Below are 57,418 nucleotides of genomic sequence, written 5' to 3'. Positions count from 1 at the left end.
TTGTTCCCTCTGGCTACTGTAGTCTTGATAGCCTAGGTGCTCTACGATGGTTTCAGCTTCCTTACGGTGTTTGATCTGTCTGAGGTGTATGATGGTATCCGCCGTCTGAGTTAAAAAATCCTCATGATGGGAAATAAATATGATGGTTTGGGGACTGGTTTGGATCATCTGCTGGAGCCAGTCCAAGGTCTCCAAATCCAGATCGTTTGAAGGTTCATCTAAAAATAGCAATTCATGAGGACAACAAAGTTCGTGAAGCAGTTGGACTTTGAGGGCTTCTCCACCAGATAGACTTCCGATGGTTTGATCGCTTGCAAAGCGCTCGCTATTAAAATGCAATTGATCTGCCAGTCTGTAGAGGGTGGCATAGTCTAGCTCGTCCTCTCCAAAAAAATATTCTTCCAAGGTTTTTCCCTTCAAAGCTTCCGGTAAAGTCTGGGGAATATAGGCATAGGAGTGAAAGGAAGTGGTGATTTCTCCTTCTATGGTCAGATAATCTGGTAGAGATTTTGAGGACATAAGGACCTGAAGTAAGGAAGATTTTCCATTCCCTTCTTCGCCAATAATAGCAACTTTTTCTCCTTCATGAATGGTCAGGGACAGATCTCGAACCAGATCTCGTAAATCTTTTGTATGTCGGATAGTGAGGTGGGATAGTTTTAGCATAAGATTCCTTTCTACTGGGACAAAAAACAGCTCTACCTATTTAGTAGAGCTGTATTCATGTGGAACCCAAGCAGAAAAAAACCTTATTTAGCCAACAAACGGTTGGAGAATAGGCGAGAGGGTACACAAAAAGAGATAGAACAAGCAGTCCACTAAATAAAGTATTTTATTTAACGAAACTTAGTTGTTCATATCTCCTTACCTCCGAATATGATTAGGTTTATTCTATTCCTTTTATTCGTTATTGTCAAGGAATTCCTTGCTTCTTACTCCCTTTTCTTTTCGGACTCGGGGGGATTTTATGGTATAATTAAAAGTATGCATACAAAACCAACGTCCGCTTATGTCCACATCCCATTTTGTACCCAGATTTGTTTTTATTGTGATTTTTCGAAGGTCTTTATCAAGAATCAACCGGTCGATGCCTATTTGGAGCATTTGATCCAAGAATTTCGTCGGGAAGAAATCACACACTTACGGACTCTCTATATTGGGGGTGGGACACCGACAGCTCTAACTGCGGATCAGCTAGCCTATCTGCTCAAGGAGCTGACCAAGTCGCTGGATCTGTCTCAGATGGAAGAGCTGACCATCGAGGCCAATCCTGGTGATTTGGATCCGGATAAGATTGCGGTCTTGAAGGATTCGCCGGTTAATCGGGTTTCATTGGGCGTGCAGACTTTTGATAATCGCTTGCTCAAGAAGATTGGTCGAAGCCACCAAGAGCAGGACATTTATGACAATATCGACCGTCTGAAGCTGGCTGGTTTTGACAATATTTCGATCGACCTCATTTATGCGCTTCCAACGCAAACCATGGACCAGGTCAAAGAGAATGTTGCGAAGGCTCTTGCCCTTGACATTCCCCACATGAGTCTTTACAGTTTGATTCTGGAAAATCACACAGTCTTTATGAATCGCATGAGACGGGGCAAGCTTCCTCTACCAAAAGAGGAGTTGGAAGCAGAGATGTTTGAATACATTATTCAGGAGTTGGAGCGAGCGGGCTTTGAGCATTACGAAATTTCTAATTTCTCCAAGCCTGGTTTTGAAAGTCGGCACAATCTCATGTATTGGGACAATGCCGAGTATTATGGATTGGGAGCTGGTGCATCCGGCTATGTCGATGGGATTCGCTACAAGAATCATGGCCCCATTCGTCACTATATGCAGGCTGTCGAAGAGGGAAATGCGCGTGTCCAAGAAGAACATCTGACTCAGACAGAAATGATGGAAGAAGAGATGTTTCTAGGACTACGTAAGAAAACAGGCGTTTCCAAGAAGCGTTTTGAAGAAAAGTTTGGTATGAATTTTGACCAACAATATGGATCAGTGGTTGAGGAATTGACCCAGCAGGGCCTTTTGGTACCTGACAAGGACATTGTACGAATGACCAAGAAAGGTCTCTTTTTAGGAGACACTGTAGCAGAGAAGTTTATTTTGGAGTAGAAAATGGCAAAAACATTTGAATACAGCATGAAAATTCCGTTTGATATGAGCGATGTCAATGGTTATATTAAGATTCCCCAATTGATCTTGCTGTCTTTACAGGTATCGGGCATGCAATCGATTGAGCTGGGTATGAGTGATATGTACATTTTAGAGAACTACAATCTAGTCTGGATTATCACGGATTACAATATGAAGATCGAGCGTCTCCCTGTTTTTGATGAGAAAATCACTATCGAAACCTATGCCAAGAGTCACAATCGACTTTTCTGCTACCGGGCCTTTAATATCAAGGATGAAGCAGGAAATACTATCATTGAGATGGTCGCGACCTTTGTCTTGATGGATCGGGATACGCGCAAGGTTCATCCTGTTATGAGTGAAATCACGGATGCCTTTGACTCTGAATTTTCAAAAACCATGCTCCGCGGTCCCCGTTTCAAAGAATTAGAAGGCGGCGTGGAACAAGAATACCGGGTTCGGTTTTACGACTTGGATATGAACGGGCATGTCAATAATAGCAAGTACTTGGACTGGGTTTTTGAGGTGATGGGAGCAGACTTCTTGACCCATCATGTCCCTAAAAAAGTTCATCTAAAATATGTCAAAGAAGTGCTAGCAGGAGGTCTCATCACCTCTCAATATGAACAAGAGGGCTTGAAAACTCAGCATCAAATTACTTCAGATGGTCAGATCAATGCCCAAGCTGAAATTGAGTGGGAAGAAGTAGAAGAAAAGGGTTGGAATTATGGAAAGTAGAAGATTAAAAAATAAAAAACAGGAGCTTGAAAGCTATCAAAAACGGGTTGTGGCCTATGCCAAGCGTCAAAAGAACCCTTTGTACATGTTGGGAGATTGGCTCTTGACTCTTTGTGCTTTGGGCATCATCCTGGTAGAGGAAATTTATAAATTTTTCCGCTATCGCTTGAATTTAGAGAGTTTTAATCGCTTTTTAAGAGAAGATGTACGCTGGTATCGGGTCTGGATCCATTTCACCTTGGCCTTTCTTTTACCGGTCATGATCTTCTCGATTGGGATTACTAGCCAATCAGGATCCTTCTGGTCCAATTTCTATCACCGCTTGTCCCAAGGCGTGCTCTTTAGCACAACAGTCAGCCTCGCTGCGACCTTGGTGACGGATTTTGTGGAGAATTTGCAACCAGAAACTAAGTCTGACGGGAAAAATCGGAGTACTAAACGCACGGTTTATCAAATCAGTGTGGATCAGGCAACCGTGATAGGCTTGTTATTGACCATTGTGATCCTCATGGTAGCATCCTTCTTGTTCACCCAATCAGGAAGTCAAGGGATTAATTTTACAGGTTTGATTTTACAATTTATCCTCTATGCTGGAGCCTTGCTCTTATATGGTTCTGGTGGACGAGTCGATGCAGAGAAGTTTCATGAAGAAGCTGACACAGGAAGGGAAGAATAAATGCACTATAAGGGCTATTTGATTGATTTGGATGGCACTATTTACAAAGGAAAATCACGAATTCCTGCAGGAGAAGCTTTTGTTCATGAACTGCAGGCGCGTGAGATTCCATATCTCTTTGTGACCAATAACACAACCCGCACACCAGAGACTGTTCGGGATATGCTGGCCACTCATTTCAATATTGAAACCCCAGTTTCGACTATCTATACAGCTACCCTTGCGACCATTGACTACATGAATGACCAAAATTTGGGCAAAAAGGTCTATGTGATCGGAGAAGCGGGGCTCAAAGATGCTATTGAAGAAGCTGGCTATATCATCGATGAAGAAGCACCTGATTATGTGGTGATTGGCCTCGATTGGCAAGTCGACTATGAGAAGTTTGCTATTGCGACCTTGGCGATTCAAAAGGGAGCGCACTTTATCGGGACTAACCCTGACCTCAACATTCCAACAGAGCGTGGCTTGCTGCCAGGTGCAGGATCCTTGATTGCGCTTGTTGAAGCAGCGACACGGGTCGAGCCTGTGATCATTGGCAAACCAAAGTCCATCATCATGGACAAGGCCATTGAACACCTGGGTCTTGCAAGAGAAGAAGTGGTTATGGTTGGCGACAACTACCTAACAGATATTCGTGCAGGTATTGACAATGGGATTCCAACCCTTTTGGTGACGACAGGTTTTACCAAACCAGAAGAAGTGTCAACCTTACCAATCGCACCGACACATGTTGTTGCCAGTCTAGCGGAGTGGGATTTTGATGCTTAAAAGTCTGAAATCAATTAACCTATTTTTCTTTATCTTGTCAGCTGCAATCCTTCTTACCATTGCTCTCGCTTGGGCCCTCTATCCCATGGAAATTCATTGGTTGGGGATTCAAAGCCGGACTGGTTATTCGGCTTCTGCCATCATGAAGAATTTTAATGTCTTGATGAACTACTTGACCAATCCTTTTCAATGGGTGTTGAAGATGCCTCAATTCCCCTCTTCAAAAAATGGACTGCACCATTTTGAGGCCGTCAAGTATCTATTTCACTTAGTGACGGTCGTTTTTGTGGTCACACTCCCTGGTTTTATCCAGTTTATGCGGACAGTTGTCAAAAAAGGCTACCTTACCTTGTACCGTAGTCTCTTCTTTTGGATGATGGTTTTACCAGTGGTGATTGCAGTGGTGGCTGTTATGATTGGCTTTGATCAATTCTTTACGCTCTTTCATCAGGTCTTATTTGCTGGGGACAATACTTGGCTCTTTGATCCGCGCGTGGATTCGATTATTCTTGCATTACCAGAAGACTACTTTATGCATGCCTTTTTGATTTTCTTTGTCTTATACGAAGGAATATGTGCGAGTTTTTATCTATTTTCTAGGAGGAAGAAATGAACCAATACAACCGATTATTAGACCCTAAAAAAGATATAGGAAGGTATTCCGGGACACTTGCCATTTATCTCTTGGTAATGACCTTGGTAACCGTCCTGTGGGAAGTCCTCTTAGGCTTAACCCTAGCAGGCTCTATCAGAAAAGATCCAAGTCAAGTAACGGAGAAACTCAATGCCCTGAATGTTTGGGCAGGTATTCCCTATCTTATCTCTATTTCCATTGGACTCTTTCTCTTTAATGCCTATCGCAAGAAGGCCCTTTATAAATATGATCTTAAGCACAAGGGACGTAAGATGACTCTTTCAGTCTTCTTTATTCTTCTCGCCTTTCTTGGCTTTTCTCAAGTCTTTTCATCTGTGATGACACAAGTGATTGAGCGCATGTTTGAGACCATTGGCCTTCATTCTCCAACACCCGATCTAGGTGATACGATTGAGCGATCATGGACCATGCTCTTGTATGCTGGATTTTTTGGTCCTATCACAGAGGAATTCTTCTTCCGTGGGGCAGGCTTGCGAGGCTTGGAACGGTATGGGAAGATTTTTGCCATTGTCATGACGGCTATCTTGTTTGGACTCTTTCATGCCAATTTTGACCAGCTCTTTTTCGCAAGTATCATTGGTCTAGGTTTCGGCTACATTGCCTTTGAATACAATATCTGGTGGGCTATTTTCTATCACATTTTTAATAACTTTGTCATTTCCCAAGGCTTGCATTATGTGGCCTATCATGTGGACGAGGGACTAGCGAATTGGCTCCAAATCGGCGTCTTAGCTATTGGATCCATTGTCATGCTTGTGGTTCTTGCGACCAAATGGCCAGCTATCAAGGCCTATATTGAGACTAATAAACCGCAACCGGGAGTTTTCCAGCGTGCCCTCGCTTCTTTCTGGTTCTGGTTCTTCGTCTTATTTACCATCTTGATGTCCATTCTGCCTTATGTGATTCCGATCTTCCAGATGGCCAATTTCAAAGGATAAGTATTATCGAGAGAGTGGGACAGAAATCGGTAATTCGTTAGAATTCGATTTCGTCGTCCCACCTCCGCACAGTTGAGTAGAGCTGTAAAATCTGATGAAAGCAGCGTAGTAGAGCCCACTCAACCACTGCGTCTTGCTCGACAATCCAAAAACAATTGAGAGGCTAGGACTTTTGTCCCACCCTCTTTTTGCTATAATATAGAGTAACGAAAATTTAAAATGGAGTAATGACTTCTGATGAAAAATACATCTAAAAAATGGAAATGGTTTCTGTTGATAATCCCTGCACTGATGATTTTAGGAATTATCACGACTACTCTTGATGAGATGAAATCAAAGGATGGAATTTATTATCTGACAGTAAAAAATGAATCTACTAAAACAGCCTCACTAGATAAAACTTCATGGATTAAAATAGAAGGAGAGCAGATCACTGTGAAGGAAGGGAGTTCAGAACGTACTTACTCATATGATCCTGAAAATGATGAATTTGTTAGAGACTCAGAGAAGTACACTTGTTTGATACATGATGGGCTTCTAACCCTTTCAGGAGAACAGCCGCAAAAGGAATTACCTGAGTATGTCAGTCCGAATAGTAGTTGGTATTCGGGATATGAAAAAGGGCAAGTGAAGATAAAGGATTGAGATTGGATGTCTGATATACCATTTAATAATTATTTTTGACTTGGTGAAGGCGGATGTAGAAAATACAGATAAAATACAGAGAGGCCAAGACCTCTCTTTTTTGCTATAATAGAGAGTATGAATAACTTGATTAAATCCAAGCTCGAGCTCTTGCCGACGAGTCCGGGCTGTTACATTCACAAAGATAAGAACGGTACCATCATCTATGTGGGGAAGGCCAAGAATCTTCGCAATCGGGTGCGGTCCTATTTCAGAGGGAGCCACGATACCAAGACGGAAGCGCTGGTATCTGAGATTGTGGATTTTGAGTTTATCGTCACTGAGTCCAATATTGAGGCCTTGCTTCTTGAGATCAACCTCATCAAGGAGAACAAGCCCAAGTACAATATCATGCTCAAGGACGATAAGTCCTATCCCTTCATCAAGATTACCAATGAGCGTTATCCCCGTCTTATCATCACGCGCCAGGTCAAAAAAGATGGCGGTCTCTATTTCGGTCCCTATCCAGACGTAGGAGCGGCTAATGAGATCAAAAGGCTTTTGGATCGGATTTTCCCTTTCCGCAAGTGCACCAATCCGCCTTCCAAGGTCTGCTTTTACTACCATTTAGGACAGTGTATGGCTCACACAGTCTGCCACAAGGACGAGGCCTATTTCAAGGGCATGGCCCAGGAGGTTTCTGACTTCCTCAAGGGGCAGGATGACAAGATTATCGATGAGCTCAAGCTCAAGATGAATACCGCTGCGCAAAACATGGAATTTGAGCGGGCAGCCGAGTACCGCGATCTGATCCAGGCCATCGGGACCCTGCGGACCAAACAGCGGGTCATGGCTAAGGATTTGCAGAACCGGGATGTCTTTGGCTACTACGTGGACAAAGGCTGGATGTGTGTGCAGGTCTTCTTTGTCCGTCAGGGTAAGCTGATCGAGCGCGACGTCAACCTTTTTCCTTACTACAATGATCCGGACGAGGATTTTTTGACCTATGTGGGGCAGTTTTACCAGGAGAAATCCCACCTGATCCCCAATGAAATCCTGATCCCTCAGGATATCGATGAGGAAGCGGTCAAGGCCCTAGTGGATACCAAGGTCCTCAAGCCCCAGCGTGGGGAGAAGAAGCAGTTGGTCAATCTGGCTATTAAAAATGCGCGTGTCAGTCTGGAGCAGAAGTTCAATCTCCTTGAAAAATCCATGGAGAAGACCCAAGGTGCTATTGAAAACCTTGGAAAACTCCTGCAAATCCCAACTCCTGTGCGTATTGAGTCCTTTGACAACTCCAACATCATGGGGACCAGTCCCGTTTCTGCCATGGTGGTCTTTGTCAATGGGAAGCCAAGTAAAAAGGACTACCGCAAGTACAAGATCAAGACCGTTGTCGGACCAGATGACTATGCCAGCATGCGGGAGGTCATTCGCAGACGCTACAGTCGGGTCATGCGGGATGGCTTGACGCCACCAGATCTAATCGTCATCGATGGGGGTCAGGGCCAGGTTAATGTCGCTAAGCAAGTCATCCAAGAAGAGTTGGGGCTGGACATTCCCATCGCAGGCCTGCAAAAGAATGACAAGCACCAAACCCATGAATTGCTCTTCGGTGATCCTCTCCAAGTCATCGAACTTTCTCGAACCTCGCAGGAATTTTTCCTCCTGCAACGGATCCAGGATGAGGTCCACCGTTTCGCCATCACCTTCCACCGCCAGCTTCGGTCTAAGAATTCCTTCTCCTCCCAGCTGGATGGGATCGAAGGCTTGGGACCAAAACGCAAGCAGTTGCTGATGAAACACTTCAAGTCACTGACCAAAATCAAAGAAGCTACTGTAGATGAGATCGTCACAGTTGGCATCCCACGAGCAGTGGCTGAAGCGGTGCAAGCTAAGCTCCATCAAGGAAAGCAAGAAGAAGCAAGTCTCTTGATGGAAGTTGCGGAGGATTCTGAATCATACCAATCATAAGGAGTTTAAAATGAACCATCGAATCGCTATTTTATCTGATATCCACGGAGATACGACAGCCCTGGAGGCAGTGATTGCGGATGCGCGTGCTCTAGGCGCAACGGAATACTGGCTTTTGGGGGACATTTTGCTACCGGGGCCTGGAAGAGAGGACCTTTTTGAGTTGCTGGATGCGATTCCGATTACAGCGGCTGTTCGTGGAAATTGGGACGATTGTGTCCTAGAGGCCTTGGATGGCGAGTACGGACTTGAGGATCCGCAGGAGATCCAGCTTCTTCGTCTCACTCAGTACCTCATGGAAGGACTAGATCCTAAGCGGATCGATTGGCTTCGCTCCCTTCCATTGGTAGAGAAGAAGGAGGTCAATGGCATTCGCTTTTCACTGACCCACAATTTGCCAGAAAAGAATTATGGTGGGGATTTGCGTCCAGCTAATGCGACGGAGAACTTTGACCAACTGCTGGATGACCAGACGGATCTGGCGATCTACGGTCATGTCCACAAGCAGTTGCTTCGCTATGGCAGTCAGGGCCAACAGATCCTCAATCCAGGAACTATTGGTATGCCTTATTTTGACTGGGAACCAATTCAAAACCACAGAGCTCAATATGCTCTGATCGATGTCGAAGAAGATGGGGTGACCAACCTGCAATTTCGTAAGGTGGCCTATGACTATGAAGCAGAGCTCCAAGATGCTAAGGACAAGGGCCTTCCCTTTATTGAGATGTACGAAGAATTGAGACGCGAGGATAACTATCGGGGTCATAACATCGAGCTCCTAACTGGCTTAATTGAGAAATACGGTTATGCCAAAGAAGTAGCTGCCTATTTCAATTTTTTCAATGAATCATAGGTAGATCTCTTGTGTATTCAACCTATCCCAAAAGAGGCGGATGTTCAAAATGTCCGCTTCTTTTTTCACAATCTTAGGCTGTAAAACTCTGCAAGCTCTTTCATTTTGTGTTAAAATAGAGGTAACAGAAATAGAAAAGGAAGAAGCTTATGAAATTTCTAGAGCTCAATAAAAAACGCCATGCGATCAAGCATTTCACTGACCAACCGGTCGATCCAAAGGATGTACGGACTGCCATTGAGATCGCAACCTTGGCCCCTAGTGCCCACAATAGCCAGCCTTGGAAATTTGTGGTCGTTCGTCAAAAAAATGCTGAATTGGCAAAATTAGCCTATGGTGCAAACTACGATCAAGTCATGGAAGCACCTGTGACCATCGCCCTCTTTACAGATACTGATTTGCAAAAACGGGCTCGCAAGATTGCGCGTGTCGGTGGGGTGAAAAACTTTACAGATGAGCAGTTGCAATACTTTATGCAAAATCTTCCTGCTGAATTTGCACGCTATGATGCCCAACAAACAAGTGATTACTTGGCTTTGAATGCTGGTCTTGTGGCCATGAACTTGGTACTTGCTTTGACAGACCAAGGCATTGGAACCAATATTATTTTGGGATTTGATAAATCGAAAATCAATGAAGTATTGGACATCGAAGAGCGTTTCCGTCCGCAAGTCTTGATTACGGTTGGCTATGCGGCTGAAAAAGTAGAGCCAAGCTATCGCTTACCAGTGGACGAAATCATTGACAAACGCTAAGCCAATTAGCAAATAGAAGATCGAGGAGGAATTCATGACAACAGTTGACTTTAAAGCAGAAGTAGAAAAACGTCGCGATGAGATGATGGCTGACCTATACAGCCTCTTGGAAATCAATTCTGAACGCGATGACAGCAAGGCAGATGCAGAGCATCCTTTTGGACCTGGTCCTGTAAAAGCTCTTGAAAAATTCTTGGAAATTGCCAAACGTGATGGCTATGAAACCAAGAATGTCGACAATTATGCCGGTCACTTTACCTTTGGTGAAGGAGAAGAAGAGCTTGGGATCTTTGCCCATATGGACGTCGTGCCTGCAGGTAGTGGCTGGAAGACAGATCCATATAAACCAGAAATTATCGATGGTAAGCTCTATGCGCGTGGTTCGTCTGATGATAAAGGGCCTACAATGGCCTGCTACTATGGTTTGAAGATCATCAAAGACCTAGGACTCCCTGTTTCTAAGCGCGTGCGCTTTGTTGTCGGTACGGATGAAGAATCAGGCTGGGGCGATATGGATTACTATTTCAAACATGTCGGACTTCCTGAGCCAGATTTTGGCTTCTCACCAGATGCGGAATTCCCAATCATCAATGGGGAAAAAGGAAACATCACTGAGTACATTCATTTTGGAAATGACAACACAGGAAGTGCCCATCTTCATAGCTTTACAGGCGGCCTTCGTGAAAACATGGTACCAGAGTCAGCGACTGCAGTCGTTTCTGGTCAACTTCCAGATCTTGCTGGCCTCTTAGATGCTTTTGCCAAGGAACACCAGCTCAAGTATGAAATCTCAACTGTCGATGAAGAAACCTATACCGTTACGATTGTTGGGAAATCTGCTCACGGATCAACTCCTGAAGATGGGATCAATGGTGCGACCTACTTGGCTCTCTTGTTGAACCAATTTAATTTTGGTGGTGCTGCTAAGGCTTACCTTCATGTGACAGCCTCACTTCTTCACGAAGATTTTGCTGGTGAAAAATTAGGTATTGCCCATACAGATGCCAAAATGGGACCATTGAGCATGAATGCAGGTGTCTTCCATTTTGATGAAAGCCAAGCAGACAACACTATTGCCCTCAATATCCGTTACCCCCAAGGTACAGATCCTGAAACCATCAAATCCACCCTTGAAAAGATCGAAGGAGTGGCTACAGTAAGCTTGTCAGCCCATGGTCACACACCTCACTATGTTCCGATGGATGATGAATTGGTATCCACCCTCTTGCGTGTTTACGAAAAACAAACTGGCCTCAAAGGACACGAACAAGTGATCGGTGGTGGTACCTTTGGTCGTCTCTTGAAACGTGGGGTTGCCTTTGGTGCTATGTTCCCAGACTATGTCAATACCATGCACCAAGCTAATGAGTTCGCAGATGTCGAAGATCTCTATCGTGCAGCTGCTATTTACGCAGAAGCTATCTATGAACTAATCAAATAATCCACTACTCGGCCAGTTTTTCTGGCTGAGTTTTTCCATAGAAGGAGGACTTATGTCAACGATTGAAAGCATTAAACAAGCCATTATGGCAGATCCTCAAAATAAAGAATATACAGAGAAAGGGATAGAGCCACTCTTTGCAGCCCCAAAGACAGCTCGTATCAATATTATCGGACAAGCTCCAGGGATGAAGACGGAAGAAGCTGGTATTTACTGGAAGGATAAGAGTGGTGACCGCCTGCGCGAATGGTTAGGAGTTGACGAAGACACCTTTTATAATTCTGGTTTGTTTGCGGTCATCCCCATGGACTTTTATTTCCCAGGGCATGGGAAATCTGGTGACCTTCCACCTCGCAAAGGCTTTGCGGAAAAGTGGCACCCTCAACTTCTCAAGGAGTGTCCGGATATTGAGTTAACCCTCTTAATTGGACAATATGCCCAAGCATACTACCTTCATGAAAAGGTTAGTGGCAAGGTAACCGAACGGGTTCACCATTTTAAAGATTATTTGCCAACCTATTTTCCACTCGTTCACCCTTCCCCTCGCAATCAAATCTGGATGGCTAAAAATCCTTGGTTTGAGGCAGAGGTGGTTCCAGAATTGCAAACCTTAGTACAAGAGATCATTCAAAAATAAAGGAGAGCGACGATGGATCCTTATCAACAAGTTAAAGAGAAATTAGACGAGTTAGGCATTTCATTTGACGTGGTGGAACACCCACCTGCATTCACAACTGAGCAGGCGGATTCTTATATTGAAGGCTTAGAAGGTGTCCGGACCAAGACTATGTTTTTGACCAACAAAAAGAAAACTCAATACTATTTGCTCATCATGGATGACCAGAAACCATTGGATATGGATGATTTCAAAGAGCAAGTGGAAGCCAACCGGATCCGCATGGCTTCAGCAGATTCTTTAGCTGAAAAAATGCAATTACCGGCAGGTACGGTTTCTCCATTTGGTTTATTGAACAATGAAGAAAAAGATATTCGAGTCTACTTCGATAAAGACATTGTGTCAGAGGAGATCATGACCTTCCATCCCAATACCAACGAAAAGACGATTTTTATTAAAACCCAAGACTTGTTCCGATTTTTAGAGTCTATTGACTTTAACTATGAAATTCTAACCCTTCCATAACAAAGGAGAAATCATGAAAGAAATTCCATTTAATGACTTTGTAGCAAAGTACCAAGCAGGAGAAATTAACGTCGTCGATGTCCGTGAGCAGGAGGAATATGATGCCCTTCACTTAGATGGGGTTCGTCTTCTTCCCTTATCTGAGTTAGCAGATCGCTACCAGGAATTAGAGAAGGATCAACCCTATTATGTCATCTGCAAGTCTGGTCGACGCTCAGCACGTGCTTGCCAATTTTTGGAAGAGCAAGGCTATGATGTGACCAACGTCCAAGGTGGCATGGATGCATTTGAATCCTAAGAAACGGGAGTGGGAAAGAACTCCTTAAAATAAAAAAAGTTGAAAAGGTTCCCCAAACCTTTTCAATCTTCCCACCTCCGCATAGCTTCAACAGTCTGGGAGACTGTTGAAGGTTGTGGATAAAGGAAACTTTGTTTCCCTCATTAGGTCATCATTGGAGCTTAAAAGGCGAACAAAGATGCCAATCAACCACTGCGTCTTGCACTTATTCCTATCAAACATCAAAGGCTGGACAGTTTTTGCCCAGCCTCCTTTTCTTTACTAATTTCTAAAAATAAGTAGAATTTGTATGTTTTTCAAAAGATATTACAGGGATTTTCCAGTCTTTCATTGAAAATGGTTCAGAAATTTTGTATAATACCCTAGTATAAACAATAGTTAAGGAGATTCATTATGTCAAAACAAGATTGGCTGGATTATTTCGAAGCCGTAAATGGTCGTTCTGCTAGTGCAGAAGAAATTGCTCAAGCACTGGCTGCAGGAGAATTTCAAGAAGAAGTAGTGGTTCCAGAAACCCCACAAGCCCCAGAATTTGTCGCAGCACCAACTGCACCTGTGGAAGAACCAGTTGCTGCTCCACAAGCTCCAGAGTTTGTTGCAGCGCCAACTGCCCCTGTTGAAGAACCAGTCGCAGCGCCACAAGCCCCAGAGTTTGTCGCAGCACCAACTGCCCCTGTTGAAGAACCAGTCGCAGCTCCACAAGCTCCAGAGTTTGTCGCAGCGCCAGCTGCTCCTGCAGAAGAACCAGTTGCAGCTCCAGTTCAAGAACCGGCTCCTCAAGCTGCTCCAGCGAATGGGCCAGCTTTCCAACAAGCCTACCAACAACCGACTCAAGCAGCTTATCAACAAGCTCCTTACCAAGGTCAACCAGGACAACCTTATCCTGCCCAACCAAGTCAATTTGGTGTAGCCGTTGGTGGTTACTGGAATTGGTTCCTTTCAGCTTTGAAACGTCCAACTGCTGTAGAAAATCCAAAAGCTCTTAACGGAATTTTACAGTATGTCTTGACTGCCTTTGTCTTGACCCTATCAACTTTCTTCACAGCTAGTGGAGCTACAGGTGGTTATGGAATGGATTTCCGTGCCTTTATGTTGACATTGATTTCCCTATTCTTTAGCCTTTACGCCTTCCAAGTAGCTGGGTTCTTTGTTCGTCGTGTGGTTCTTCAAGATAAGGAATACAGTTATGGTCGTTCATTTGAAGAGTTTGGACGTTTGTCTGTTTACACTTTGCCACTTGCCCTCCTTGCTTTCTTAGTAGGTCTTGTAAAAGTTTATGAATTTTATGGCTTTGTAAACTTCCTTATTTTCTTCTTGTTCTTTGTTGGAACATGCTATGTTGTTCATCAAGGATTGAACAAGACAAGCTTTAAAGCAGATAAATTCTTGCTTCTAGTAGCATCATCTGTTGTCTTGCTTCTCATTGCCATCTTTGTCATTTATGTGAATGCTCGTATTTTAGAACAAGTAGCCGTAGGATTTATTCCAAGTGCTCCAAATTTCTCTAACTTTGGATTCTAACAATATCACAAAACGGAAGGTGGGGGGACCCACTTTCCCTATTTTATAATGAGGGAGAAGAGATCCATGCAAAAGAAATGGGTTGAATTATTTGAAAAAGTGATCGGTCGCAAACCGTCACCAGAAGAGTTTATGGCTGGGAAAGCTTGTGGATTTGATTTGAAACAAATTCAGTCTATCGCAGGAAATGCACCATCTGAGGAAGTCGCTCCTGTCGAGGAACCAGTGGTTGAACCAGTTGAAGAAGTGAAGAATGTCGATCCACTTCTAGCAGCTCGTCAGGCTTGGTTGCAACATTTTGAAGAAACCTATGGCCGCAAGCCAAGTGCAGAAGAATTTACCGCGGCTAAAAGTCAAAACTTTGAGTTTTTTGTAGGATCTGTACCTGAAGCAGAATTTGCGAACCCAGATTCAACAGAAGAAACACAGGAATATGTACCTCAACAGCCGACTCAAGAGTATACGGCTCCACTTGCTGCTGAGCAAACGCAGATCTTTGCTGGTCCAAATGTTACAGAAGCAGGTCCAGCTCAGAAAAAACAAAAGGCCCCTAAAACGAAGGGTGGAAAGAAACTTTCCAAGAAGAAAATTGGGATTATTTCTGCTATCGCAGTCCTTGTGATCGCTTTGGTGGCAGCCTTCTTTTACTTCCAGTCTACAACACGTGTCGAAGTGACAGCAGATAAATTTATTAAGGCAGTGGACACCAAGGATTATCGCGAAGCAGCAGATCTGCTTTCAACCGATAACGATAAATGGACAAAGGATGAAGCCGAAAGCTTTATCACCAGCATGGAAGATCAAGGGGTCGATATCGGCACAGAGTTGAACAAGATCATTGATAATGGTGGAGAAGGCAGCTATACGGATAAATCTGGAAACAAGATCTTTGGTTTGGAAAAAGCGGACAAGAAATTTGGAATCTTCCAAGAATACCGTGTGGCCAGCTATCCAGTGCAAGTGAAGGTCAAGACCAATTTGGACCAAGCCAAACTCAAAGTGGCTGCCAATAAAACCGTGACCTTGAAGAAAGATGCAGTGACAGACCTTGGTTCTTTCCATTACAATACAAAAGAAATGGAATTGACTGCTAAAACTGAAGTCGGAAATGTTACTTCTAAGATCCATCTCAATCCTAAAAAAGCAACAAAGAATAACTTAGAATTGCAGTTGAATTCTGAGAAACGCAATTTAGAAGTTGAGTTCCCAGATGAAGTTGAAAACCCAACGGATGTGAAGGTTGTGGTCAACGGCAAAGAAGTCGGAACCAGCACAACCTTTGAAGTGGATAGCATCCCTTATCAAGAAATTGAAGTACATGCTGTCTTCAACATGAATGGGGAAACCTATACAACTGAAAAGGCTAAGGTGACGATTGAAGAGGGTGAGAACGATCCGATCGAACTCAAACTAGCCAAAGATACCTTAAAACGCATCAAGAGTGCTCAAGATGCTAAGAAAGCGCAAGCAGCCAAAGAAGAACAAAATCGAACCTTGGCAGAAGAGTTCTTGAAAGAGTACCGCGACGCTGTCTTTAGCTCCGTTTCAAATCGAAATAACACTTACTCTAAATACTATGACACACAAAGTCAAGCCTACAAAGACATGGTTGAATTCACAACTGGTGATGGTGTTCGAAAGGCTAAAATTGACTACTATACTCCAGGAGCTTTGGATATTCAAAGTGTCACTGAAGAAAATGGTGTGGTGACGATCAAGACTTATGAAGACTTTACTGTGCATTATACAGATAGTCATCCAGATTCACAAAACCGCAAGTACAAAACTTATACTTTGAAAAAAGTAGGTGCAAGTTATGTGATCACGGATATTGTCGTAACAAAAGAATCATAGGAGATTTCCATGAAAGCAAGATTTTCCAAATTAACGTTGGTGACAGTTGCCTTGTTAACCCTGACAGCTTGCTCCCAATCTCAATCCACTAGTTCTAAATCTTCTGCAAAAGAAGAAAGCAAACAAACGCAAACCAAGTCTTCCAAAGAAATGTCTTCAGCAAAGGATACGTCAAAAGAGACTGGCAAAGAAGAGTCGTCAAAAGCTGGTAAGTCAGATGTGAAAGTGGACTCTGGTGTCAGCTACAATGGTTCTTACTATAGTGTCAAAGGGAAATATGGTGAGGTCATGATCGCCAACAAACATTATCCCTTGTCGCCTGACTTTAATCCAGGTGAAGATCCTGAAGCTGTTTCAGCTCTTCATGAATTAATCGCAGCTATGCAGGCAGAAGGTTATCCGATCAGTGACCAATATAGTGGTTTTCGTAGTTACGATACCCAAGTTGGCCTCTATCAAAACTATGTCAATCAAGATGGTCAGGAAGCTGCAGATCGTTATTCTGCAAGACCGGGTTATAGTGAACACCAAACTGGTTTGACCTTTGACTTGATCGATACCAGTGGTAATTTGGTAACCGAACCAGGACCAAGTAAGTGGTTGCTTAAGAATGCTGCTAAATATGGCTTTGTGGTTCGTTACCAAGAAGGAAAAGAAAAAGTAACAGGCTACATGCCAGAAAGCTGGCATCTCCGCTATATCGGAAAAGAAGCACAAGATATCGCGGACTCAGGTTTGAGTCTGGAAGAATACTATGGCTTCACCGGTGGCGATTACGTTGATAAATAAAAAAGGTTGGGATTGATATCCCAACCTTTTTATTGTATGTTTTTTAGAAACGCATCCAGCTCTTTTTGGTTCTTAAGAGAGATAAATTTGTCTGGATAGGTTTGGTTGACGGTTTGATAGCGTGTAACCTGTTTGTCTTGGCGACCGTTCCAAAGGATCCAACGGATGAATTCCCAGTCAAAGCGTTCGGGGCAACCTGCCGCCATACTCTCACGGACGCGGCCTTTATAACGGCGGTATCGTTTCCAGCCTCTAAAGAGGCAGTTCCAACGAGAGAAGTTGAGAAAGATAATCTGGTCGGCTTGCTCCATTCTTTCCTCATAGCAGCACCAAGAGTAATTGCCATCAATGACCCAGTCTTTATGATCGCTGAGAAACTGTCTCATCTCACCTTCCATCCAATCCCGGTCACTGTCTATCCAACCGGGTTGAAATTGAAGGGTGTCCATATGGAGCTTGGGAATGGAGTAGTGGCGGGCTAAGTTTTCAGCCAAAGTAGATTTTCCAGATCCAGAATAGCCAATAATAACAATTTTCATAAGCACCTCTCAAAAAATTAGGCACAAAAAAAGCTCCGGAGAGCTTGATTTTTATGCTGTTCTTGATTAACCAAGTTTCGCTGCAAGACGTGCTTTATCACGGCTAGCTTTGTTCTTGTGGATCAAACCTTTAGTTTCTGCTTTATCGATAGCTGAGCTAGCAGCGCGGTAAAGTTCTTCAGATGGGTTTGCTTCAAAAGCTTTTATTGCAGTACGCATAGCTGATTTTTGAGCTGAGTTTTTTTCGTTTTGTTTAACGTTCAATTCAGCGCGTTTGATAGCTGATTTAATGTTTGCCAAGTTATTCACCTCCATTGATAATCTAACTATCTCATTATATATGAAAAGTTAAGATTTGACAAGCCTAAAATAGCTTTTCCTTAAAAAAGTACCGATAACAGGCCATTTTATCTAACGTTTGAGATAAATTTCGTCGATTTCATGGTTGGTTGCTTTATGGAGAATCAGATCAGCTCGGTTTCTGGTTGGTTGGATGTAATGCTGCAAGTTGACTAAATTAATGGATTCCCAGACCTGATGGGCCATGCTTAAAACTTCTTCTAGGGGTTGCTCTGTAAATCGATAGTAGTAGTTATTAGGATCATTCTGAGCTAATGCAAGGAGTTTTTGGAAGCGATCGATATACCAAGATTCGATATCGTCGACCGCGGCATCCACATAGATCGAAAAATCAAAGAAATCGGTCATATAGAGACTGTCATTTTGTGGATTTTGAAAGACATTGATCCCTTCTACAATGACAAAATCAGCTGGTAAAATGGTTTGCTTCTCATCTGGGACAATATCGTATATTTCGTGGGAATAGACAGGGATTTCTACTCTCTTGTTGTTTTTAATTTGATTGAGAAAATCAAGGAGCAATTCCATATCATAGCTTTCCGGAAATCCTTTTCGATTGAGGATCTCTTGTTCTTTTAAGATAGCATTTGGATAGAGAAAACCATCCGTTGTTACCAACTCTACAGTCGAGCCTTCGAAGGTTCGTGACAGCAGGATTTGAAGTAAACGGCTAGTGGTAGATTTTCCAACCGCTACGCTTCCTGAAACACCAATGATAAAGGGTTGGCGCTCACTCGTTTTTTGAAGAAAAATACCTTTTGAGAAGGCCAAATCTTCTTTGGAACGCTTGTAGATTCCAATCAGGTTTGTCAAAGGCAGGTAGACGTCACGTACATCTTGGAGGTTGATGCGGTCGTTAAAACTTTTAATAGAATTGAGCTCTGTTTGAGAGAGTGGTGGGGTGGTTTTGCGGTGCAAATTTTGCCAGGTTTCCCGATTAATTTTTTCAAAATGTAGAAATTCTTTGTCCATATGTCACTCCTATTGTAGTCTTTAGTATACCAATTTTTAGAGGTCATGTAAACGATTTAAAAAAGGAGTGAATTATGATAAAATAACCTTATGAGTAAAATGTATTTCGATGTAAACCCAGATGCAGCCCATGATATTCATGATCTGGCTGTTGTTTTATTGGGACAAAAGATGAATTTTTATACGGACGCCGGCGTCTTTAGTAAAAAAATGATTGACTATGGAAGCCAGGTGCTCTTATCAACCCTGGATTTTCAAGAAGGGGAAAGTGTCCTCGATGTTGGCTGTGGCTATGGTCCAATTGGCCTCTCTCTAGCTAAAGCCCAGGGAGTCGCAGTGACCATGGTCGATGTCAATGAGAGGGCACTAGACTTGGCTAAGAAAAATGCTAGCCGAAACGGCGTGGAAGTTCAGATCTTTTCTTCGGATGTCTATGAAGCAGTCGAAGGGGTCTTTGACCATGTGATCAGTAATCCGCCGATCCGAGCAGGTAAGAAAGTGGTTCACCAAGTGATCACTGGTAGTTTTGAACATTTGAAACCAGGTGGAGATTTGACCATTGTCATTCAGAAAAAACAAGGGGCTCCGAGCGCTAAGGCCAAGATGGAAGAGACGTTTGGCAATTGTGAGACCGTAAAAAAAGACAAAGGCTATTATATTTTAAGAAGTGAGAAAGAATCATGAGAGCAGTAGATATCATTCAGAAAAAAAGAGATGGTCTTGCCTTAAACAAGGAAGAAATTGAATGGCTGATTGAGGGCTATGTGGCTGGAACAGTACCAGATTACCAAATGTCCGCTTTTGCTATGGCTGTTTATTTTAAAGGGATGACGACGGAAGAAATTTCTCATATGACCATGAAGATGGTCCAAACGGGGCAACAGTTTGATCTGTCAGCAATTCCAGGGATCAAGGTGGACAAACATTCGACTGGTGGTGTGGGAGACAAGGTAACCTTGGTCTTGGTGCCTTTGGTTGCAAGTTTCGGAGTGCCGGTTGCCAAAATGAGCGGTCGTGGCTTAGGCCACACAGGTGGGACCATCGATAAGTTGGAATCCATTAAAGGCTTCCAGATTGAACGAACCCAAGAAGAATTTATCCAGCAGGTGCAGGAGATTGGATTATCGGTCATTGGGCAATCCGACCAACTCGTAAAAGCAGACAAACTCTTGTATGCTCTACGTGATGTGACAGCGACAGTGGACACCATTCCTTTGATTGCTAGCTCCGTCATGAGTAAAAAAATCGCTGCTGGTGCGGATGCCATTCTTTTGGACGTGACAGTGGGCGAGGGTGCCTTTATGAAGAATATTGAGGATGCTCGTCGCTTAGCCCGTACCATGGTGGATCTTGGAAATGCAGTGGGTCGGAAAACCATCGCTGTCATTACAGATATGAGCCAACCTTTGGGAACTAGCATTGGCAATCGTTTAGAGATTTTGGAAGCCCTGGATATTCTGAAAGGACAAGGGCGAGCTGATGTGACGGAGTTTATTTGTGAGTTAGCGCAAATCATGTTGAAATTGGCCAATGTAGATCAATCAATTGAAGCGATCCATGAACACTTGAACAATGGTCAGGCTTTAGCGAAGTTTGAAGAAATGGTTGTGGCTCAAGGTGGAGACTTAGAAGATTTGCATCGTCCCGTCAAAGTGTCTCAGGTCCTTGAAGTAACAGCGGACCAAGATGGCGTCATTGCTGCTTTACCTGCCATGGAGTTTGGTTTGTTTGCTATGCGCCTGGGTGCTGGCCGTGCTGTCAAATCGGATCCCCTCGATTACGAAACAGGGATTGTATTTGACAAAAAAGTGGGAGAGCGCGTCAAAAAAGGGGAACGCATTGCCCGTATTTTCATGAATGAAAAAAATTCACAAGAAGGCGTTACAGAATTCAAAAAAAATGTTAAAATACTAGAAAGGGCTGAAAGCGTTAAAGAAATTATTGAAATAATATCTTAAGCAGCTCAGGAGATTGTATGAAGTTAAATAAATATATCGATCACACTCTTTTAAAACCAGATGCACAACAAGAACAGATCGAAAAGCTGATCGAAGAAGCCAAGGCTTATGATTTTGCGAGTGTCTGTGTGAACCCGACATGGGTGAATTTTGCGGCTGAGGGCTTGCGCGATTCAGACGTTAAAGTTTGTACCGTCATTGGTTTTCCTTTAGGAGCAAATACACCATTTGTCAAAGCGTGTGAAACAAAAAATGCGATTCAAAATGGTGCCGATGAGATTGACATGGTCATTAATATCGGGGCTCTTAAGTCTAAGAATTTAGCACTAGTTGAGGAAGATATCCAAGCGGTAGTCGAAGCGAGCGGTGATAAGCTGGTCAAAGTCATCATTGAGACTTGTCTCTTAACCGATGATGAAAAGATCGTTGCTTGTCAAATTGCTAAGTTAGCTGGCGCAGACTTTGTGAAGACTTCAACTGGCTTCTCAACTGGAGGAGCAACGGTAGAAGATGTGGCCTTAATGCGTCAAACTGTTGGACCCGACATGGGTGTTAAGGCTTCTGGTGGTGCTCGCTCTTATGAAGATGCTCTTGCTTTTATCGAAGCTGGTGCGACCCGTATTGGGACTTCTTCTGGTGTAGCCATCATGGAAGGAAAGGTGGCTCATGGCGACTACTGAGTTGATTGACTTAGCAGTTGAAGTGAGTAAACAAGCCTATGTGCCTTACTCTCATTTCCCAATTGGAGCTGTACTGCTAACGAAGGATGGAGAAATCTATACAGGGGTCAATATAGAAAATGCCAGTTTTGGTTTAACCAACTGTGGAGAACGGACAGCCATTTTTAAAGCTGTTTCTGAAGGAGCTCGCGATTTCAAAGAGCTCATTATCTACGGGCAAACAGAAAAGCCCATCTCTCCATGTGGTGCTTGTCGCCAGGTCATGGCTGAATTTTTTGAGCCAGACCTTCCTGTAACCTTAGTATCTAAAGATAAATCGACGGTCGTGATGACGGTCAAGGAATTACTTCCATATTCCTTTACAGACCTGACTTAATAGGTCTGTGAGGCGGTCTTTTGACCCTTTCAATACTTCGCAACAATGTTGCACAATAATTTAGGAGGTTCAGTAATGAACAAGAAACAATGGCTAGGCCTTGGTCTAGTAACTGTCGCTGCTATCGGACTTGCAGCATGTGGAAATCGTGCGTCTAAAAAAGATAGCGCAAACTCAGAATCTAAAACAGATTTGAAAGCTGCTATCATTACCGATACTGGTGGTGTGGATGACAAATCATTCAACCAATCTGCTTGGGAAGGTTTGCAAGCTTGGGGTAAAGAAAACGGTCTTTCTAAAGGGAACGGATTTGACTACTTCCAATCAACAGATGAATCTCAATATGCGACAAACCTTGATGAAGCTGTTTCTAACGACTACAAATTGATCTTTGGTGTTGGTTTTGCCTTGAGCGACTCTGTTAAAAAAGCTGCAAAAGACAACCAAGATGTGAACTATGTCATCATCGATGACCGTATTGAAGGACAAAAGAACGTAGCATCTGCTGTTTATGCCGATAACGAAGCTGGTTACCTTGCTGGTATCGCTGCTGCGAAAACTACAAAAACTAAACAAGTTGGTTTTGTAGGTGGTATGGAAAGTGAAGTTATCACTCGTTTCCGCGCTGGATTTGAAGCTGGTGTTAAATCTGTTGACCCATCTATCAAAGTTCAAGTAGACTACGCTGGTTCATTCGGTGACTCTGCTAAAGGTAAAACAATTGCTGCTGCACAATATGCTGCAGGTGCAGACGTTATCTACCAAGTAGCTGGTGGTACTGGTGCAGGTGTCTTCTCTGAAGCTAAAGACTTGAACGAGAAGAAAAATGAAGACGAAAAAGTTTGGGTTCTTGGTGTTGACCGTGACCAAAAAGCTGAAGGTGAATACACTTCTAAAGATGGTAAAAAATCTAACTTTGTATTGGCTTCAAGCTTGAAGAAAGTCGGAGAATCTGTAAAAGACTTGGCTAAGAAAACTGCTGATGGTAAATTCCCTGGCGGTAAAGTGATTACTTATAGCTTGAAAGATGGTGGAGTTGACTTGACAACTGACAATCTTTCTGCAGAAGCTAAAAAAGCTGTCGAAGACGCTAAAGCTAAGATCCTTGACGGGTCACTTAAAGTTCCTGAAAAATAATCATTGATTGGATCGGCCCGACCTTCAAGGGCCGTTCCTTTTAATAAATTGAGACATTTTTGTCTCAGTAAAATCTATTAGCTGTCCTAATAGGTTTTATTGAAATAAAAATTGATTTGAAAGGAAACACCCCACATGACACACGAATATGTCATCGAAATGCGTGAGATTACCAAAAAATTTGGTGACTTTGTAGCAAATGACAAGATTAATCTTCAGTTGCGCAAAGGTGAAATCCATGCACTTCTTGGAGAAAATGGTGCAGGGAAATCTACCCTGATGAATATGTTGGCTGGTTTGTTGGAACCAACTAGCGGAGACATCGTGGTAAATGGAAAAACTGTTAACCTAGACTCACCTTCAAAAGCAGCTTCTTTAGGAATTGGAATGGTGCACCAACACTTTATGTTGGTTGAAGCCTTCACTGTTGCTGAAAATATCATTCTTGGGTCTGAAACCACTAAACATGGTATTTTGGATCTTAAGAAAGCCAGTCAAGATATCCTTGATTTGTCTAAAAAATATGGCTTAGCAGTGGATCCAAATGCTAAAGTTGAGGATATTTCCGTCGGTGCGCAGCAACGTGTGGAAATTTTAAAGACGCTTTATCGTGGAGCCGACATCCTAATCTTCGATGAACCAACTGCGGTGTTGACACCAGCTGAAATCGAAGAATTGATGACAATCATGAAGAACTTGGCAAATGAAGGAAAATCCATTATCTTGATTACGCACAAGTTGGATGAAATTCGTGCTGTTTCAGACCGGGTAACGGTTATCCGTCGTGGGAAATCAATTGAGACAGTCGAGATTGGTGGTGCTACCAACCAAGACTTGGCCGAAATGATGGTCGGTCGTTCTGTTTCCTTTAAAACGGAGAAAGGTCCTTCTCAACCAAAAGAAGTCGTCTTGTCGATCGAAAACTTGGTTGTAAACGAAAACCGTGGTGTCCCAGCTGTTAAGAATTTGTCACTGGAACTTCGTGCTGGTGAGGTCGTCGGGATTGCAGGGATTGACGGAAATGGTCAGTCTGAGTTGATCCAAGCCATTACAGGTCTACGGAAGGTGAAATCCGGTTCAATCAAGATTAAAGGCAAGGATGTTGTAGGACTTCGTCCACGTCAAATCACAGAAATGAAGGTAGGGCATGTCCCTGAAGACCGTCATCGTGATGGATTAGTCCTTGATATGATGATCTCTGAAAACATTGCCCTTCAAACCTATTATAAAGAACCTCTTAGCAAGAATGGTATCTTGAATTATCCAAATATTACCTCTTATGCCAAGAAGTTGATGGAAGAGTTTGACGTTCGTGCAGCCAGTGAAGTGGTACCTGCTAAGGCTCTCTCTGGAGGGAACCAGCAAAAAGCTATTATCGCTCGCGAAATCGATCGCGATCCAGATCTCTTGATCGTTAGTCAGCCGACTCGTGGATTGGACGTTGGAGCGATCGAATATATCCACAAACGTTTGATTCAAGAACGGGATAATGGAAAAGCCGTTCTGGTTGTCAGCTTTGAATTAGATGAAATTTTGAATGTTTCTGACCGTATTGCAGTTATTCATGATGGGAAGATCCAAGGGATCGTAACCCCTGAAACAACGAATAAGCAAGAACTTGGAATCCTCATGGCAGGAGGACAAGTAAAGGAGGGAGCATCAAATGAATAAGAATTTAAAACAAATTGCCGTTCCATTGGTGTCTGTCCTTTTAGGATTGGTCTTGGGTGCCATTATTATGTGGGCCTTTAGCTATGATGCCCTTTGGGGATATGAATTGCTGTTTAAGAAAGCCTTTGGTTCGATTAAGAGTTGGGGTAATATTTCCCGTGCTATGGGGCCACTGATTTTAGTTGCTCTTGGATTTTCAGTAGCTAGCCGGGCCGGTTTCTTTAACGTTGGACTTCCTGGTCAGGCTTTTGCAGGATGGATCATGGCGACTTGGTTTGCCCTTTCCTTCCCAAATATGCCTCGCTTACTGATGATTCCGATGACCGTTTTGATTGCGGCTATCGCAGGTGGATTTATTGGAGCGATTCCTGGTTTCCTTCGTGCCTATCTCGGAACCAGTGAGGTCATCATCACCATTATGATGAACTACATTGTTCTCTATGGTGGGAATGCCCTGATCCATAGCTTCCCAGCTTACTTGATGAAAAACAAGGACTCAACTATTGATGTGGGAGCCAATGCTGTCTACCAGACGGAGTGGTTGCGTAATTTGACGGATAAATCTCAAATGAACATCGGGATTTTCTTTGCCATCATCGCAGTGGTGGTCATCTGGTTCTTGATGAAGAAAACAACACTCGGTTTTGAAATCCGTGCCGTTGGTCTCAATGCGAATGCGGCGGAATACGCAGGGATGTCTGCAAAACGGACCATTATCCTTTCTATGATCATTTCTGGTGCTCTTGCTGGTATCGGTGGAGTAGCAGAAGGTCTGGGTATTTACTCAAATGTCTATGTTCAAACTAGCTCAATGAGTGTTGGATTTAACGGAATGGCCGTTGCCCTTCTTGCAATGAATTCACCAATTGGTATTCCATTTGCTGCCTTCTTGTTTGGAGCGCTTCAAATTGGGGGAGTTGGTATGAAGCCAGCTGCTATCCCTGAAGAAGTCGTTCAAATTGTGACAGCATCTATCATCTTCTTCGTATGTGCCCACTACATTATCGAAAAGATGATCTCGGTGCGATCAGCTAAAAAAGGAGGAGCAAACTAATGAGTATTGTAACGATTTTAAGTATTCTTGTTTCCTCTATGATTGTGTATGCGGCACCGCTGATCTTCACAAGTATCGGAGGAGCATACTCAGAACACGCTGGGGTTGTTAACGTTGGTCTGGAAGGAATCATGGTTATGGGAGCCTTCTCAGGTATTATCTTTAACTTGACTTTTGAGCCTGAGTTAGGAAGTTTGACACCATGGTTGTCCTTGATCGTTGCTGCAGGAATTGGAGTACTCTTCTCCTTGATCCACGCGGTGGCAACCATTCATTTCCGTGCTGACCATATCGTCTCAGGTACAGTATTGAACTTGATGGCACCTCCATTGGCAGTCTTTCTTGTCAAAGCGATGTATAACAAGGGACAAACTGATAATATCAAAGTTGCCTTTGGGAAAACATCTATTCCAGTCTTATCTAAAATTCCGGTCATTGGGGATATTTTCTTCAACAATGCCAGCATCATCGGCTGGGTTGCGATTCTATTTTCATTCTTTGCTTGGTTTATCATGTTCAAGACGAAATTTGGATTGCGTCTTCGTTCAGTTGGTGAACACCCACAAGCAGCAGATACATTGGGAATCAATGTATATAGAATGCGCTACTTAGGAGTGATGATCTCAGGTGCTCTTGCAGGAATCGGAGGAGCCATTTACGCTCAGTCAGTTTCTGTTAACTTCGCGGTGACGACTATTGTAGGTCCTGGATTTATCGCCCTTGCGGCTATGATTTTCGGGAAATGGAACCCAATCGGGGCCATGCTTGCTAGTCTCTTCTTTGGAGCTTCTCAAAGTTTGGCTGTTATCGGGAATCAATTGCCTTTGCTTAAAGGGATCCCATCCATCTACTTGCAAATTGCGCCTTACGTTTTGACCATGGTTGTCTTGGCAGCCTTCTTTGGACAAGCAGTTGCGCCAAAAGCAGATGGTGTTAACTATATTAAATCGAAATAATGCACAGAGAGAGGTTGGGACAAAAGTCCTAGCCTCTCAATTGTTTTTGGATTGTCGAGCAAGACGCAGTGGTTGAGTGGGCTCTACTACGCTGATTTTATCAACTTTTACAGCCCTACTCAACTGTGCGGAGGTGGGACGACGAAATCGAATTCTAACGAATTACCGATTTCTGTCCCACGCTCTCTTTTGCTTTGTAAAGGCCCCTCTTAGTCGCAATTTCTTTAGAATTAAGGTACAATAAGAATACAACTTTTCACGTATTGGAGGAGCAGATGTTTAAGTGGATAAGACGCCTGATTGGCATGGTGATCGTTTTATTGATTTTATTAGTGATCTTGTTGGTTCCTGGAACTATTCCTGAAGGGGAGCAGCTGAGAAATGTGCAGGCAGGGAGTTCTTTGATTGAGCTGGCTCAAAATGCTGTTTCAAACGCCTCTGTGAGCACGGAAGGACTCTCAACTGAGCTAAGTCTCAATTCTGTACAATTAAGTCAGGTCGTAAAATCAAGTGCTGGTTCTGCCCTTGACAATTCTGACTATCAAAAGATGGCACTAGGAATGGATGGCAATGACCTTCACGTCAAAGTTCCTGTTTCCTTAGGGCCAGTTGATAGCTATCTAGATTTAACCATGACCGGTCAAGTTGAAAACAATGTCATGAATTTGACTGTGACCAGTGCTAAATTAGGGAAAATGCCCATTCCAAAATTCTTGGTTCTCAACTATTTGAAGGATCAATCCAATCAAAATGGAGGCGGCTTTACAGTGAATGGTGATCAAATCACCCTTGAGATCCCTCAAGCAGGCTATAGTATCTCAAAAGCGAGAGTGGAAAATGGCAATGCTAAGGTAACTGTTAGTATATCCTTGTTTTAAGTCTTTGAAAATGGAGTTGTCATGCTTGTCTTTGAATTTTGTGCAGAGAATTTAACTTTTATTGATAAGGCGATTGCTGCTGGGGCAGGTCGCATTGAACTGTGCGACAACCTGGCAGTAGGCGGGACCACACCGAGTATAGGTGTGATCAATGAAGCAATCAAACTGACAAGAGAGAAGTCCGTGGATCTATGTGTCATTATCCGGCCCCGTGGTGGCGATTTTGTCTACACTGAGCTGGAAGTCGAAGCTATGCTAGCGGATATTCGGGCTGCGAAAGAAATAGGGGTTACTTGTTTTGTGCTGGGTGCGCTGACGAGCGATCGAAAGTTGGACCAGAGGATCATGCAGCTTTTACTAGCAGCCTGTGGAGAGGCAGAGGTGGTCTTTCATATGGCCTTTGATGAGTTAGCTCATACAGATCAGCTAGAAGCGATTGAGTGGCTTTCTGATCAGGGTGTGGCCCGTATTTTAACACGAGCTGGAAGTCCAGGTGACCCACTAGAGCAACGTTTTGCACACTATCATCGTTTATTAGATGCGGCTAATGGAAAGATTCAGATCCTGCCAGGTGGAGGTGTGACCCTTGACAATCGTCAGCTCTTTTTGGAGCAATTGGGCGTTTGTCAACTGCATGGCACGCGCATCGTGTTTTAAAAAAGAAACGATCACTGCTTGAAGTAGTTTTGAAGATCCGTTATCAAGGTTGGGGACGTTGTTTCCAGCCTCTTCTAGTGCAAAAATGAATAAGGGAGAGAAAATGTTTTTAGAGCATTATTTTGACCGCTACACCTTTCAGCCAGAAAAGGGATTGGCTTTTGGATTTGAAAAGAGAGAAGCAGGTTATGAGTACCAGTGCCCCGTCTTATCTGACACTTTTCTCTTAAAGGTCCGTGTCTGCGACCGGAAGATTTCTTTTCAGGTCTATGATCAGGATACAGGGGACGAGTATATCCAGATCCATCTGGAACAGCTACAAGGAAATTTTGTTGGCCAAGTCAGGGAAGCCTGTCATGAAAGTCTTGCAAGAATCCGCCAAGCTTGTTTTGAGGTAGAAGAATTTCTCTATCCTCAAGCCAAGCGTCTCATGGCCTATATCTCCCTGCACTATCAGGGAACGATTGAGTATTTGTGGGAGAGATCTCTGGAATCCGGTGCCATTCGCCACCGAGACACCCTCAAGTGGTATGGTGTCTTTATGACCATTGATTGGAAAAAACTGGATGCTGGCAAGTCTGGGAAAATAGAGGTTTTTAATGTCAAGTCTGATCAAGTAGCCTATCTCATCCAGCAGAAAGGGATTTATCCAGCTTTTCATATGAATAAAAAATATTGGGTGAGTATCCCCTTAGATGGAACAATTGCTGATGAGGAGTTGTTTGCTCTAGTGGATAGTAGCTGGTACCTCACCAAAAAGGGGAAATAAGATGAATCTGTTGAGGAAATTATCTTGGTTTTTTAATATAGAGAAGAAGCGATACTTCATCGGGATAGGGTCCTTGATCTTGGTTAGCTTTTTAAATCTCATTCCTCCAATAATCATGGGACTTGTGATTGATTTGATCGATAAAAGAAGGCTGACACTTAGGCAGTTAGTTGTGGATATCGCCCTTTTGGTCCTCGCAGCTCTAGCCATGTATGGCCTTCGTTTTGTTTGGAGACGCTATATTTTTGGGACGGCCAATAAGTTGGCTCGGATCTTGCGTTACCGTTTGTTTCAGCAATTTACGCTCATGTCTCCGTCTTTTTATCAACGTTATCGGACAGGGGATCTCATGGCCCATGCTACTAATGATATCAATGCGGTAACCATGTTTGCTGGTGGTGGGGTTATGTCTGCTGTAGATGCTTCTGTGACAGCCTTGGTGACCCTAGTCAGCATGTTTTTCATGATTGATTGGCGCTTAACCCTCTTGGCTATTTTGCCCCTACCGGTTATGGTGGTAGTGACTTCCGCCATTGGACGCAAAAACCACAAAGCCTTCAAAGAGGCCCAAGAAGGCTTCTCAGAGCTGAACAACTTTGTTCAGGAATCAGTATCAGGAGTCAAGGTGACCAAATCCTTTGGCTTTCAGGCAGATGAGATTCGGGCTTTTGAAAGAACCAATCAGATGGTCTTTTCAAAGAATATGACTTCAGCCGGTTACAATGCTTTGTTTGATCCGACTACTCTTCTTTTTGTCGGTCTCTCCTATGTTTTGACGCTCTACTTCGGGGGGCTATTTGTTCAGGAAGGGAGCCTGACGGTTGGACAAATCGTAACCTTTATTACCTATCTTAATATGCTCGTCTGGCCCCTTCAAGCCATGGGATTCTTGTTTAATATTAGTCAGCGTGCTAGCGTCTCCTATGATCGGATTGAGACACTTTTAGCAGAAACACCTGATATCCAAGATCCAAGTCAACCAGTCACAGAAATCCAAAACGGCGATCTGGAATATAACATTGAAGAATTCGCCTATGAGAAAGAGCCTGTCCTTGAAAAGGTTACTTTTCATTTAAAAAAAGGGCAAACCCTTGGAATTGTGGGTCCAACTGGATCTGGAAAGACCACCTTGTTGCGTCTCTTGCTTAGAGAGCATGACTTGGAGCAGGGAGATATCTTGCTAAATGGGATCTCCATCAAACATTATCGCTTAGAAGATCTTCGAAGCTTGATCGGCTATGTCCCTCAAGATCAGATTCTCTTTGCCATGACCATTCGCGAGAATGTCGCTTTTACAGATCCACAGATCAAGGAAGAAGAGGTGATAAAAGCGCTGAGAACTTGTGGAGTCTATGAGGATATTTTGGCCATGCCAGACCAGATGGAGACAGTGCTGGGAGAGAGAGGAGTCTCTCTTTCTGGCGGGCAAAAGCAACGGATTGCCATGAGTCGTGCTTTGGTCATGAATCCTGAGATCTTGATCTTGGATGATTCCCTGTCTGCAGTAGATGCTAAAACGGAGCACCAAATCATTGAAAATATGAAGCTGGAACGCAAGGGGAAAACAACGATCATTACAGCCCACCGCCTATCAGCGATCGTTCATGCGGATTTGATTCTGGTAATGGAGAATGGACAGATCAAGGAGCGAGGAAATCACGAGGAATTAATGGCTCAAAAAGGTTGGTACTATGAAACCTATCAAGCCCAACAATTATCAGAAGAAATGGAGGGAAAGCTGAATGAAAACATCTGAAGCTCATGTGATGAAGCGACTCTTGACTTACATGTGGCGTTATAAATGGTTAACAGCCCTAGCCTTAGCCTTTACCTTCCTGACTAGTCTGTTATTGACGGCGATCCCTCTTGCAGCTCGCTGGTATATTGACCACCTAGTGGATCCAACAGAAGCAGGCTCTCCAGTTATGACAGCTTTTCAGTTTTTGATTCTCTACTATGGGTTATTTGTTGGGCGCGTGCTGGCAACTTACCTGAGTCAATTAACCTTTGCGCGTGTATCCAATTCTATCGTAAGAGACATCCGTCTAGATATTTTCCAAAATCTTCAAAGGCTGGGCATGTCCTTTTATGACCAGACAGCAGCAGGTTCGATTGTTTCGCGGGTAACCAATGATACCCAGGCAGTCGCAGATATGTTTTCTACGGTCTTTTCAAGCCTGGTTTCATCCTTTTTACTCTTTCTAGTCACCCTAGTAACCATGTTTAGCTTGGACTGGCATTTGACCATTTGGATCCTGCCTTTTCTTCCCATTATTTGGTTTTCCATCCGTCTCTATCGCAAGTTATCCAATCGCTTGGTCAAGATGACCCGACAAAAATTATCAGATATCAATGTAAAATTATCGGAATCCATTGAAGGAATGCGGATCGTGCAGGCCTTTCGTCAAGAAAAGCGCTTGACGGATGAATTCGAACAGATTAATGGGGAACATTTGGATTATGCCAACCGATCTGTGGATGTCAATTCCCTCTTTTTGAGGCCAGCTATGACCCTGTTACAGGTCCTGGCTTATGCGGTCATTCTAACCTTTTTTGGCCTAAATTGGCAGTCCTCTGGCTTTACAGCAGGTCTTATCTATGCCTTTATCCAGTATGTTAGCCAGCTTTTCCAGCCCTTGATTGATGTCACCCAAAATTTTGCAACCTTGCAGACCTCAACCATTTCTGCAGGTCGTGTGTTTGAAATGATGGATCGAGACGACTATGAGCCCAAGCAAGCTGGTAGCCTGAAAGAGATCGAGCGGGGAGATATTCGTTTTGACCATGTATCTTTTTCTTATGATGGCAAACGGGATGTCTTAAAAGATATCTCCTTTGAGGTCAAAAACGGACAAACCATCGCTTTTGTTGGCCATACTGGTTCTGGTAAATCCTCTATTATCAATCTCTTCATGCGCTTTTATGAATTTGATCGTGGACGGATCTTGATTGATGGACAGGATATCAAGGCCTACAGTCAGGAAGCCTTGCGCAAGTCTATCGGTCTAGTGCTGCAGGAACCTTTTCTCTATCATGGAACCATTGCTTCTAATATCCGGATGTACCATGAAGAACTGACAGATGGGGAAATCCGACAAGCAGCTGCATTTGTGGATGTGGCAGACTTTATTGAGGATCTACCTGGTGGCTATGATCATGCAGTAACAGAGCGGGGGTCTACCTTATCGACTGGTCAGCGTCAGCTTCTGGCTTTTGCTCGGACCATTGCTGTCCAGCCTAAGATCCTCATTTTGGATGAGGCCACGGCTAATATTGACCAAGAGACGGAAGAAATGATCCAAAACTCTCTGAAGAAGATGCGCCAAGGGCGGACAACCATTGCTATTGCCCATCGTCTTTCTACCATCCAAGATGCCGATTGCATCTATGTTCTCGATAAGGGAAAAATCATCGAATCAGGCAATCACGATCAGCTCATTGCTCTAGGAGGAACGTATAAGAAAATGTATGACCTCCAGGCCGGTATGATGAAATAAGGACAAACAGAGAGAGTGGGACAGAAATCGGTAATTCGTTAGAATTCGATTTCGTCGTCCCACCTCCGCACAGTTGAGTAGGACTGTAAAAGCTGATGAAAGCAGCGTAGTAGAGCCCACTCAACCACTGCGTCTTGCTCGACAATCCAAAAATAATTAATAGGCTAGGACTTTTGTCCCAGCCTCTTGTTTTTCTTGCTTGAAAACTGTAAAATAAAGAAAAGAACAGAAAAAGGAAGCATAAACCATGTCAAACGATCTGATCATGATGGGAGTTGTGATTGTCTTATTTGGACTTTATTTCACCCTTCAAGTAGAGCTTACTAAAGTTAGAAATCAATTCACCCACTATCTTCTAAAACCAGGTAGCATCTCCAAGGAACAAAAAGAGAAGTACCTCAAAGAACCAGAGATGGAAGCGATTCGCTTAATTCGCATCGACTATCGGATTGGCCTTCAGAATGCCAAATTGGTCTATGAGCACTTAAAAAAATAAGAAGACCCTCGTATAGTCTATACGAGGGTTTCTCTTTCAAAAAAAGGCGTCAGCTTTGGTAAAACGTTGGCAACATCTGCTGATTGGATTTTTGCTAGTTGATAGGGACAAGGAGTGATGTAGGCTGCTTCAAAAAAATCAAGCGGGAGTCCACTGTGTTTTAAGGAAGCAAGAGATTTGACTTGATGAAGATCTACTAGGACCCCATCGTGGGTCAGGGTCAGATGAGGGAGAAGAGGAGACTGATCCATCAAAGTCTTCAGACTTTCTTCTTCCTCTTTTTTTCTGGCGAGGAGTCGCTTTTTATTGGTCAGGTACATACCATTATCGATATAAAGGCTCAAAGCCTTTTGCATAATAAGGTTGCTATCATAGTCCAGAATTGTCTTATAGGTCAAGACAGGTTTAAGAAGGGCTTGGGGAAGGATCATGGAAGTGATGCGAAGAGCAGAAAAGAGATTGGTCGAAAAAGATTTGATATAGATGACTCGGTCCTTTTGATCCAAATAATGAAAAGAAGGGGCATTGCTGCCATCAAGATCTCCAAGATAGTCATCCTCAACAAGGTAGACATCATATTGGTCAGCTAGTTGCAAGATCGCTTCTTTCTGCTTGGTCGAATAGCTATGACCAAGCGGATAGTGAAAACGAGGGATCGTGTAGAAGAATTTGATATGGCCACTTTTGAAAATCTCTTCAAGTTCCTCGAGATCAATCCCCGTTAAATTACGTTGAATGGTACGGTAGGCAAGTCGCTGCGAATCTAAGAGTTGGTTCATCCGATGATAAGTCGGTTGCTCGATCAAGATCTGCGATCTTTTATTGGGAAAGTCAATCTGGCTGAGGATATTGAGCGCCTGCTGGGTACCAGCAGTCAAAACAATCTGATCCGCAGTCGTATAAATACTTTCTTCCTTTAATAAGCCTTGAATCGATTGGCGTACTTCGAGTAAGCCTGCTTGGTCCGAAAAGTTATTAAAGAGATAATTCTCCCGACCAATCAAGGTTTCATTGATACAGGTCCGGAAGTCCTCGAAAGCCTGGTTGCGGTCTTTCTCTAATTTTAGTGGAATATCCTCATGTCGATCAGGTTCTTGCTCCAAAACATAGTAGCCACTCTGAGGCTTAGCATAGAGGAAGTGCTGGTAAGTCAAGTCCAGCAAGGCACGTTGCACCGTGTCCTTACTACAAGAAAATTGACTAGCTAACTGGCGAACAGAAGGAATTTTTTGTCCAGTTTCCAGTTCTCCATCTTGAATAGCTTCTTTTAAGAAATCGATAATTTGTTGGTATTTGCTCGTCTTCATTCCGACTGTCCCCATACAGTTTTTTTCTATTGTACAGAAAAAATCACAAAAAAACCACTCATAAGAGTGGTGAGCGTATTACATAAAGTATACAATCGCTAAATACTGAAGAGCAGAAGCTGCAAGGATGAAGAGGTGCCAAATCATGTGGAAGTATGGTTTTTTCTTAGCATAAAAGCCAGCTCCAACCGTGTAGCACAGACCGCCCATGAGCATGAGACCCCAGAAGATCGGATTGGTTTGGCTAACGATTTGGGGAATAATAAAGATGACCAACCAGCCCATGATCAAGTAAAGAGCCAGACTGAATTTTTCATTGACTTTTTTGGCAAAGATTTTGTAGAGAATACCAAAGATGGTGGTTCCCCATTGGATCAAAATAATGCTGTAGCCCATCCAGTTGTTCATCAAGGTAAGGACAACTGGCGTGTAACTGCCTGCGATCGCAATGTAGATCATGGAATGGTCGATAATGCGAAGCACATACTTTTGAGGAGAATCATAAGACATAGCATGGTAGATAGTCGAAGACAGAAACATCAAAAATAGGCTAACGACAAAAATAGAAGTCCCAAAAGCGCTAAGAAGACCGTGCTGCTCAAAGCTGTAGACTGCTGAGATCGGAAGCAGGATGAGCATAAGGAGGGCTCCAACAGCGTGGGTTACACTATTTGCGATCTCCTCACCAAAAGATAATTTTTTACTTAGTTTCATGGTATAATTCATCAGTTTCTTCCTCCTTGTTTGCTGGTTGTATATAGGATAAGGTTTCTAGATAAAGTTGAACTGTCTGACAGGCAGAGCGAATAATGGGAGCGATTGGATCTTTTTGCTCATTGAGATAAGCGACAAAGCTATTATAGAGAAGATCTGAGCTCGCCTGGTCCTGCAAGAAGTTTAAGGTAGAAGCGATCTCCTGAATAGAAAAGACCGTTTTTAAGGTTGTAATAGCGATCAAGCGAGCCACCTGTCTACGCTGGTATTTCTTCTTATCTGGTTTTTCGACATAGCAATGTTTTACGTAATTGTTGATCATGGCAGCCGTCAAGCCCTTGTCAGAAGAAGAGAGAACAGGTGCACAGGTTTTATTGACATAAAGTAGGACCTGATCGAGATAGAGGTCTAGCTCAGGTAGTTGCTCCCACGTTGGATAGGAAAAAGTGGACACGAAATCTTCACCTTTCTTTTATCTAGTTTTCATAACTAGATAATAACATTAATAAAAACTCCTGTCAAGAAAATTTGAAAAATATGGTACAATAGACCTATGAAACTATTAATTCCATCCGCTAAAGAACTGAACGAACAGGCTCGTATCGTCGAGCCCCAACCCTTGTCAGAGAACACAAAAACTATCCTCCAAGCTTTGAAGGCATTCTCCCTAGAAGAATTAGCGACCTTTTACGAGATCTCAGAAGAAAGAGCCCTAGTAGAAAAGGAAAGAATTGAGGCTCTGGTAGATGGGAGTGCCAAAACCTATCCTGCTTTGGAACTGTTTGATGGCCTTATGTACCGTAGTATCGAGCGTCAAGACTTATCCCAAAAAGAGCAGGCTTATCTGCAGGAACATTTGTTGATCACGACTGCTTTATATGGTGTACTACCTGCCTATGAAGGGATTGCGCCCCATCGCTTGGATTTTATGATGAAGCTAAAACCAGCTGGAAAGGCTCTAAAGGCATTCTGGAAAGAGGACTATGATCGGGCAGTAGAAGGTGAGGACCAGATCTTATCCCTTTTGTCTTCTGAGTTTGAACAGGTCTTTTCAAAAGCCATTCGTGAGCGAATGACTCGGATCAAATTCATGGAGAATCGTGGGGGGACCCTGAAGATTCACTCGACGATTTCAAAAAAAGCACGTGGGGCCATGGTGACAGCTATGATGAAGGAAGAAATCACCCAGCTAGAAGATCTGAAATCACTAGAAGTGGCAGGTTTCTCTTATCGTAAGGATTTATCGCAAGAGAAGGAATGGGTCTTTGTGAAAGAATAAATAAAAATATTCCTGAGAAGCGTCAGGAATATTTTTTTTAACTGTTAGATAAAGAGAATGCACGATGAAAACTCCAAAATAGAGGATTTTGGAGTCAGAATCGTCTTGAGCAGTAGGCTTAGGCGATATGTTTGAATTTCTTCAAGAGTTCTGTCAACTCAGCTTGCTCGCCACTATTAAAGACTTGCATCAAGCGTTGAATATTTTTGATATGATCTGGAAGAGCTTCTTCGATCTTTTTACGACCGGCATCTGTAATAGATACAAGATAAGCACGGCGGTCTTCTGGATCGGTTTCGCGTGTAATCCAACCATCGCGGACCATATTGCGAATAACCACAGTCATATTTCCAGAGGTCGCAAGAATGCTATCAATCAGATCTTGAATGCGAAGATCGCCTTTGCTGTACAAGGTCTCAAGTACAGAGAATTGAGTTGGTGTCAACTGGTGCTTTTTAAAGATATGAGCCTCAGACGCACGGATCAATCGTTCTGCCTTGTGGAAGACGATCATGGTTTTTAAATCTACGTTTGCTTCTTTGAATAATCTCTTTAAATTTTCCATATCTATATTTTATCAATAAATAGTATTTCTGTCGTTTAATTTTATTTTCAAATTAGTTACAAAATTGTGACAAATTTATTAAACTATGAACAAATGATAGCAAAGGTGTTAATTTTACTTTGCTTATCAAACAATTTTATACTAAAACATTGTAACAGGTATGAAATATTAGTAACAACTCTTTCTTGAAAATCTATAGAATTCTAGGTGGCTTTGGTGTATAATGAGGGAGTGAAACAGAAAAATAATCTTTTTATAGTATGGCAACATATAATAGGAATCTGTATCTTAGTGTTGACGGTCCTTTTTTCTTGGCTATTTCTTGCTGAAAAAACTTCTGATCGCTTGCAGGATCAGATTGCACAAGCAAGAAAAATAGCTCTGTCTCACTCTTCGATTGCGACCATTGAGACGGATAGTTTCTTTCATGGCAAAGAAGCCTATCTTTCCTTTATTGGCAAGGACCGAGAGGGGCAAGAACTAGCGGTCTTGGTGGCGCAGGCGGATGATGCAGTCTATACCTACCCTTTGAAAGAAGGAGTTAGTTCCAAAAAGGCAGCTTCCGTCGTCAAAGAGAAGAGTCAGGACGCTATTGATCGGGTAACTTTTGGACGCTTTAAAGGCAAACCGATCTGGGAAGTCAAGGTTGGGAGCTCTTATTATGTGGTGGATTTCAAGACTGGGAAAGTCACCGGTGTTTTTTAGGATTTGAGGAGGAAATATGAAATTATCAAATCGTGTATTGGAAATGGAAGAAAGTGTGACCTTGGCTGCAAATGCGCGTGCCAAAGCTTTGGCAGCAGAAGGTCGTGATATCTTAAGTTTGACCCTGGGTCAACCTGACTTTGCGACTCCAAAAAATATTCAAGAAGCAGCAGTCGCATCGATCGAGGATGGTCGCGCTAGCTTTTATACGGTCGCATCTGGACTTCCAGAATTGAAGGATGCCATTAGCGACTACATGAAAGAGTTTTATGGCTATGCAGTGAATCGAAATGAGGTTGTGGTCGGTACTGGTGCTAAGTTTATCATCTATGCCTTCTTTACTTCTGTCATCAATCCAGGTGATGAAGTCATCATTCCAACCCCTTGCTGGGTTTCTTATGTAGACCAGGTGAAGATGGTAGAAGGCACACCTGTTACTTTCCAAACAACAGAAGAAAATCACTTCAAGGCAACGGTAGAGCAATTGGAAGCAGCACGGACAGACAAGACCAAGGTTGTCTTGCTGAATTCGCCATCCAATCCAACAGGAATGATCTACAGTAAAGAAGAACTCGAAGCAATCGGAAACTGGGCTGTCGAGCATGATATCTTGATTTTGGCAGACGATATCTACGGGCGATTAGTCTACAATGGCAATACCTTTACGCCCATTTCTAGCTTATCAGAAGCGATTCGCAAGCAAACCATCGTGATTAACGGAGTTTCTAAAACCTATGCTATGACTGGTTGGCGGGTTGGTTTTGCTGTAGGAGATTCTGAGATTATCGGAGCTATGGCCAAGGTGATCAGCCAAACAACTTCCAACTTAACAACCGTTTCCCAATATGCCGCAATCGAAGCCCTCACAGGAGACCAATCTTCTATTGAGATCATGCGTCAAGCTTTTGAGGAACGCTTGAATACTATTTATCCTTTGTTGAATGAAGTACCTGGTTTTGAAGCCATCAAACCTCAAGGAGCCTTCTATCTCTTCCCAAATGTCAAGAAGGCCATGGAGATGAAGGGCTATACGGATGTGACGGAATTTACCACTGCAATTTTAGAAGAAGCAGAGGTTGCTTTAGTAACGGGAGCTGGCTTTGGTGCCCCTGAAAATATTCGCTTGTCTTATGCGACAGATTTGGACACCCTGAAAGAGGCTGTTCGCCGACTCAAGGCCTTTATGGAAAAATAAAATCGCAAGATCCTTAGTAATGAGCTGAGGATCTTTTTCTTTAAAAAAAATCTGGTTTTCACAGGTAGAGCCTAGCACTGAAAGCCTTTTTATGATACAATTAAGAAGATAATGTCTTCGGACAAGTTTAACGAGAAAAGGAAGATGAATGATGACAAAACGGATTACTATCATCGAAGTAAAAGACTATGTTGGTCAAGAAGTGACCATCGGTGCTTGGGTGGCCAACAAATCAGGTAAAGGAAAAATTGCTTTCTTGCAATTGCGTGACGGGACTGCCTTTTTCCAAGGTGTGGCTTTTAAACCAAACTTTATCGAAAAATTCGGCGAAGAAGTGGGGCTTGAAAAATTTGATACCATCAAACGCTTGAGCCAAGAAACATCAGTGTTTGTGACTGGTATTGTCAAAGAAGACGAGCGTTCTAAATTTGGTTACGAATTGGATATTACAGACATCGAAGTGATCGGTGAATCTCAAGATTACCCAATCACTCCTAAAGAACACGGGACAGACTTCTTGATGGACAACCGCCACTTGTGGTTGCGTTCACGCAAACAAGTTGCCGTTATGCAAATCCGTAATGCCATTATCTATGCAACTTATGAGTTCTTTGATAAGAATGGCTTCATGAAGTTTGATAGCCCAATTCTTTCAGGAAATGCGGCAGAAGATTCTACAGAACTTTTCGAAACAGACTACTTTGGAACACCAGCCTATTTGAGTCAATCAGGTCAGCTTTATCTGGAAGCTGGTGCTATGGCCCTTGGTCGCGTCTTTGACTTTGGACCAGTATTCCGTGCTGAAAAATCTAAGACTCGCCGTCACTTGACTGAGTTCTGGATGATGGACGCTGAGTACTCTTACTTGACACACGATGAGTCACTTGACTTGCAAGAAGCTTATGTCAAAGCTTTGCTTCAAGGTGTTTTGGACCGTGCTCCTCAAGCTTTGGAAACCTTGGAACGTGATACAGAGCTCTTGAAACGCTACATTGCTGAACCATTCAAACGGATCACCTATGATGAAGCCATTGATCTCTTGCAAGAGCATGAAAATGATGAAGATGCGGATTATGAGCATTTGGAACATGGTGATGACTTCGGCTCACCACATGAAACTTGGATTTCAAACCACTTTGGTGTGCCAACATTTGTCATGAACTACCCAGCAGCTATCAAGGCCTTCTACATGAAACCAGTTCCTGGAAATCCAGAGCGCGTGCTTTGTGCAGACTTGCTTGCTCCAGAAGGCTATGGAGAAATCATCGGTGGCTCTATGCGTGAGGAAGACTACGATGCCCTTGTTGCAAAAATGGATGAACTTGGCATGGATCGTACAGAGTATGAATTCTACCTTGACCTTCGTAAATACGGTACAGTTCCACACGGTGGATTTGGTATTGGGATTGAGCGTATGGTAACCTTCGCAGCTGGTACAAAACACATCCGTGAAGCTATTCCATTCCCACGTATGTTGCACCGTATTAAACCTTAATAGACGTAAAAACGCCATTAGGCGTTTTTCACTTTTATCTGCTTCAAAAAACTATGAAAGGAATTTCAATGCTGAAAATAGACATCATTGATGGGAAAGAATACGAAGAAGGCCAAGGATCTTTGATTGCGGATCTGGACCATTCCATTCAACAGATGCTCAAGACATCCTATCCGGAAAGTCAAATGGATGATTTTATCACGTATAAAAATTTGAGCCAATATTGTATGGATTATCTAGGTCAGATTATTGAGCGTGCCAATGATAAAAACGAAGCCATTAAACAGCAGGTGACAGGTGTCATGCCCGAAAGCGAGCGCCCCTTTAACGTTGAAGACCGCTTGACAGCCAGCTATACCTTCGGTCAGCGGGTAGCAGATTCTGTTGCGCGCTTCGGTGGTTCTTGGACCTTTATTATTAGCTTCATCATGATGATGGCTATCTGGATGTTGATCAATGTCTTGCATCCCTTTGGCTGGAATTTTGACCCTTATCCTTTCATCTTGCTCAATCTAGCACTTTCTACGATTGCGGCGATTCAAGCTCCTTTGATCATGATGAGCCAAAACAGGGCAGCAGATTATGATCGCCTGCAAGCGCGAAATGACTTTAACGTCAATATGGAGTCTGAACGGGAAATTCGCTTGTTGCATACGAAGATTGATCATATGGTGCAGCAAGACCAGACGGATTTACTGGAAATTCAAAAGTTGCAAACCGAATTGTTGGTGTCCTTGTCTAATCAAGTGACCCAATTGCGTCAAGAACTGAATCAAGAAAGAATGAAGGAGGTGGAGAAAATGTAGGCAACTCTAAGTAAGTCTTTTAGAAACACTTATATAATCTATTGAAAGAGGAAAAACAATGTTTAAAAGAACTTACAAACGCAATATTTCACTCCTAGCAGGTCTGGAATTTACATCTTATTTTGGAATCACCAGTTTTTGGATTCTCTTTTTTATTCAAAATGGTCTTTCTTTGCTTCAGATTGGTTTATTAGAGAGTATCTTTCATGGGACGAGCCTTTTATGCGAGATCCCATCTGGTATGTTGGCCGATCGCTTTAGTTACAAGACCAATCTTTATTTGGCTCGCTTGTCCAGTATTGGATCCTCGATCTTGATTTTATTTGGTCAGGGGAACTTTTGGATCTATGCGATTGCTATGATGGTCAATGCTTGGTCTTATAATTTTGACTCGGGGACTAGTACAGCTTTCTTATTTGATTCAGCGGTAGAAGCAGGTCAAAAAGACCGTTATCTTCAGATTTCTAGCTTCTTGTCTGGTGTGGCCGAAGTCACCCGAACGTTAGGTACAGTCGTGGCAGGCTTCTTTATTCACGGAGCATTGGCTTGGACCTATTATATTGCTATTGGGCTTTCCTTGCTTTCTATTCTTTTGATCTTTCTGATGAAGGAGCCAGAGAGCAAGAGTGATGAAAGAAATCATTTGACCTTAAAGCGGATATTGGAGGTAGTGAAACAAGAATGGCTGGAAAAACCAGTCTTATTTTACTGGATGCTCATCTATCAGTTGGTAGGGACCATCATGTGTATGTTTTATTTTTACTACCAACAGAAAATTAGTGACTTAGCTAGTTGGCAAGTTTCGCTCATCATGTTAATTGGTAGTGGATTCAATCTCCTAGCGGTTTATTTGGCCAGTCAAATCGGGAAAAAATGGAATAGTAATCAAGTCTTTCCGATTCTAGTTGCACTGACAGGGTTGGCCTTGCTTTTAGTAGGTGTAAAGACCCCATTCGCCTATCTGAGTGTCTATCTCTTAACCAATGCCCTTTATGCCGTTTACCAACCCATCTACTACAATGATTTACAAGCCTATCTACCTTCCAGTGTACGAGCAACCATGCTGAGTATCAATTCGATGATGTTTAGTTTATCTATGATCGTGATTTTCCCACTGACTGGTTGGTTGATCGATACTTGTGGATTTGTAGCAGTCTTTCTTGTGCTAGGCCTTATAACATTCCTATCTTTCCCTCTCTTACTGATTGGTTTAGGGAGAATGGGCAAGACCTTAAGCGAGGTGACAAAGACTGAATAAAACTTATAGGGTTCTTGAGTCTAACAAGATTTAAATAGCAGAAAAACTGAACAATCCTTCTATGCTATGTAGGAATAGTAAGATTGAAGACAAAGTCATCTTAGAAACTTTCCTTAGGTGAGTACGGACGTCAGCGAACTTCGAAGAAGTTCCATGACTAATTATTGAGCCTAAGGTCTCAACAATTCCGAGTGCTAGAAACAATAGTGTTTCTAGCACTTTTCTCACTGCGGAAAGTTTCAGTAGATGATTAAATATCTCTACCAAAATAAATTATTTTCTACTTATAGAAGTTAATAGATTTATATTAAAGAGCTGTTTGTCTACGTTCTTACTTTTTCTGCTCTGCAGGGAGAGTTTTTTTGTCAGTTAAAATTGTGGTAAAATAGGTATATCCTATTTAGAAAAGATCGAGTAGTATGAAATCATTATTGAAGTATTTTAAGGGCTATCTATGGGAAACTTTTCTAGGGCCCGTGTTTAAGCTTTTAGAAGCTATTTTTGAATTGTGCGTGCCTTTAATCATTGCCCACTTAGTCGATCAGGTCATTCCGAAAAAGGAAACGAGTGGGGTGGTGATGACGGTCGGTGCTTTGTTTTTATTTGCTAGCTTTGGTGTCGTTGTTGCTATTACGGCTCAGTATTTTTCATCTAAAGCAGCTGTCGGATTTACCTGTGAGATGACCAAGGATTTGTATGATAAGATCTTGTCCCTTCCAAAGGACAAGCGAGATAGAATCGGTACATCTAGTTTGGTAACCCGTCTCACTTCTGATACCTATCAAATCCAGGTTGGGATCAATCTCTTCTTGCGCCTCTTTTTGAGGGCGCCGATTATTGTCTTTGGCTCTATTATCATGGCCTTTACGATCAGTCCGAAATTAACCCTTTGGTTCTTGGGGATGGTGGCCATTTTGACGCTGATTATTGTCATCATGTCTCGGATTGTCAATCCTCTCTTTGCAAACATTCGAAAAATTACAGACCGGATGGTCACGGTGACGCGTCAGCAATTTCAAGGGATGCGAGTGATTCGGGCCTTTGGACAACAGGCTAGTGAATTAGAAGATTTTAGAGAGGTCAATCAGGACTACAAAGTCTGGCAAATTCGCGCTGGTATCTTGTCTAGTTTGGTCAGTCCCTTGACTTTCTTAGTCGTGAATACGACCTTGGTCTGTGTCATTTGGCAGGGACAATTGACTATCTCTGCTGGCCTTCTAAGCCAAGGGATGTAGGACGGATTTTGCGGACATTCAAAATAAAAAAGAATGTGGAGGTAACAGACAATGGCAAAGACAATTTTTGAGGAAATGGGCGGCAAATACGAAAGGCAAGGCGATTATTTAATACCGTGCTTAACTGTACCCGCCGAAGAAGAACAGCCGATAGGCATCTGGGGACAGCGGCATTTGGATTATCTGAAGCATCACTGCAAAGTTACATACACCAATCTTCTTACAAGCGGCAGACTTAACGCTTACCTTGCCGACATCAACAGACAGGCACAGGAACGCTTTGAAAGGCTCATAGAGGGTATGAAACAGGCACAGGGCATAACGGAACAGCTAAAGGCAGAAAACGCCTTAGAATGGACAGGATGCCTCAATAACATAAGGGCTTGTGCGAGGGAGATTGTGGAAAAGGAAATTATTTTTGCATAAACAGATGATTAGTGGCAGGGGGAAATCCTGCCGCTTTTTCTGCTTTAGTTTGTCAGCTTGACAAATAAAGGGTTAAGGAATATAATTAGATTCAGTATTATACAAGGAGTTAATAAATATGCGGCAAGGTATTCTTAAATAAACTGTCAATTTGATAGTGGGAACAAAAAGTAGCAGTCCCGTTTCACTTTTAATATGGGGCTTAGTTTTTTGTACCCAGTTTAAGAATACTTTTATCATGTAATTTTATATGCCCGAAAACATATAAGTGTTTTGGGGCTATTGGAGTTATTTACCCAGTGATAGGAGTATTTATCACTGGGTATTTTTATGCCCTTTTTTGGGTGTTGATAGGAGGAAAATCACATGAAAATAATTAACTTAGGCATTCTGGCTCACGTTGACGCAGGAAAGACAACATTAACGGAGAGTTTATTGTATACCAGTGGTGCAATTGCAGAACCAGGGAGCGTAGATAAAGGCACAACAAGGACAGATACAATGAATTTGGAGCGTCAAAGGGGAATCACTATCCAGACAGCAGTGACATCTTTTCAGTGGGAGGATGTAAAAGTCAACATTATAGATACGCCAGGCCATATGGATTTTTTGGCGGAAGTATACCGTTCTTTATCCGTATTAGACGGAGCAGTATTATTAGTTTCTGCAAAGGATGGCATACAGGCACAGACCCGTATACTGTTTCATGCACTACAGACAATGAAGATTCCGACAATTTTTTTCATCAATAAAATTGACCAAGAGGGGATTGATTTGCCAATGGTATATCAAGAAATGAAAGCAAAGCTTTCTTCGGAAATTATAGTGAAGCAAAAGGTTGGGCAGCATCCCCATATAAATGTAACGGACAATGACGATATGGAACAGTGGGATGCGGTAATTATGGGAAACGATGAACTATTAGAGAAATATATGTCAGGGAAACCGTTTAAAATGTCAGAACTGGAACAGGAAGAAAACAGGAGATTCCAAAACGGAACGTTATTTCCCGTTTATCACGGAAGTGCTAAAAACAATCTGGGGATTCGGCAGCTTATAGAAGTGATTGCCAGTAAGTTTTATTCATCAACGCCTGAAGGTCAATCTGAACTATGCGGGCAGGTTTTTAAGATTGAATATTCAGAGAAAAGGCGGCGTTTTGTTTATGTGCGTATATATAGCGGAACATTGCATTTGAGGGATGTTATTAAAATATCTGAAAAAGAGAAAATAAAAATCACAGAGATGTGTGTTCCGACAAACGGTGAATTATATTCATCCGATACAGCCTGCTCTGGTGATATTGTAATTTTACCAAATGATGTTTTGCAGCTAAACAGTATTTTGGGGAACGAAATGCTGTTGCCGCAGAGAAAATTTATTGAAAATCCTCTCCCTATGCTCCAAACAACGATTGCAGTAAAGAAATCTGAACAGCGGGAAATATTGCTTGGGGCACTTACAGAAATTTCAGATGGCGACCCTCTTTTAAAATATTATGTGGATACTACAACGCATGAGATTATACTTTCTTTTTTGGGGAATGTGCAGATGGAAGTCATTTGTGCCATCCTTGAGGAAAAATACCATGTGGAGGCAGAAATAAAAGAGCCTACTGTTATATATATGGAAAGACCGCTTAGAAAAGCAGAATATACCATCCACATAGAAGTCCCGCCAAATCCTTTCTGGGCTTCTGTCGGGTTGTCCATAGAGCCGCTCCCTATTGGAAGCGGAGTGCAGTATGAAAGCAGAGTTTCACTTGGATATTTAAACCAATCGTTCCAAAATGCGGTTATGGAGGGGGTTCTTTATGGCTGCGAGCAGGGGCTGTATGGATGGAAAGTGACAGACTGTAAAATCTGTTTTGAATATGGATTGTATTATAGTCCTGTAAGTACCCCCGCAGACTTTCGGCTGCTTTCCCCTATCGTATTGGAGCAGGCTTTAAAAAAAGCAGGGACAGAACTATTAGAGCCATATCTCCACTTTGAAATTTATGCACCGCAGGAATATCTCTCACGGGCGTATCATGATGCCCCAAGGTATTGTGCAGATATTGTAAGTACTCAGGTAAAGAATGACGAGGTCATTCTGAAAGGAGAAATCCCTGCCAGATGTATTCAAGAATACAGGAACGATTTAACTTATTTCACAAATGGGCAGGGAGTCTGCTTGACAGAGTTAAAAGGATACCAGCCAGCTATTGGTAAATTTATTTGCCAACCCCGCCGCCCGAATAGCCGTATAGATAAGGTTCGGCATATGTTCCACAAGTTAGCTTAACAGCTTGCAAAAGTCATATAAAATGAGATTTGAAAGGATTAGAGACTAATTATGATGAAATGCGAATGGATATTGTGTCCTGTTTGTGGGAGCAAAACCCGTAATAAAATTAGGAAGGACACTGTTTTGGAGAATTATCCCCTTTATTGTCCAAAATGCAGACAAGAAAGCTTGATTAAAGTTGACAACTTGAAGATAACTGTCATCAAAGAGCCAGACGCTTAAGACGCAGAGCCGATGAAATTGTGGAACAATTCACGAATCATCGGCTCTTTTTGTTTCGTATTTGAAAGAACAAACTCACCAAATAAAAAAAACGATATTCGGGTGGGTTATTTTGTTATACCCTAAATTACCCTCTGAATTTGTTTTTAAATTTGGAGGGATTTTTTTATGTTCTTTTTTCGGGCGGTTATTCATCTGCTCATACGAAGTAAAATTTATCAATACATAGCATATCAGAGAATGGCAGGAAACCAGTTAAAAAAATTTCTGCCAGTGCAGCGGTACTTCTCACCTTGAAAGTGGAAGTACAATCTCCATACAACAGAATTTGTATTTCCCATAACCGTGAAGGTCACAGAGCCTTTGCGGTTTTTCTTTTGTCGTTTTTTGTTGGAAAGTGCCGCAGGGCTGTTTCTGGTGTGCGTTGCCGCTCCCCGCCTCTCCATCTGGATTTTTACATTTCAAAAATTCAGATTGGAGGTATTAGCGGTGAAATACGCACCAAGAAAAGTATATATCAAAGAAAGCGGCGGCTATGTGGAACTGTCCTATACGGATTTCTGCCGCCGCAGGCAAGCCGACAAGGGATATATGGACAAGCTGTTTATCCCCGTCCAAGGTTGTCTGCTTGAAGTCGTAAGGGAGCAATATGCGGACTTCTACCGTGACAGGGAGCGGTGGCGTTACCTGCAAAAATTAGATGCGAGGAACAGCCTGCTATCTCTGGACGGATTTACGGACAGCGAGGGGAATCCTCTGGACTTTATCGCTGATGAAGCGGCGGACATTGCGGAAACCGTTGTCAATGCTGTTATGGTGGACAGGCTGAAAGCCGCCCTGCCTTTGTTGTCGGATAGTGAGCAGGAGTTGATACAGGCAATCTTTTTTGACGGACTTTCCGAGCGTGAAGTCGGGGCGAGGTTAGGCATAACCCAGAGCGTTGTGAACAAACGCAAAGCCAGAATCCTAAGAAAACTAAGAAAGATAATAGAAAATTAAAATTTAAGGCGTTCAGCCCCCTTGTTTTTTCCTTTGGGAAAATGAGGGGGCTTTTCTCTGCCCTCTCAATCAATTCTGATTGGAGGAAGAAAGAATGGCATACAACCACGGACGGGAGGACAGGAAATGGCGTATCTGGAAAGAAGCGGAGGAAAAGCTGCTGCGTGAGTGCGGCGTTGATGAAGTGACCATTGAGCAGATACGCATAGCGGACAGGGCAGACTTCAATTCCAACAGGCGGTTTTACCGATGGACGAATGACGTTGCGGAATACCTTGAGGACATGGCAGACAGGGAGCGGCAAGCGGAGGTGAATACAGTTGAGGAGTTACTGGACGAGATTGAGAGCGAAAATCTCTATCAAGTATTAGTCACGGTGGACGGGCGTACCTTGAAAATCGTCCTGCTGAAAATGCAGGGGTATTCCACAAAGGAGATTGCCCCACTTGTGCATTTGACGACTGGTGCCATCTATGCGAGGTTAGACCATCTGCGGAAGAAGCTTCGGAAAATTTTGTAAGCGTCTAATACATCCCATTATTCTGCGGGCTACTGGGTGGGGAGTGGAATCTCCCCGCTTATTTTTGGCAGGAGGAAAACGGGATGGCATATAAAGCTAAGGCGTACACGCTTCGGGAGGAATCCACGGAAAGCGGTATAAGGTATTTTATCAGTTTTAAGGACGGGCAGGGGGAACACCACGAACTGGAAGTATCCGAGCAGTTATTCTTTGAATTTCGGCAGATGGAACGCAGGAACAGGAATCTTCTCCAATGGGACGAGCGGCACAGGGAGTTTTCGGAAGTATGGGACGAAACGCTGAACAGGTGGGCGTTAAAGCTGCCTAAGAGCATTGAGGAACAAATGATTGAAGCAGAACGGGCGGAACTGCTCTGTAAGGCGGTTGACAGACTGCCAGAGATACAAAGGCGACGTTTCCTGCTCTACTACGAGTATGAGTTCAATTTTTACCAAATCGCCGCTATGGAGCATTGCACCGCTTCTGCAATACAGAAATCCGTTGCTGTTGCAAAGAAGAAAGTAAAAGCGGAAATGAGGAAATATCTCCAACCATGACCGACACCGCCCGAAAAAGAAATCTGTTTTTTATTTGTGTGGGATTGGCGGTATTACATACTCTCACTTTTTTCGTGGGAGTAAATCTATTTTTAAGGAGGTCAACGCCTATGTGCAACAAAAACAAGATAACTGCCCGAAAGGAGGAAACCCATGCAGAAGTTACAGACAGTCAACGCCGAAACGCTCCTTTATGAGCCGCTTGAGAAGCCGTCCTTTGTGGTGGACAGCCTTATCCCCACAGGCTTGTCGCTGTTCTGCGGCTCACAGAAGATAGGCAAGAGCTGGCTCATGCTGAAGCTGTGCTTATGCGTGTCGCAGGGAATCCCCTTATGGGACATGACGACAATGGAGGGCGATGTGCTTTACCTCTGCCTTGAGGACACGTTCTGCCGCATACAGGACAGGCTGTTCCGTTTGACGGACGAAGCGAGCGGGCGGCTTCATTTTGCCGTGGCAAGCTGCAAGCTGTCAGACGGTCTTATCGTGCAGCTTGAGGATTATCTGAAAGACTATCCAGACAGCAGGCTCATTGTCATTGATACCTTGCAGAAAGTCCGTACAGCTTCAAAAGACAACACCTATGCAAGCGACTATGGGGACATCTCCCTAATCAAAGATTTTGCCGACAGGCACTCTCTGGCGGTCATTGTCGTACACCACATCCGAAAGCAGAATGACAGCGATGTGTTCAACAAGGTGTCTGGGACGACAGGCTTAACGGGGAGTGCGGACGCTACCTTTGTTCTGGAAAAGGAGAAACGGGCATCTGACACCGCCAAGCTGTATGTAACGGGCAGGGACACGCCCTATCAGGAATACACGCTCCGTTTCCGTGATTGCAGTTGGGAACTTGTGGAGAGGAAAACGCAGGAGCAGCTTGCGAAAGAAACGATACCAGATGTCCTTTTTCGGTTGGTGGATTTTATGAGGGATAAGGAAGAATGGGCAGGCACGGCAACGGAGCTGTTAGCCGCTATGGGGGAAACGGAAACCATACCCACGGTGATTACGAAATGGCTGAATGAATATCACACCACATTTTTAAGCGAGAACCGTATCTGCTACCAGTACAGCCGCAGGAAAGACGGCAGGCAGATTGCCCTTGCAAGGAGGGCGGGTGACAGCGGTGACAGCGATATTGGGATACCCCCTGTTACTGTCATTGACGCTTAAAGCCATGTAAAGTTGGCGGCTCTGCCCTGCGGGTGACAGCGGTGACGGCAGTGACAGTGATTTTAGGATACCCTGCCGCTGTCATCCCTACGGGAGAACACCCCGCAAACGCAAAATGCAGGCGTGGGATTCACCCGCCCTTTTCGGGCGTGTAAAATCACCCCTGCGGTCAGAAAAATCTCTCCGATTTTTCCGACTGCGTTTACAGGGTGTAACACACTACACTTTGCCCTGCAAAGAGCCGTGTGCCAGACGTTCCCTCTGGACTCCCTTATGGCAGGTCTTACGCCCTGCTATCCTACGCCTTGCGGCTTCGGATAAAAGAACGGCGGCATGACGGTTACAGCTCTTGCGAGGGAGTATCCCAAAAACACCGTCACCATCGTCATGACCGTCATGCAGGGGATAAGGGTGACAGTTACGGCAATCGGCAGGGGGCATCCCAAAACTGCCGTCACCACCGTCACCGCTGTCACCCAAAGGGCAGTTACCCGCCGAAGAAAGGAAGATGATGGATTATGCCCTATGCAATCCTGCGTTTCCAGAAACGCAAAGCGGGCGGCGTTGCGGCTTGCGAACGCCACAACGAGCGGAAGAAAGAAGCCTACAAAAGCAACCCAGATATCGACATGGAACGCTCTAAAAATAACTATCATCTTGTCGCACCGCCAAAGTACACCTATAAGAAAGAGATTAACCGAAAGGTAGCCGAAGCAGGGTGCAGGACAAGGAAAGACAGCGTGATGATGGTGGAAACGCTCATCACGGCTTCACCAGAATTTATGAACCAGTTACCGCCCGAAGAACAGAAAGCGTATTTTACGATGGCTCTGGATTTCATTTCGGAGCGTGTCGGGGAGCAGAATATCCTCTCCGCAGTCGTCCACATGGACGAGAGAACGCCCCATATGCACCTCTGCTTTGTGCCGATTACACCAGACAATAAGCTGTCCGCCAAAACAATTTTAGGCAATCAAAAGAGCCTGTCGGAGTGGCAGACCGCCTACCATGAGCGGATGTCCTCACGTTGGAATCAGCTTGAGAGAGGTCAATCTTCGATGGAAACCAAGCGGAAACACGTCCCCACATGGCTCTATAAGTTGGGCGGCAGGCTTGATAAGCAGTATGGGGAAATCGTGTCTGCCCTGTCCGACATCAACGCCTTTAACGCAGGGAAAAAGCGTGACAAGGCTCTGGAACTGGTTGCCGCATGGCTGCCCGAAGTGGAGAAATTCTCTAAGGAAATCGGCAGACAGCAGGCGTATATCGACAGCTTAAAGGAGCAAATCGGGCAGGAAGCCGACTATGCAGGGCGTATGCGTGATGAAAAGTACGAGCAGGAATTAAAGGTGCAGAAAGCCAACCAGAGGATATTTGAATTGCAGAGAACCAACGAGCAGATGGGGCGGCTGCTCTCAAAGATACCGCCAGAAGTGTTGGAAGAATTACAGAGAACAGGCAGAAACAAATCAAGAGAAAGGTAAAAAGTGAATGAAGAAACAGGATTTTAAGGTGTTAAAGACCAAAGATTTATACCCGTTTCCCGACAATCCGTTTCATGTTGTGGAGGATGAAACGCTGTCAGAGTTAGCGGAAAGCATCAAGGAATTTGGCATTGTCACGCCGATAATCACACGCCCGAAAGAGGACGGGAACGGTTATGAAGTGATTGCGGGGCAGCGGCGTGTCCGTGCGTCCGAACTTGCAGGTATAAATACCGTGCCTGCATTTGTCCTGCCCTTAGACCGTGACCGAGCCATCATCACCCTTGTAGACAGTAATTTACAGCGTGAAAATATCCTGCCATCGGAGCGGGCGTTTGCCTACAGGATGAAATCCGAAGCCATGAAGCGGCAGGGTTTCCGCACAGACTTAACCTCGTCACAAGTTGTGACGAAGTTGCGGACGGACGACAAAGTGGCACAGGGCTTCGGCGTGGGCAGGATGACCGTCCAGCGTTTTATCCGCCTGACGGAACTGATACCGCCGATTTTGCAGATGGTGGACGAGGGGAAAATCGCCCTCACACCTGCGGTGGAACTGTCCTTTTTGAAGAAAGACGAGCAGGAAAATCTCTTTGCCACGATGGAGAGCGAAGAAGCAACGCCCTCACTCTCACAGGCACAGCGGATGAAAAGCATGAGCCAGAGCGGGCAGCTTGACATGGATATGATATTTTCCATTATGACGGAGGAAAAGGGAAACCAGAAAGAAACCTTGAAAATCAACACAAGCAAACTGAAAAAATACTTTCCGAAGGACACAACGCCGAAGCAGATGGAGGAAACCATCATCCGACTTCTGGAACGTGAGTTGCAGAGAAAACGGAGCAGGGACAGCCGCTAACCTTCTTTTTTCGGGAAGTAAATGCAGGAATTTGGAACAGAAGAAAGACAGAATTTTAAGGAGAATGAGGTAAGGAATGAAAGAAATCCAGTATGAGATTGTAAAGGAAATCGCCGTATTGTCTGCGAGTGACAGCGGCTACACAAAGGAAATCAATCTTATTTCATGGAACGGGAGAGAGCCGAAATATGACATCCGCAGCTTTTCCCCGAACCGTGAGAAGTGCGGAAAGGGTATCACGTTGAACGCTGATGAAGCAGCGGCACTCCTTGAAGCATTACAGAAAGAAGTAAACAGCGGGGATTGATGGTATCTGATTGACAGGGCGGGGCGTTTCCAGACGTTCTCCTGCCCTGTCTGGAAAGGAAGATTTAAGTATGGGCGAGGATAGGAAAACAACTGGAAGAAGAAAGCGTATTGTGCCAAAAGGGCAAGTACAAATGATTATCAGTCGAGAATATATCGGCACACAGACCGTTGCAGAAGCGTTTGTCCCGATTATCTCCGAGGATATTCGGAAGAAGATTGCCGAGGGCGACACCTTCGACAATGAGGGGCTGTCCGCTTAGAATGTACGCAATGGAACATGAAAACGTTAGGACAGATATGGAGGTTTTACAGTATGGCAGGAATAAGAACGGAGAACAAGATTTATGAAGTCGGCATTTACTGCCGCTTATCAAAGGACGATGGCACGGATAACGAGAGTGCGAGCATTGCGACACAAAAATCCATCCTCACGGATTATGTGAAAAGGCAGGGATGGCATTTAGCAAAAACGTATGTTGACGATGGCTACTCTGGAACAAATTTCCAAAGACCAAGTTTCCAGAATATGATTAAGGACATTGAAAACGGGCTGATAAACTGCGTGATTACAAAAGATTTATCCCGTCTGGGGAGGAACTATCTTGATTGTGGGTTATATCTGGAAGTCTTTTTCCCAGAGCATAACGTGAGGTATATAGCGGTCAATGACGGCGTGGACACCTTAAACAAATCCGCTATGGACATCACGCCTTTCCGCAACATCCTAAACGAAATGTATTCTGCCGATGTGTCAGTCAAGATAAAATCGGCGTACCGTGCGAGGTTTCAGCAGGGGAAATTCATGGGAACAACAGCCCCTTATGGCTATGTCAAAGACCCTGCCGACCACAACCATCTGCTGATAGATGACAAAGTTGCCCATGTGGTAAGGGAGATATTCGACCTTGCGTTAGCGGGCAACGGCATCGCCAAAATCCGCAAGCACATCAACAAACAGCATATCCTACGCCCTGCCGCTTATGCGGTGGAGCAAGGGGCAACAGGCTATGAGCGGTACTTTGAGGATAACGAGGAAAACCGTTATATTTGGAGCGAGAACAGCGTGAGGGGCATTTTAAGAAGCCCGATATATGCGGGCAACCTTGCAGGCTACAAGCGGATTGCAGCCAACATGAAAAGCAAGAAACGCCCCTCTAAGCTGCCCGAAGAATGGGAAGTGATACCAGACACCCATGAGGGGATAGTCACGCAGGAGGAATTTGACACCGTACAGCAGCTTATGACGAGCCGCAGGCGGGAGCAGAACGCAGGGGGATTTGAGAATATCTTTTCGGACGTTATCAAGTGTGCGGACTGCGGCTATGCGATGCGGGCGGCGAGTGCCAACAGGAGGAAACGCCCCGACATCATCGACTGCGTACAATACACCTGCAATAATTATGGCAATGTTATGTGTACCGCACACAGCATTGAAGCGAGGGACTTATTCAATGCCGTCCTTGCCGACATCAACCGCTTTGCGGATATGGCGGTCAATGATGAAAAGGCGGTCAGAGCCATAGAAAGGCGGCTCACGGAAACAGACCAGAGCAGGGCGAAATCATTAGAGAAAGAAAAGAAGAAGCTGAACAAACGCCTTGCGGAGCTTGACAGGCTGTTTTCCTCTCTCTATGAGGACAAGGTAATGGAGCGTATCACGGAGCGGAATTTTGAGATGATGTCGGGGAAATACCAGAAAGAGCAGCTTGAAATTGAAGCACGGCTGAAAGAGGTAACGGAAACGCTCAATGACAGCTATGAGAAATCGCAGGGCGTGAGGGACTTTCTATCCCTAATCCGCAACTATCAGGGGCTGAAAGAGTTGGACGCAACCATCATAAACGCACTCATAGACAAGATACTTGTTTCGGAACGTGAGAAACTTGCGGACGGGACAGTAAGGCAGGAAATCAAGATTTACTATAAATTCATCGGCTTTGTCGGTGAATTACATATCACACCCACAAAGCGGTGGACGGCGTTAAAGCCTAAAAATTGTACGGTGTGCGGTGTTGAATACGTCCCCAGCTCTGGAATATCAAAGTATTGTCCCGCTTGTGCTAAGAGGATACAGAGGGAGAAATCAAACGAGAGCAAACGCAGGAGTAGGGAGAGGAACCGAAGGGCATGTATTGAACTGTCCGCAAAAAATGACCGACTGATGTTGGTCGCTTTGGTCAATTATTTATTACAAATTTTAACAGAATTGATCAAGCTGGCTATGCTGGTCACGTCTTTAAATGTCAGCTATATTTCAGCCAAGCGTGTCCAAGAGATTTTTGATTTGAAGGAAGAAGACCTCCTAGAAGCTTTGCCGGAAGAAACTGCAAGAGAGCAAGAAGCGATTAGCGCAGAGAAAGTTTCTTTCACTTATCCAACGGCTTCAAGCCCAGCTCTAGAAAATATTTCCTTTGATCTGGATCATGGACAGATGTTGGGGATTATTGGTGGTACTGGTTCTGGGAAATCGACTCTGGTTCAGCTGTTAAGTCATTTATATGCCGTTAGTCAAGGCCAATTAGCCCTCTATCATCAAGGACATTCTCCTAAAACTCTTAAGGAGTGGCGGGAGTGGGTAGCTGTAGTCCCACAGAAGGCAGAGCTCTTTAGAGGAACCATTCGCTCCAATCTCTTACTAGGAATGGATGAAAGTGTGACGGAGGATGATTTGTGGTGGGCACTAGAAACAGCTCAGGCGGCTGATTTTGTGCGTGAAAAAGAAGGACAGCTGGATGAGCCGGTAGAAGCCTTTGGTCGAAATTTTTCAGGTGGCCAACGCCAGCGGTTGACCATTGCGCGTGCTCTTTTGAAAAAGGCCCCTTTCTTGATTTTGGATGATTCGACTTCTGCCTTGGATTATTTGACGGAAGCTCGTCTCTTAAAATCGATTAAAGAAGAATTGAGTGACACAAGTTTTATCTTAGTATCTCAACGAACCAATAGTCTCAAGTCTGCCGATCAGATTTTGGTCTTGAACAAGGGGCATCAAGTAGGACTGGGAAATCATGATTTCCTCTTGTCCACGAATGAGATTTATCAAGAAATTCATGAATCACAACACGGGAGGGAGGAAGCATGAGTCAAAAACGTTCTAGTTATTTAAAACGTCTGTTTAGAGATTTTGCTCACCATCCCGGGCTCCTGATTCTAGCCAGTATCGGAACCATTGCTCAAGTAGCCTTAACGGTTTGGTTACCGATCTTGATTGGACATGCGGTTGACTTGGTCATTAATCCTCAAGGGATGAAAGTCTTATGGCCCGTTTTGATCCAGATGCTTCTAATCATTGTGGCCAATACCTTGATCCAATGGATCAATCCTCTTCTCTACAATCAATTGGTCTATCGGTTTAGCCAAACCCTAAGAGAAAAAGTGATGGAAAAAGTGCATCGCTTGCCCTTGTCTTATCTGGATAAGCAAGGGAGTGGGGATTTCGTCAGTCGTTTTACAACCGATGTAGAGCAACTTAATAGCGGTCTTCTCATGGTCTTTAACCAGTTCTTTGTGGGCCTCTTAACCATTCTCGTAACCATTGTAACCATGGCAGAGCTGGATTTCTTTATGATGGTAGCGGTACTGGTCTTGACTCCTTTGTCTCTTTTGATTGCTCGTTTTATTGCCAAACGTTCTTATACGCTTTTCCAAGAGCAGACCAAGGCGCGTGGCCTGCAAACTCAGTTGATCGAAGAGTCTTTGACGCAAGAAAGTTTGATCCAGTCTTTTAACGCTCAGGATCAATTCCGTAAGTCCTTTAAGGAGACTAATGAAACCTACGCCAAGTATTCTCAATCTGCTATCTTTTATTCTTCTACTGTCAATCCTGCGACTCGCTTTGTGAATGCCTTGATTTATGCAGTGGTGGCTGGATTTGGTGCGGTTCGAATCATTTCAGGTTCTCACTTCACAGTTGGTCAATTAGTGACCTTCCTCAATTATGTCAACCAATACACCAAGCCATTTAATGATATTTCCTCTGTCTTGTCAGAACTCCAAAGTGCCCTTGCCTGCGCAGAGCGCTTGTACAGCGTATTGGATCAAGATGAGATTGAGGAAACCGGCCATCAATTTTTGGAAACGGAGAATGTTAAAGGAGCGATTGCTTTTGAGCACGTAGCATTTGGCTATGATGTAGGACGGACCTTGATCAAAGATTTAACCATTCAGGTTCCAGCCGCTAGTAAGGTAGCGATTGTAGGGCCTACAGGAGCAGGGAAGTCGACCTTGATCAATCTGCTCATGCGTTTCTACCCTGTTAACTCTGGGATGATTACGATTGATGGGGTGCCGATTACGGACTACACCCGTGCTTCCTATCGCCAACAGTTTGGTATGGTTTTGCAAGAAACCTGGCTCAAGGTCGGGACCATTCATGAAAATATCGCCTTTTCTCGTCCAGATGCAACTAGAGAAGAAGTCATAGAAGCAGCTAAAGCAGCCAATGCGGATTTCTTTATCCGCCAGTTGCCACAAGGGTATGATACCTATCTTTCAGATGCTGGAGAGTCTTTGTCCCAAGGTCAATGCCAACTCTTAACGATTGCGCGTGTTTTTCTTTCGGTTCCTAAGATTTTGATCTTGGATGAGGCGACATCATCTATTGATACTCGGACTGAGGCTTTGATTCAAGATGCCTTTCATCAGCTCATGAAGGGACGGACCAGCTTTATCATTGCTCACCGCTTATCGACCATTCAAAATGCCGATATGATCCTTGTCATGGTGGATGGCGATATTGTTGAGCATGGCACTCATGAAGAGCTAATGGAAGCGCAAGGTGTTTACTACAAGATGCAGACAGCTCAGCAACAAATTAGTTAAAATAAAAAGAGAGTGGGACAGAAATCGGTAATT

58 protein-coding genes and 1 pseudogene (1 of these 59 only partly in view) are annotated in these 57,418 nt (G+C 43.7%); 51 read left to right on the top strand and 8 right to left on the bottom strand.

Going from position 1 to position 57,418, the window contains the following annotated elements; translation table 11 throughout:
- Window positions 1-666, bottom strand: the 5' portion of a protein-coding gene (locus tag HMPREF2685_RS07095) for an ATP-binding cassette domain-containing protein (protein WP_070466110.1). Its footprint begins 843 nt before the window's first position; the window shows 666 of its 1,509 coding nt (coding positions 1-666); it begins with the start codon at window positions 664-666; its stop codon lies off the left edge, out of view.
- Window positions 667-984: 318 nt separating this feature from the next.
- On the opposite strand from HMPREF2685_RS07095, the gene hemW reads away from it, so the two are divergent.
- The 17 genes from hemW (at window position 985) to ldcB (ending at window position 17,164) form a co-directional block, all read left to right on the top strand.
- A complete protein-coding gene (gene hemW / locus HMPREF2685_RS07090) occupies window positions 985-2,115 on the top strand; it encodes a radical SAM family heme chaperone HemW (RefSeq protein ID WP_070466108.1) in 1,131 nt (376 codons plus the stop codon).
- Window positions 2,116-2,118: 3 nt separating this feature from the next.
- On the top strand, window positions 2,119-2,874 hold the full coding sequence (locus HMPREF2685_RS07085; protein ID WP_049515197.1) for an acyl-ACP thioesterase domain-containing protein: 756 nt from the start codon (window positions 2,119-2,121) through the stop codon (window positions 2,872-2,874).
- Entirely contained in the window at window positions 2,864-3,550 is a 687-nt protein-coding gene (locus tag HMPREF2685_RS07080) for a hypothetical protein (RefSeq protein WP_070466106.1), read from the top strand. The genes HMPREF2685_RS07085 and HMPREF2685_RS07080 overlap by 11 nt, the downstream gene beginning before the upstream one ends.
- On the top strand, window positions 3,551-4,321 hold the full coding sequence (locus tag HMPREF2685_RS07075; protein ID WP_070466103.1) for a TIGR01457 family HAD-type hydrolase: 771 nt from the start codon (window positions 3,551-3,553) through the stop codon (window positions 4,319-4,321). It begins immediately after the preceding gene.
- On the top strand, window positions 4,314-4,934 hold the full coding sequence (locus HMPREF2685_RS07070; RefSeq protein ID WP_049523177.1) for a TIGR01906 family membrane protein: 621 nt from the start codon (window positions 4,314-4,316) through the stop codon (window positions 4,932-4,934). The genes HMPREF2685_RS07075 and HMPREF2685_RS07070 overlap by 8 nt, the downstream gene beginning before the upstream one ends.
- The gene (locus HMPREF2685_RS07065; protein WP_070466101.1) at window positions 4,931-5,914 is read left to right on the top strand and encodes a CPBP family intramembrane glutamic endopeptidase; all 984 of its coding nucleotides are present in this window, start codon (window positions 4,931-4,933) and stop codon (window positions 5,912-5,914) included. The genes HMPREF2685_RS07070 and HMPREF2685_RS07065 overlap by 4 nt, the downstream gene beginning before the upstream one ends.
- A gap of 237 nt (window positions 5,915-6,151) precedes the next feature.
- Entirely contained in the window at window positions 6,152-6,559 is a 408-nt protein-coding gene (locus tag HMPREF2685_RS07060; RefSeq protein ID WP_049474581.1) for a hypothetical protein, read from the top strand.
- Between the two features lie 117 nt (window positions 6,560-6,676).
- A complete protein-coding gene (uvrC, locus tag HMPREF2685_RS07055; protein ID WP_023918337.1) occupies window positions 6,677-8,512 on the top strand; it encodes an excinuclease ABC subunit UvrC in 1,836 nt (611 codons plus the stop codon).
- Window positions 8,513-8,522: 10 nt separating this feature from the next.
- Window positions 8,523-9,365 (top strand): metallophosphoesterase family protein, encoded by an 843-nt coding sequence (locus HMPREF2685_RS07050; protein WP_070466099.1) that lies wholly within the window; start codon window positions 8,523-8,525, stop codon window positions 9,363-9,365.
- Between the two features lie 149 nt (window positions 9,366-9,514).
- Window positions 9,515-10,120 (top strand): nitroreductase family protein, encoded by a 606-nt coding sequence (locus HMPREF2685_RS07045; protein ID WP_070466097.1) that lies wholly within the window; start codon window positions 9,515-9,517, stop codon window positions 10,118-10,120.
- Window positions 10,121-10,154: 34 nt separating this feature from the next.
- A complete protein-coding gene (gene pepV, locus HMPREF2685_RS07040) occupies window positions 10,155-11,561 on the top strand; it encodes a dipeptidase PepV (RefSeq protein ID WP_070466096.1) in 1,407 nt (468 codons plus the stop codon).
- 52 nt (window positions 11,562-11,613) lie between these two features.
- Entirely contained in the window at window positions 11,614-12,198 is a 585-nt protein-coding gene (locus HMPREF2685_RS07035) for a uracil-DNA glycosylase family protein (protein WP_045759544.1), read from the top strand.
- Between the two features lie 12 nt (window positions 12,199-12,210).
- The gene (locus HMPREF2685_RS07030; protein ID WP_049474575.1) at window positions 12,211-12,702 is read left to right on the top strand and encodes a prolyl-tRNA synthetase associated domain-containing protein; all 492 of its coding nucleotides are present in this window, start codon (window positions 12,211-12,213) and stop codon (window positions 12,700-12,702) included.
- A gap of 13 nt (window positions 12,703-12,715) precedes the next feature.
- Complete coding sequence (locus tag HMPREF2685_RS07025) at window positions 12,716-13,000, top strand: rhodanese-like domain-containing protein (RefSeq protein ID WP_003007655.1); 285 nt, start codon at window positions 12,716-12,718, stop codon at window positions 12,998-13,000.
- A 393-nt stretch (window positions 13,001-13,393) separates the two neighbouring features.
- Complete coding sequence (locus tag HMPREF2685_RS07020; protein ID WP_070466094.1) at window positions 13,394-14,521, top strand: DUF6574 domain-containing protein; 1,128 nt, start codon at window positions 13,394-13,396, stop codon at window positions 14,519-14,521.
- Between the two features lie 66 nt (window positions 14,522-14,587).
- Complete coding sequence (locus HMPREF2685_RS07015) at window positions 14,588-16,375, top strand: TcaA second domain-containing protein (RefSeq protein ID WP_186821443.1); 1,788 nt, start codon at window positions 14,588-14,590, stop codon at window positions 16,373-16,375.
- Between the two features lie 9 nt (window positions 16,376-16,384).
- Complete coding sequence (gene ldcB, locus HMPREF2685_RS07010; protein ID WP_014713455.1) at window positions 16,385-17,164, top strand: LD-carboxypeptidase LdcB/DacB; 780 nt, start codon at window positions 16,385-16,387, stop codon at window positions 17,162-17,164.
- A gap of 29 nt (window positions 17,165-17,193) precedes the next feature.
- Here ldcB and HMPREF2685_RS07005 read toward each other — a convergent pair whose 3' ends face one another.
- The 3 genes from HMPREF2685_RS07005 to coaA form a co-directional block, all read right to left on the bottom strand.
- The gene (locus tag HMPREF2685_RS07005) at window positions 17,194-17,703 is read right to left on the bottom strand and encodes a DNA topology modulation protein (RefSeq protein WP_070466091.1); all 510 of its coding nucleotides are present in this window, start codon (window positions 17,701-17,703) and stop codon (window positions 17,194-17,196) included.
- Between the two features lie 66 nt (window positions 17,704-17,769).
- Entirely contained in the window at window positions 17,770-18,018 is a 249-nt protein-coding gene (gene rpsT, locus HMPREF2685_RS07000) for a 30S ribosomal protein S20 (RefSeq protein ID WP_003007640.1), read from the bottom strand.
- Between the two features lie 96 nt (window positions 18,019-18,114).
- Window positions 18,115-19,035 (bottom strand): type I pantothenate kinase, encoded by a 921-nt coding sequence (gene coaA / locus HMPREF2685_RS06995; protein ID WP_070466090.1) that lies wholly within the window; start codon window positions 19,033-19,035, stop codon window positions 18,115-18,117.
- Between the two features lie 90 nt (window positions 19,036-19,125).
- Between coaA and HMPREF2685_RS06990 the strand changes: the two genes are divergently transcribed.
- The 14 genes from HMPREF2685_RS06990 to HMPREF2685_RS06925 all read left to right on the top strand — a co-directional run bounded on the left by HMPREF2685_RS06990 (window position 19,126) and on the right by HMPREF2685_RS06925 (window position 33,164).
- Window positions 19,126-19,719 carry a class I SAM-dependent methyltransferase gene (locus tag HMPREF2685_RS06990; RefSeq protein WP_049506550.1) on the top strand — a complete coding sequence of 198 codons (594 nt, stop codon included), beginning with the start codon at window positions 19,126-19,128 and terminating at the stop codon, window positions 19,717-19,719.
- On the top strand, window positions 19,716-20,993 hold the full coding sequence (locus tag HMPREF2685_RS06985) for a pyrimidine-nucleoside phosphorylase (protein ID WP_070466088.1): 1,278 nt from the start codon (window positions 19,716-19,718) through the stop codon (window positions 20,991-20,993). Before HMPREF2685_RS06990 ends, HMPREF2685_RS06985 begins: the two co-directional genes overlap by 4 nt.
- 17 nt (window positions 20,994-21,010) lie before the next feature.
- The gene (gene deoC / locus HMPREF2685_RS06980; RefSeq protein ID WP_003001619.1) at window positions 21,011-21,673 is read left to right on the top strand and encodes a deoxyribose-phosphate aldolase; all 663 of its coding nucleotides are present in this window, start codon (window positions 21,011-21,013) and stop codon (window positions 21,671-21,673) included.
- On the top strand, window positions 21,660-22,049 hold the full coding sequence (locus tag HMPREF2685_RS06975) for a cytidine deaminase (RefSeq protein ID WP_070466087.1): 390 nt from the start codon (window positions 21,660-21,662) through the stop codon (window positions 22,047-22,049). Before deoC ends, HMPREF2685_RS06975 begins: the two co-directional genes overlap by 14 nt.
- A gap of 75 nt (window positions 22,050-22,124) precedes the next feature.
- Window positions 22,125-23,186: a BMP family lipoprotein gene (locus tag HMPREF2685_RS06970; protein ID WP_023918305.1), complete on the top strand. Its 1,062-nt coding sequence runs from the start codon at window positions 22,125-22,127 to the stop codon at window positions 23,184-23,186.
- Between the two features lie 135 nt (window positions 23,187-23,321).
- Window positions 23,322-24,857, top strand: coding sequence for an ABC transporter ATP-binding protein (locus HMPREF2685_RS06965; protein WP_023918304.1), 1,536 nt, complete (start codon window positions 23,322-23,324; stop codon window positions 24,855-24,857).
- Window positions 24,850-25,911, top strand: coding sequence for an ABC transporter permease (locus tag HMPREF2685_RS06960; protein ID WP_070466085.1), 1,062 nt, complete (start codon window positions 24,850-24,852; stop codon window positions 25,909-25,911). The genes HMPREF2685_RS06965 and HMPREF2685_RS06960 overlap by 8 nt, the downstream gene beginning before the upstream one ends.
- On the top strand, window positions 25,911-26,867 hold the full coding sequence (locus HMPREF2685_RS06955; RefSeq protein WP_021153355.1) for an ABC transporter permease: 957 nt from the start codon (window positions 25,911-25,913) through the stop codon (window positions 26,865-26,867). Before HMPREF2685_RS06960 ends, HMPREF2685_RS06955 begins: the two co-directional genes overlap by 1 nt.
- A gap of 275 nt (window positions 26,868-27,142) precedes the next feature.
- Entirely contained in the window at window positions 27,143-27,745 is a 603-nt protein-coding gene (locus tag HMPREF2685_RS06950) for a hypothetical protein (protein WP_045759535.1), read from the top strand.
- A gap of 21 nt (window positions 27,746-27,766) precedes the next feature.
- Window positions 27,767-28,402, top strand: a complete 636-nt coding sequence (locus tag HMPREF2685_RS06945) for a copper homeostasis protein CutC (protein ID WP_045759534.1) — start codon at window positions 27,767-27,769, stop codon at window positions 28,400-28,402.
- A gap of 103 nt (window positions 28,403-28,505) precedes the next feature.
- Entirely contained in the window at window positions 28,506-29,171 is a 666-nt protein-coding gene (locus tag HMPREF2685_RS06940; RefSeq protein ID WP_070466083.1) for an MmcQ/YjbR family DNA-binding protein, read from the top strand.
- Window position 29,172: 1 nt separating this feature from the next.
- Complete coding sequence (locus HMPREF2685_RS06935; RefSeq protein WP_070466082.1) at window positions 29,173-30,927, top strand: ABC transporter ATP-binding protein; 1,755 nt, start codon at window positions 29,173-29,175, stop codon at window positions 30,925-30,927.
- Window positions 30,914-32,668, top strand: a complete 1,755-nt coding sequence (locus tag HMPREF2685_RS06930) for an ABC transporter ATP-binding protein (protein WP_070466080.1) — start codon at window positions 30,914-30,916, stop codon at window positions 32,666-32,668. Before HMPREF2685_RS06935 ends, HMPREF2685_RS06930 begins: the two co-directional genes overlap by 14 nt.
- A 247-nt stretch (window positions 32,669-32,915) precedes the next feature.
- Window positions 32,916-33,164, top strand: a complete 249-nt coding sequence (locus HMPREF2685_RS06925) for a hypothetical protein (RefSeq protein ID WP_070466078.1) — start codon at window positions 32,916-32,918, stop codon at window positions 33,162-33,164.
- Window positions 33,165-33,181: 17 nt separating this feature from the next.
- Here HMPREF2685_RS06925 and HMPREF2685_RS06920 read toward each other — a convergent pair whose 3' ends face one another.
- The 3 genes from HMPREF2685_RS06920 to HMPREF2685_RS06910 form a co-directional block, all read right to left on the bottom strand.
- Window positions 33,182-34,486 (bottom strand): aminotransferase-like domain-containing protein, encoded by a 1,305-nt coding sequence (locus tag HMPREF2685_RS06920; protein ID WP_070466076.1) that lies wholly within the window; start codon window positions 34,484-34,486, stop codon window positions 33,182-33,184.
- A gap of 63 nt (window positions 34,487-34,549) precedes the next feature.
- A complete protein-coding gene (locus HMPREF2685_RS06915) occupies window positions 34,550-35,197 on the bottom strand; it encodes a PAQR family membrane homeostasis protein TrhA (RefSeq protein WP_070466074.1) in 648 nt (215 codons plus the stop codon).
- The gene (locus HMPREF2685_RS06910; protein WP_070466073.1) at window positions 35,172-35,639 is read right to left on the bottom strand and encodes a DUF1836 domain-containing protein; all 468 of its coding nucleotides are present in this window, start codon (window positions 35,637-35,639) and stop codon (window positions 35,172-35,174) included. The genes HMPREF2685_RS06915 and HMPREF2685_RS06910 overlap by 26 nt, the downstream gene beginning before the upstream one ends.
- A 99-nt stretch (window positions 35,640-35,738) precedes the next feature.
- Between HMPREF2685_RS06910 and yaaA the strand changes: the two genes are divergently transcribed.
- Complete coding sequence (yaaA, locus tag HMPREF2685_RS06905; protein ID WP_070466071.1) at window positions 35,739-36,464, top strand: peroxide stress protein YaaA; 726 nt, start codon at window positions 35,739-35,741, stop codon at window positions 36,462-36,464.
- Window positions 36,465-36,582: 118 nt separating this feature from the next.
- Here the strand turns inward: yaaA and HMPREF2685_RS06900 are convergent, their stop codons facing one another.
- Complete coding sequence (locus HMPREF2685_RS06900) at window positions 36,583-37,029, bottom strand: MarR family winged helix-turn-helix transcriptional regulator (protein WP_003001765.1); 447 nt, start codon at window positions 37,027-37,029, stop codon at window positions 36,583-36,585.
- A gap of 291 nt (window positions 37,030-37,320) precedes the next feature.
- On the opposite strand from HMPREF2685_RS06900, the gene HMPREF2685_RS06895 reads away from it, so the two are divergent.
- The 19 genes and pseudogenes from HMPREF2685_RS06895 (at window position 37,321) to HMPREF2685_RS06810 (ending at window position 57,385) form a co-directional block, all read left to right on the top strand.
- Window positions 37,321-37,734 carry a cell wall elongation regulator TseB-like domain-containing protein gene (locus HMPREF2685_RS06895; protein ID WP_037607928.1) on the top strand — a complete coding sequence of 138 codons (414 nt, stop codon included), beginning with the start codon at window positions 37,321-37,323 and terminating at the stop codon, window positions 37,732-37,734.
- A 16-nt stretch (window positions 37,735-37,750) separates the two neighbouring features.
- Complete coding sequence (locus HMPREF2685_RS06890) at window positions 37,751-38,929, top strand: pyridoxal phosphate-dependent aminotransferase (RefSeq protein ID WP_003007583.1); 1,179 nt, start codon at window positions 37,751-37,753, stop codon at window positions 38,927-38,929.
- A 148-nt stretch (window positions 38,930-39,077) separates the two neighbouring features.
- Window positions 39,078-40,424: an asparagine--tRNA ligase gene (gene asnS, locus HMPREF2685_RS06885; protein WP_003007581.1), complete on the top strand. Its 1,347-nt coding sequence runs from the start codon at window positions 39,078-39,080 to the stop codon at window positions 40,422-40,424.
- A gap of 68 nt (window positions 40,425-40,492) precedes the next feature.
- On the top strand, window positions 40,493-41,230 hold the full coding sequence (locus HMPREF2685_RS06880) for a DUF1003 domain-containing protein (RefSeq protein ID WP_070466069.1): 738 nt from the start codon (window positions 40,493-40,495) through the stop codon (window positions 41,228-41,230).
- 58 nt (window positions 41,231-41,288) lie between these two features.
- Complete coding sequence (locus HMPREF2685_RS06875; protein WP_070466068.1) at window positions 41,289-42,488, top strand: MFS transporter; 1,200 nt, start codon at window positions 41,289-41,291, stop codon at window positions 42,486-42,488.
- 419 nt (window positions 42,489-42,907) lie between these two features.
- Window positions 42,908-43,720 (top strand): annotated as a pseudogene (locus tag HMPREF2685_RS06870) (ABC transporter permease); the annotation flags it as partial.
- A 54-nt stretch (window positions 43,721-43,774) separates the two neighbouring features.
- Window positions 43,775-44,149, top strand: a complete 375-nt coding sequence (locus HMPREF2685_RS06865; RefSeq protein WP_044681971.1) for a TnpV protein — start codon at window positions 43,775-43,777, stop codon at window positions 44,147-44,149.
- A 366-nt stretch (window positions 44,150-44,515) separates the two neighbouring features.
- Window positions 44,516-46,435, top strand: a complete 1,920-nt coding sequence (gene tet(O), locus HMPREF2685_RS06860) for a tetracycline resistance ribosomal protection protein Tet(O) (protein ID WP_000691759.1) — start codon at window positions 44,516-44,518, stop codon at window positions 46,433-46,435.
- A 51-nt stretch (window positions 46,436-46,486) separates the two neighbouring features.
- Window positions 46,487-46,660 carry a cysteine-rich KTR domain-containing protein gene (locus tag HMPREF2685_RS10210; RefSeq protein WP_011528024.1) on the top strand — a complete coding sequence of 58 codons (174 nt, stop codon included), beginning with the start codon at window positions 46,487-46,489 and terminating at the stop codon, window positions 46,658-46,660.
- 489 nt (window positions 46,661-47,149) lie between these two features.
- Complete coding sequence (locus HMPREF2685_RS06855; RefSeq protein ID WP_000872511.1) at window positions 47,150-47,659, top strand: sigma-70 family RNA polymerase sigma factor; 510 nt, start codon at window positions 47,150-47,152, stop codon at window positions 47,657-47,659.
- Between the two features lie 94 nt (window positions 47,660-47,753).
- Complete coding sequence (locus HMPREF2685_RS06850) at window positions 47,754-48,179, top strand: RNA polymerase sigma factor (protein ID WP_070466066.1); 426 nt, start codon at window positions 47,754-47,756, stop codon at window positions 48,177-48,179.
- Between the two features lie 83 nt (window positions 48,180-48,262).
- The gene (locus tag HMPREF2685_RS06845; RefSeq protein ID WP_070466064.1) at window positions 48,263-48,736 is read left to right on the top strand and encodes a sigma factor-like helix-turn-helix DNA-binding protein; all 474 of its coding nucleotides are present in this window, start codon (window positions 48,263-48,265) and stop codon (window positions 48,734-48,736) included.
- 153 nt (window positions 48,737-48,889) lie between these two features.
- A complete protein-coding gene (locus HMPREF2685_RS06840) occupies window positions 48,890-49,912 on the top strand; it encodes an AAA family ATPase (RefSeq protein ID WP_070466062.1) in 1,023 nt (340 codons plus the stop codon).
- A gap of 518 nt (window positions 49,913-50,430) precedes the next feature.
- On the top strand, window positions 50,431-51,396 hold the full coding sequence (gene mobV, locus HMPREF2685_RS06835) for a MobV family relaxase (protein ID WP_001145977.1): 966 nt from the start codon (window positions 50,431-50,433) through the stop codon (window positions 51,394-51,396).
- A 7-nt stretch (window positions 51,397-51,403) separates the two neighbouring features.
- Window positions 51,404-52,258, top strand: a complete 855-nt coding sequence (locus HMPREF2685_RS06830) for a ParB/RepB/Spo0J family partition protein (RefSeq protein WP_000743701.1) — start codon at window positions 51,404-51,406, stop codon at window positions 52,256-52,258.
- Window positions 52,259-52,334: 76 nt separating this feature from the next.
- Complete coding sequence (locus HMPREF2685_RS06825; RefSeq protein ID WP_000659121.1) at window positions 52,335-52,565, top strand: YdbC family protein; 231 nt, start codon at window positions 52,335-52,337, stop codon at window positions 52,563-52,565.
- Between the two features lie 70 nt (window positions 52,566-52,635).
- Window positions 52,636-52,827 (top strand): hypothetical protein, encoded by a 192-nt coding sequence (locus HMPREF2685_RS06820; protein ID WP_000503424.1) that lies wholly within the window; start codon window positions 52,636-52,638, stop codon window positions 52,825-52,827.
- Window positions 52,828-52,880: 53 nt separating this feature from the next.
- Window positions 52,881-55,646, top strand: coding sequence for an ATP-binding cassette domain-containing protein (locus HMPREF2685_RS06815; protein ID WP_148130448.1), 2,766 nt, complete (start codon window positions 52,881-52,883; stop codon window positions 55,644-55,646).
- A complete protein-coding gene (locus HMPREF2685_RS06810) occupies window positions 55,643-57,385 on the top strand; it encodes an ABC transporter ATP-binding protein (RefSeq protein WP_070466060.1) in 1,743 nt (580 codons plus the stop codon). Before HMPREF2685_RS06815 ends, HMPREF2685_RS06810 begins: the two co-directional genes overlap by 4 nt.
- Window positions 57,386-57,418 lie beyond the last annotated feature (33 nt).

It is taken from the genome of Streptococcus sp. HMSC074F05 (genome assembly GCF_001808725.1).
Classification (GTDB): Bacteria; Bacillota; Bacilli; order Lactobacillales; family Streptococcaceae; genus Streptococcus; species Streptococcus parasanguinis_I.
This window is presented reverse-complemented; position numbering and strand designations above follow the sequence as displayed.

Excerpts from the sequence above, each read along its gene's own strand:
- hemW (WP_070466108.1), top strand. The coding sequence starts at position 985 with ATGCATACAAAACCAACGTCCGCTTATGTCCACATCCCATTTTGTACC.
- HMPREF2685_RS07085 (WP_049515197.1), top strand. The coding sequence starts at position 2,119 with ATGGCAAAAACATTTGAATACAGCATGAAAATTCCGTTTGATATGAGC.
- HMPREF2685_RS07080 (WP_070466106.1), top strand. The coding sequence starts at position 2,864 with ATGGAAAGTAGAAGATTAAAAAATAAAAAACAGGAGCTTGAAAGCTAT.
- HMPREF2685_RS07075 (WP_070466103.1), top strand. The coding sequence starts at position 3,551 with ATGCACTATAAGGGCTATTTGATTGATTTGGATGGCACTATTTACAAA.
- HMPREF2685_RS07070 (WP_049523177.1), top strand. The coding sequence starts at position 4,314 with ATGCTTAAAAGTCTGAAATCAATTAACCTATTTTTCTTTATCTTGTCA.
- HMPREF2685_RS07065 (WP_070466101.1), top strand. The coding sequence starts at position 4,931 with ATGAACCAATACAACCGATTATTAGACCCTAAAAAAGATATAGGAAGG.
- HMPREF2685_RS07060 (WP_049474581.1), top strand. The coding sequence starts at position 6,152 with ATGAAAAATACATCTAAAAAATGGAAATGGTTTCTGTTGATAATCCCT.
- uvrC (WP_023918337.1), top strand. The coding sequence starts at position 6,677 with ATGAATAACTTGATTAAATCCAAGCTCGAGCTCTTGCCGACGAGTCCG.
- HMPREF2685_RS07050 (WP_070466099.1), top strand. The coding sequence starts at position 8,523 with ATGAACCATCGAATCGCTATTTTATCTGATATCCACGGAGATACGACA.
- HMPREF2685_RS07045 (WP_070466097.1), top strand. The coding sequence starts at position 9,515 with ATGAAATTTCTAGAGCTCAATAAAAAACGCCATGCGATCAAGCATTTC.
- pepV (WP_070466096.1), top strand. The coding sequence starts at position 10,155 with ATGACAACAGTTGACTTTAAAGCAGAAGTAGAAAAACGTCGCGATGAG.
- HMPREF2685_RS07035 (WP_045759544.1), top strand. The coding sequence starts at position 11,614 with ATGTCAACGATTGAAAGCATTAAACAAGCCATTATGGCAGATCCTCAA.
- HMPREF2685_RS07030 (WP_049474575.1), top strand. The coding sequence starts at position 12,211 with ATGGATCCTTATCAACAAGTTAAAGAGAAATTAGACGAGTTAGGCATT.
- HMPREF2685_RS07025 (WP_003007655.1), top strand. The coding sequence starts at position 12,716 with ATGAAAGAAATTCCATTTAATGACTTTGTAGCAAAGTACCAAGCAGGA.
- HMPREF2685_RS07020 (WP_070466094.1), top strand. The coding sequence starts at position 13,394 with ATGTCAAAACAAGATTGGCTGGATTATTTCGAAGCCGTAAATGGTCGT.
- HMPREF2685_RS07015 (WP_186821443.1), top strand. The coding sequence starts at position 14,588 with ATGCAAAAGAAATGGGTTGAATTATTTGAAAAAGTGATCGGTCGCAAA.
- ldcB (WP_014713455.1), top strand. The coding sequence starts at position 16,385 with ATGAAAGCAAGATTTTCCAAATTAACGTTGGTGACAGTTGCCTTGTTA.
- HMPREF2685_RS07005 (WP_070466091.1), bottom strand. The coding sequence starts at position 17,703 with ATGAAAATTGTTATTATTGGCTATTCTGGATCTGGAAAATCTACTTTG.
- rpsT (WP_003007640.1), bottom strand. The coding sequence starts at position 18,018 with ATGGAGGTGAATAACTTGGCAAACATTAAATCAGCTATCAAACGCGCT.
- coaA (WP_070466090.1), bottom strand. The coding sequence starts at position 19,035 with ATGGACAAAGAATTTCTACATTTTGAAAAAATTAATCGGGAAACCTGG.
- HMPREF2685_RS06990 (WP_049506550.1), top strand. The coding sequence starts at position 19,126 with ATGAGTAAAATGTATTTCGATGTAAACCCAGATGCAGCCCATGATATT.
- HMPREF2685_RS06985 (WP_070466088.1), top strand. The coding sequence starts at position 19,716 with ATGAGAGCAGTAGATATCATTCAGAAAAAAAGAGATGGTCTTGCCTTA.
- deoC (WP_003001619.1), top strand. The coding sequence starts at position 21,011 with ATGAAGTTAAATAAATATATCGATCACACTCTTTTAAAACCAGATGCA.
- HMPREF2685_RS06975 (WP_070466087.1), top strand. The coding sequence starts at position 21,660 with ATGGCGACTACTGAGTTGATTGACTTAGCAGTTGAAGTGAGTAAACAA.
- HMPREF2685_RS06970 (WP_023918305.1), top strand. The coding sequence starts at position 22,125 with ATGAACAAGAAACAATGGCTAGGCCTTGGTCTAGTAACTGTCGCTGCT.
- HMPREF2685_RS06965 (WP_023918304.1), top strand. The coding sequence starts at position 23,322 with ATGACACACGAATATGTCATCGAAATGCGTGAGATTACCAAAAAATTT.
- HMPREF2685_RS06960 (WP_070466085.1), top strand. The coding sequence starts at position 24,850 with ATGAATAAGAATTTAAAACAAATTGCCGTTCCATTGGTGTCTGTCCTT.
- HMPREF2685_RS06955 (WP_021153355.1), top strand. The coding sequence starts at position 25,911 with ATGAGTATTGTAACGATTTTAAGTATTCTTGTTTCCTCTATGATTGTG.
- HMPREF2685_RS06950 (WP_045759535.1), top strand. The coding sequence starts at position 27,143 with ATGTTTAAGTGGATAAGACGCCTGATTGGCATGGTGATCGTTTTATTG.
- HMPREF2685_RS06945 (WP_045759534.1), top strand. The coding sequence starts at position 27,767 with ATGCTTGTCTTTGAATTTTGTGCAGAGAATTTAACTTTTATTGATAAG.
- HMPREF2685_RS06940 (WP_070466083.1), top strand. The coding sequence starts at position 28,506 with ATGTTTTTAGAGCATTATTTTGACCGCTACACCTTTCAGCCAGAAAAG.
- HMPREF2685_RS06935 (WP_070466082.1), top strand. The coding sequence starts at position 29,173 with ATGAATCTGTTGAGGAAATTATCTTGGTTTTTTAATATAGAGAAGAAG.
- HMPREF2685_RS06930 (WP_070466080.1), top strand. The coding sequence starts at position 30,914 with ATGAAAACATCTGAAGCTCATGTGATGAAGCGACTCTTGACTTACATG.
- HMPREF2685_RS06925 (WP_070466078.1), top strand. The coding sequence starts at position 32,916 with ATGTCAAACGATCTGATCATGATGGGAGTTGTGATTGTCTTATTTGGA.
- HMPREF2685_RS06920 (WP_070466076.1), bottom strand. The coding sequence starts at position 34,486 with ATGGGGACAGTCGGAATGAAGACGAGCAAATACCAACAAATTATCGAT.
- HMPREF2685_RS06915 (WP_070466074.1), bottom strand. The coding sequence starts at position 35,197 with ATGAATTATACCATGAAACTAAGTAAAAAATTATCTTTTGGTGAGGAG.
- yaaA (WP_070466071.1), top strand. The coding sequence starts at position 35,739 with ATGAAACTATTAATTCCATCCGCTAAAGAACTGAACGAACAGGCTCGT.
- HMPREF2685_RS06900 (WP_003001765.1), bottom strand. The coding sequence starts at position 37,029 with ATGGAAAATTTAAAGAGATTATTCAAAGAAGCAAACGTAGATTTAAAA.
- HMPREF2685_RS06890 (WP_003007583.1), top strand. The coding sequence starts at position 37,751 with ATGAAATTATCAAATCGTGTATTGGAAATGGAAGAAAGTGTGACCTTG.
- asnS (WP_003007581.1), top strand. The coding sequence starts at position 39,078 with ATGATGACAAAACGGATTACTATCATCGAAGTAAAAGACTATGTTGGT.
- HMPREF2685_RS06880 (WP_070466069.1), top strand. The coding sequence starts at position 40,493 with ATGCTGAAAATAGACATCATTGATGGGAAAGAATACGAAGAAGGCCAA.
- HMPREF2685_RS06875 (WP_070466068.1), top strand. The coding sequence starts at position 41,289 with ATGTTTAAAAGAACTTACAAACGCAATATTTCACTCCTAGCAGGTCTG.
- HMPREF2685_RS06865 (WP_044681971.1), top strand. The coding sequence starts at position 43,775 with ATGGCAAAGACAATTTTTGAGGAAATGGGCGGCAAATACGAAAGGCAA.
- HMPREF2685_RS10210 (WP_011528024.1), top strand. The coding sequence starts at position 46,487 with ATGATGAAATGCGAATGGATATTGTGTCCTGTTTGTGGGAGCAAAACC.
- HMPREF2685_RS06850 (WP_070466066.1), top strand. The coding sequence starts at position 47,754 with ATGGCATACAACCACGGACGGGAGGACAGGAAATGGCGTATCTGGAAA.
- HMPREF2685_RS06845 (WP_070466064.1), top strand. The coding sequence starts at position 48,263 with ATGGCATATAAAGCTAAGGCGTACACGCTTCGGGAGGAATCCACGGAA.
- HMPREF2685_RS06840 (WP_070466062.1), top strand. The coding sequence starts at position 48,890 with ATGCAGAAGTTACAGACAGTCAACGCCGAAACGCTCCTTTATGAGCCG.
- mobV (WP_001145977.1), top strand. The coding sequence starts at position 50,431 with ATGCCCTATGCAATCCTGCGTTTCCAGAAACGCAAAGCGGGCGGCGTT.
- HMPREF2685_RS06830 (WP_000743701.1), top strand. The coding sequence starts at position 51,404 with ATGAAGAAACAGGATTTTAAGGTGTTAAAGACCAAAGATTTATACCCG.
- HMPREF2685_RS06825 (WP_000659121.1), top strand. The coding sequence starts at position 52,335 with ATGAAAGAAATCCAGTATGAGATTGTAAAGGAAATCGCCGTATTGTCT.
- HMPREF2685_RS06820 (WP_000503424.1), top strand. The coding sequence starts at position 52,636 with ATGGGCGAGGATAGGAAAACAACTGGAAGAAGAAAGCGTATTGTGCCA.
- HMPREF2685_RS06815 (WP_148130448.1), top strand. The coding sequence starts at position 52,881 with ATGGCAGGAATAAGAACGGAGAACAAGATTTATGAAGTCGGCATTTAC.
- HMPREF2685_RS06810 (WP_070466060.1), top strand. The coding sequence starts at position 55,643 with ATGAGTCAAAAACGTTCTAGTTATTTAAAACGTCTGTTTAGAGATTTT.